This is a genomic window from Desulfotomaculum copahuensis (assembly GCF_001655685.1).
Classification (GTDB): Bacteria; Bacillota; Desulfotomaculia; order Desulfotomaculales; family Desulfovirgulaceae; genus Desulfotomaculum_G; species Desulfotomaculum_G copahuensis.
Genome location: NZ_LYVF01000040.1, coordinates 1 through 57,671, shown reverse-complemented (window position 1 = coordinate 57,671; position 57,671 = coordinate 1). Strand labels below are relative to the sequence as shown.

Genomic DNA, 57,671 nt, shown 5'->3' with positions numbered 1-57,671 from the left:
ATCCCCGATCTGCAGATAGGCCACGGACACGCCGCCCCGCTGTTCCACGCCGAAGTTGGGGATGTACAGCGCTTCCCGGCCTTCTTCATTGGCCGCCTCGGCGATGATCTGAGCCACCGACTGCACTCCCTGGCCGCCTTCCCCGGCCAGGAGAACTTTCACCGTTTTACCCATTCTCCTGTCCCTCCTTGCCGGCGCCGGGCACCTTTATTTCGCCCACTTTGAAGAATTTGGGCATCTCCTTTTCCACCATGTTCCAGGTTTCCTCGGCATTGGTCCGCCAGTTGGTGGGGCAGGCCGAGAGCACTTCCACAAAGGAGAAGCCGTTGCCCTCAATCTGGTTCTGCAGGGCTTTTTTAATATAGCCCTTCAGCTGGTTCAGGTTGGCAATGGTGCCACGGGCCACGTAGGAGCCTTCGCGGGTGATCGCGGCCACCATTTCCGGCCCCTGGACGGGATAGCCGGTTTTCTCCGGATCCCGGCCGTAAGGGGTGGTTTCTGTTTTCTGGCCGGGCAGGGTGGTCGGGGCCATCTGGCCGCCGGTCATGCCGTACTGGGTATTGTTCACCAGGATGGCGGTAATGCGTTCGTTCCGGGCCGCCGCGTTGACCAGATGCTGTGAGCCGATGGCGTAGCCGCCGCCGTCGCCCATGTAGGCAATGCCGATCAGATTGGGGTTGGCCCGCTTCAGGCCGGTGATCACCGGCGTGGTCCGGCCGTGGTGGGTCTGAATGCTGTCGACATTGAAAAAGTCCCAGGATAATAGTGAACAGCCGATGTCACAGCCAAAAACGGCCCGGTCCTGAATGCCCAGTTCGTCGATGGCCATGCCCAGAGCCTTCAATACCAGGCCGTGGCCGCACCCGGGGCAGAATTTATGTGGTTTGGTATCCATGCGCCAGCTTTTCGGCATGGCTGGTTGCACTGACATGGAACAGCCTCCTTTCAGTTTCCACAAACCGGTGATTTTTAACCGGCAATCTCCTTCACCCGGGCCACCACTTCTTCGGTGGTGATGCCGACACCCGGTTTGTACATGGGCAGCATTTCCACCGGGCAGCCGTAAGCGGCTTCTTTCAGCAGCCGGGCCAACTGGCCGTTGGCCGACTCGGCGACCAGGAACTGTTTGGTCCGGCCGCCCAATGCCCGCAGTTCCTTGACGGGCAGCGGACGCAGGGTGATCGGCCGGAAATAGCCCACTTTATAGCCGGCGGCGCGCAGTTCCTTCACCGCGCCCTTGGCCGCCCGGGAAACCACGCCGTGGGAAATGACTACCAGGTCGGCGTCTTCCGTATCAAAAGCATCAAACTCGGCTATCTCCGGGGCCATTTTTTCATAGTCCTTGAAATAGCCCTGCAATACCTCGTATAGTTCTTCTTCCACGTTGTAAGTATTCCGGTACTGGGCCGGCGGCCGGTCCACACCGGGCGTACCCGGCTTGCCCAGGTAGGCCTCGGCCGGCAGCAGGGTGACACCCCGGGCTTCCGGGTCGTATATGGTCAGCGACTCGCGCATTTTGGCCTGATAGCCGTCGCCCAGCACAAAGGTGGGGAAGCGGTACTTCCAGGCGGTGTTGAAAGCCTTGATCGTATAATCAAACAGCTCCTGGTGGGTGGCCGTGGAGTAAACCACACGCAGCCCCTCGCCGTTGCCGCCCATGGTGGTCATGGTCACTTCCTGCTGGGAGTAGATCACCGTGGCCGTGGACGGACCGCCGCGCTGCTGCACCACCACCACCACCGGCAGGCGCATGGCCTCGGCCATGGACATGGGCTCCTGCATCAGGGTGTTGCCGGGGCCGGCCGTGGCGGTGAACGCCTTCCGTCCGGCCAGCACGCCGCCGGCAGTGGTAAAGCCGGCCGACAGCTCGTCCTCCGTCTGCAGAAACTCGCGGCCGAACTTGGGGGCCATGCGTGTCCAGTAATGCATGATTTCGTTCTGGGGGGTGATCGGATAGCCGTACATGATCTCGGCTTTCGCCGCCAGGGCCGCCCAGGCGACGACTTCGTTGCCGGTCATGAAGACCCGCTTTTCACCCTCAATAGGCTTGTCTGCCATTTAACTGCTGCACCTCCTGTATTAATTCCATACCGGATGATAAACATCCGGTTGTTTACCAGAATGTTTCGGGCATGTACCGGGTGATCGGCCATACCGGGTTGCCCACGGCGTCTTGCGGACCGATTTCCCGGGCCAGCCCGGCCAGGACGGTGGTGGCCGCCACCGGCAGGTTCAGTTCCCGGGCGGCCGCCGTGACTACGGCGGCGCCCTCCTGGACGAACTCCACCGTGGTTTCGTCACCCAGGTGACTGTTGTTGATCAGCCCGTCCACCCGTCCCAGTTCACGCACGTATGCTATTATATCCGGCAGCGAGCCGGTCACCGGCCGGGCGATGTTGATCACCGCCAGCACCTTGAGATCCGGATCGGTTTCCGCACCCTCCAGCAGGTGCAGTGTTTTGGCCCCTTCCACCCCGTAGCCGATGTCCAGGATCACATCCCCCGGGCGCCTCAAGGCCCAGCGGTTGCCCGGGCGCAATATGTTGCCGGCCTCCCCCAGGCCCATGGTTTCCCGGGTTTCCCAGGCCAGCACGTCTATGCCCAGATCGCGCAGTTTTCTTTTAATCGGCCGCAGGGTGTAGCAGGGCTCGACTATGTCCAGGTCCACCAGGTTCACGCGGCGGCCCAGCCGGGCCAGCTGCAGGGCGCGGTTCACCGCCACCTCGCTTTTGCCGCTGGCATATTCACCGATATATGCTTCCACTATCCGTTTGGGAATATTAATCTCACCTCCGCCGGAACATGTTTTGGAAGGTGAAAATTAACTGCAAGATTAAGAACAATACAAAAAATAAACAAAACTAAAACCGGGACAGCGGCACCACCTGTCCCATTTACCCATTTATCCGTATACTGTAACAGTATAGTGCAATTCTCATTCCAAGTCAACAGAAGGAAAAAACCCCGTTCCGGCGCTTTTTTTCCAGAAACGGGGCTATGATGATTATTGGGAAACACGTCTTCAGCTGAAAAAATAGTTCAACACGGCCAGCAAAAACACCCCGGGAACCTGCAGCACGCCGGCGGCAAGCAGGGTGAACGGGTTGATCGCAATGTGCAGCCCGAAATGTGCGAGCACGAAATTGGCTGCCAGCAGCAGGACCGCGCCCACCAGTACGCACAGCGCCAGGCGCAAAACAAACTTAGCCGGCCCGGCCAGGAACGGCCCGGCCAGGACCAGTCCGAGCAGGCCCAGTATTCCGGGTATAATCAGCTTTCCATCCACTCCGGCCACCCCCAATACATGTCCCATGCCCATGTATATGGGGCGGACCGGATAATTATGCCGGCATATCCGGTCGCGTCGCCATGCCGGCCGGCGCCGCGGTGAACGCGCCCGGAAAAGCCCTTGTCCGGCCCGGGGTTCCGGCGGCAGGCCCCCGGCGCCGGGACGAACGGCGGGTTATACCTCCCGCCGCCCTTCCAGTGCTTTGGCCAGCGTCATTTCATCCGCGTATTCCAGGTGCGCGCCCACGGGCAGACCGTGGGCGATGCGCGTCACCTTCACCCCCAGGGGTTTGATCAGGCGGGCCAGGTAAAGAGCGGTGGCGTCGCCCTCCACATTCGGGTTGGTGGCCAGGATCACTTCCCTCACCCGTCCCCCCTCCAGCCTGGCCAGCAGTTGACGGATGGTCAGACTGTCCGCGTCCACTCCATTGAGCGGCGAAAGGACGCCCTGCAGGACGTGATACACGCCCTTGTAGCCGCGGGTTTTTTCCATGGCCACCAGGTCCTTGGGCTCGCCGACCACACAGATCTGCGTCTGATCGCGTCCGGGATCGGCGCAGATCTGACACACCTCGCTGTCCGTAAGATTGGCGCATATTTTGCAAAAGCGCACGCTGTCCCGGGCTTCCGTCACGGCCCGGGCCAGATTATGCGCCGCTTCCGGCGGCGCGTTGAGCAGGTGGAAGGCCAGGCGCTGGGCCGTTTTGTTGCCGATGCCGGGCAGCCTGGCCAGTTCGTCAATCAGGCGGGCCACCGGCCCGGCGTAATACCGCACCCGCTATCACTCCCAACATGCATGATTTTTTGAACTCGACCAACAAATGTAAGGGCCGGTGGCCGCACCACGCCGCTCATATCCGGATCCGGCCGCCACCTGCGAGCGCGGCTGTGGGCACATTAAAACAGGCCGGGGATGTTCAGCCCACCGGTGAGTTTGCTCATCTCGCGGGCCACCATTTCCCGCGAGTCGCTGAGGGCGCTGTTCACCGCGGTCAGGATCAGATCCTGGAGCATCTCCACGTCTTCCGGATCCACGGCTTCGGGCTTGATCTCGATGGACAGGACCTCCTGCTTGCCGTTGGCCGTCACTTTGACCACCCCGCCGCCGGCGGTCGACTCCACCGTGCGGTTGCCCAGCTCCTCCTGCATCTTGACCATTTCCGCCTGCATCTTCTGCACCTGTTTCATCATTTTGTTCATGTTGCCGCCACCCATCACGGGCCATTCCCCCTTTGATTTATTTAATCATCCCCGGGGCCGCCGGCCGTTTCCTCCATTCCGAACAGGCTCAGCGCGCCGGAATAATCCAGTCCTTTTTCCGCCGGGCCGCCATCCGTCCGGCCGGGGGGTTTTTCATCGCTGCAAACACAACGCACGCTCCATTCCCGTTTGAACAGGGAAGCCAGGGCATCCTCCAGCACCCGGCGGTTCTCAGGCGCTTCCAGCAGCCCTTTGAACAGCAGATCGGGCGGTGAAAAAGCCAGCATCAGGCAGTTGTCCCGCACCTGCAGCGGCCAGGCGCGCATCAGGTAGGTATACACCGGCAGGCTGCTCCCCTTGACCAGATCCGTTATTTCCAGCCAGCGGCCGCGCAGGCGCTGCAGGGCCTCCTCATCCGGCCGGCCGCCGGCGCCGTCCGCGTCAGCAGCCGGAACGGATGCCGCCCGTGCAGCCAGGCGCTCCCGCCCGTCCGGCGGCCGCTGTGCGGCCGCAGCCGGGGCCGGAGGGCCGGCCGGCCCACCCCCGAAAGGCGATACCGGCAGGGGATCCGCCGGCTGCCCGGCGGACGGCGGCACCGATGGATCCGGACTGTCGCCTGGCGTGGTGTTTGCGGGCACGGCGCCGTCCGGTGTCATATTTGCCGGCGCGGCATCGCCCCGGCTGTCCGGTTCCGGCCGGGCAACAGCAGAATCCATAAATGCACGTGATTTTACTTCATCAGGCGGCGCGTTTCCGTGCGCCGCCGGGGAAAAGCCGCCCGCCGGCCCCGGTGTGCTCCCGGCCGGCGCCGGGTCGGCATCCGCACCAACCGGATCAGCCGGAACCGCCGGACGGCCGGCCGCTTCAGCCGTCGCCGCCGCTTCTTCTTTACCCGCTGTCAAGCGGGCGATGGTTTCCTCCAGCCGGGCCACCCGCCGGGACAGGCCGTCCGGAGAGTCGTCCGCCTCCGGACGGGCGGCCTCCACCAGCGCTATTTCCAGCATTATCCGCGGCTGGCTGCTCCACTTCATATCCTGCTCCGCCCGGGTAAAAATATGCAAAATATGCAATAATTGTTCCCGGCTGAAGAGGGCCTGTTCCGCCGGCGGTTCATCCTCACCGTCCCCCGGCGCAGCCGCCGGGCCGGCGGACACTTTGCACAAAAGCAGCCGGCGCAGGTAGGCGGTCAGCGCGCGCACCAGCAGCTGCAGATCCCGTCCCCGGTCCACCAGTTCCGCCAGCATGAGCAGCGCCCCGCCCGCCCGGCCGGCGGCCAGATCCCGGGCCAGGGCGGCCAGTACGTCATCCTGCACGGTGCCCAGCACCTGGTGGATGTCTCCGGCGGTAATCTTCGTCCCGGCAAAGGCGGCCGCCTGGTCCAAAATGGCCAGGGCGTCGCGCAGCCCGCCGTCGGCCGCCCGGGCGATCAGGCGCAGCGCCTTTTCCTCCGCCGTCAGCCCGGCGCCGGCGGCCACCTCCCGCAGGCGCTCCACAATCACCGGAACTTCAATGCGGTGAAAGTCAAAGCGCTGGCAGCGGGAGAGGATGGTCAGGGGCACCTTGTGCGGCTCGGTGGTGGCCAGGATAAAAATCACGTGCGCGGGCGGTTCCTCCAATGTTTTCAACAAAGCATTGAACGCTTCATTGGTCAACATATGCACTTCGTCGATGATATAAACCCGGTAATCGCCGGCGGCCGGGGCAAGGCCGGCCTTTTCCCGCAGTTCCCGGATTTCGTCAATACCCCGGTGCGAGGCGGCGTCTATTTCCACCACATCCATGGATGCGCCGTTGTTGATGCTTTGACAGCCGGCGCACCGGTTGCATGGTTCCGCCCCCTGCCTTTGCCGGCAGTTGAGCGCTTTGGCCAGCACTTTGGCCGTGGTGGTTTTGCCCGTGCCCCGGGGGCCGCAAAAAAGGTAGGCGTGGGTCACCCGGCCGGCCAGCAGGGCGTTTTGCAAAGTGCGGGTGACATGCTCCTGTCCCGCAATCTCCCGGAACGACTGCGGCCGCCATTGCCGGTAAAGAGCCAGGTAAGCCATTTTTCTTCCCCCATAGCCTGGAATAACTACCAATTCGCCGCGGACGGACGGATTCCCTTTTCAAAAAAAAAGAACCGCCGCATTTCCGGACGGTTCTTGTGATAATCTGGATGGCCGCACACCTGCCGTTGAATAATGGCTTCCGGGCGTTACCCCTGCAGGTGGCTCGGGTCAGGCGCCCTTGCGGCACCCGGAGGGTCTTCCTTAGTGCTGCTTCCGCCAGGACCTGACACGGTTCAAAAGTCTCCGTCGCGCAAGACCCAACCGTCAACACTCCTTACAGGAGCCGGACCCCACAAACCAGACCCGCGGGCAGGAATTCGACCCCGCTCTAGCGGATTGCGGGTACAGGGCACCGCTACCTCCCCATCTAGTACGGCCAAATTGCAGAAAATGGCGGAGAGAGAGGGATTCGAACCCTCGAGACAGGTTTAATGCCCGTCTACTCGCTCTCCAGGCGAGCGCCTTCAACCACTCAGCCATCTCTCCGTGGTCTCTTGAAAAAACAGAAGCAGCCGCTGTTTTTTCAGCTGCTAAATTATTATACATTAAAGCCCGGTTAAAAGCAAGCACCCGTTTATGTGATCAGTGCCGACGCCGTAAAACCGTGGCAGCCATCTACCCGCTGAAGTACTCGACCCGCCGCCGTGCGGCATCACAACCGCCGCCTTTGCCCCGCACATCCCGGCCATACCATGTCTATAGCGGTTCAGGCGTCAGCACTGTTGTTGGCATGTGGACCCGGCCGTTAAAACCAGTTGCTTTTGAGCCAGTTGATCACCGGATCCAGGTTGTAGTTTTCGGCCACATTGATCAAGTAGGGGATTTTCTTGTAATCGTCCAGCGCGACCGGCTGGCTTAAAACGGGATTGAGCCGGTGATACTGCCCGCCCAGCAACCGGGCGCCGAACTGCACATCGGCCTCCGCCGCGCCGTCGAACATGACGCTGATCAGGGGAAGCGGCGGAAAGGGGTACAGCGCCCACTCCAGCGCACCCCAGTCGCTGGTGTCCGCGGAAATATACAGGGGGGAAAAGCCGGTGCCCACGGACAGCAGGTAAACATCGGCCAATTCCTGATTGCCGGCGTTTTTGTCCCTGGCCAGGGCGATGGCCGCCGTACCGGGGTTGTTGGCCACCACACCGCCGTCGATAAAATGACGGTAGGAGGGGAAATAGACGGGCGCCGCGCTGCTGGCCAGGGCCACATCCAAAACCCTTTCGTCCCGGGTGGACGCATAGGGAAAGTTACTGAAAAAAACCGGTCCCCAACTGCCCATGCCGTCGGCGGTCACCCGGAACGCAGGGACGAGCACCGGGCGTTTCAAATCTTTCAGGCGCAGATCGGCCGGGAAAACGGACTGCAGTTTTTCCTTGAGGTGATCGCGATCATATTTCGGTCTGAACAGTTCAAAATTACGCGGCGTAAAAATATACTTTCCGTTTTGTTCGGAGTAAAGACCGGCAATACGTTCCACGGGCAGCCCGGAGGCCAGGCCGAGGGCGATGAACGAACCGGTGGAGGTGCCGGCGAACAGGTCGGCAGTATTGAACAGTTCGGGGAAAAAGCCGTGCAGCCGTTTCAATAAAGCCGTCGTCAGCGCGCCGCGGATTCCGCCGCCGTCGAAACTGATGATCCGGTACTTGGCCAGAGGGCATCACTCCAGTACCCCGAAAGCGTTATTCTTTTACCATCATATGCACCGGACGGCCGGACGGTGCTTGCCGCACCGCGTGGGTCGCCGCCCGCCGGTCGCGAAAGGAGCTTCACCGGACCATTGTTTGTCCCTGAAAACCCGGACGGGGATGGCCGTCCCCGCCTGCTCACCAGCCCTGTCCGTGCGGTAAACAGCAGCGACAAAAAATTTGACGCAACAGTAAAAATTATTTTGCATGCAGAGGAATTTTTATTACCACGTCGAATCTTTAAGCATCAGGTAGTTACCCGGGTCACATGGCCGGCAAAAAACAGCAAGGGAGGAGAATGAGATGAAAAGGGAAGAGCTGCTAAAAAAATTCCTTCCCCTGGTGGATTTCATTGCCGCTATTGCCGGGCCGCACTGTGAGGTGGTTTTGCACGATACGGCCAATGTGGACAATTCCATCGTCGCCATCCGCAACGGTCATGTCAGCGGGCGGCGGACCGGGGGACCGCTGACCGACCTGGGGCTCAAGCTTTTACAGGAAGAGGCCTACCATACACAGGACATCCTGGTCAACTACCCGGCACGCACCCGGGACGGAAAACCGCTGCGCTCGTCCACCCTGTTCATCAAGGACGATGACGGCGGGATTGCCGGCATGTTGTGCGTAAATGTGGATCTGAGCGCCGCCCTGCAGGCGCGCAAGTTTCTTGACGATTTCCTCCAGTGCGCCGGCCGGGGGGAATGGGAAGCGGAAAACAGCGACCGGGCCTGTCCGGAAACGATGAACACTTCGCTGGAAGAACTGATGCTCACCATGATCGGAAAAGTCGCCGGGGAAATAAACATCCCTCCGGAGCGGCTGTCTCCGGAAGAAAAAACGTGCTTTGTGCGCAAACTAAACGAGATGGGCTTTTTCCTGCTCAAAGGAGCCGTTGCCGAAGCGGCCGGATATCTGAAAACCTCGGAAAGCACCATCTACAGATATTTAACCAAGAAAGGGGAACTGAAAAATGAAAGAAGCGATTAAAACCGGACGGGCGCCCCAGGCCATCGGACCCTATTCCCAGGCGGTGCGGACAGGCGATTTTCTCTTCGCCTCCGGCCAGATCGCCATCAACCCCGCCACCGGCGAACTGGTGCCGGGCGGCATTGAAGCGCAGACGGAACAGGTGATGGAAAACATAAAACAGATCCTCGCCGCCGCCGGCTTGAATTTCAGTCACGTGCTGAAAACCACTGTCTTCATCACCAGCATGAACGACTTCGCCACTGTAAACCAGATTTACGGCCGTTATTTCGACGACACCCCGCCGGCCCGCTCCTGTGTGGCGGTGGCCGAACTGCCCAAGGGGGCGCTGGTGGAAATAGAAATCATCGCCCGTCAATAGCGCCCGGCATGCCGCCGGTGGAGTAAAAAGGGCGCGGACACCGGCCGGCCGGCTTGTTTCGCCTGATTTTGACGGCCGGTTATTTTCCGGGCCGGTTATTTTCCGGGATGGAAGGTGGAAATGATGATCACGCTTGCAGATGTGCAAAAAGCCGCTAAAACGCTGGAAGGCGTAGCCTACAAGACCGGCCTGGTCTACAATACCACCTTGAGCGAAATGAGCGGCAACCACGTTTATTTGAAGATGGAAAACCTGCAGCGCACCGGCTCCTTCAAGCTGCGCGGAGCATACAACAAAATTGCCGGCCTGCGGCAGGAAGAAAAGGATAAGGGCGTGATCGCCTCCTCCGCCGGCAACCACGCCCAGGGAGTGGCCCTGGCGGCTACGGTTTTCGGCATCCGTTCCACCATTGTGATGCCCAAGCACGCCCCCCTGTCCAAAATCACGGCCACCCGCCAGTACGGGGCGGATGTGGTCCTGCACGGCGATATTTACGACCAGGCCTACGAGGAGGCCAAACGCATCCAGGCCGAAACCGGGGCCACATTCATTCATCCTTTCAACGACCCGCAGGTGATGGCCGGCCAGGGCACCATCGCCCTGGAAATTCTGGCCGATCTGCCCGACGTGGAGGTGGTAGTGGTGCCGATCGGCGGCGGCGGTCTGATTGCGGGCATTGCGGTGGCGTTGAAAAGCCTGCGGCCGGGCGTGAAAATAATCGGCGTCCAGGCCAAAAACATGCCTTCCATGGCCGAATCGGCGGCCCGCGGCAAACTGATCACGGTGGACGGGACACCCACCATCGCCGACGGCATTGCCGTAAAGACGCCGGGGGAGCTCACCTTCGAGATTGTGCGGCGCTACGTGGACGATGTGGTTACCGTGGACGAGGATGAAATCGCCGGCGCCATCCTGCTGCTGCTGGAAAGGGCCAAGGCCGTGGCCGAAGGGGCCGGGGCGGCGCCGGTGGCGGCCGTTTTGCACCGCCTGTCCGGTTACCAAAACCGCAAAATGGCGGTTGTACTCAGCGGCGGCAATATTGACGTGAATTTCCTGTCCCGCACCATTGACAAGGGGCTGGTCAAAAACGGCCGCAAGATATTCCTGCATACCATCATACCGGACAAGCCGGGGACGCTGTGGCGGCTGCTGCAGCTGATCGCCGGCTCGGGAGCCAACGTGCTGGCCGTCACCCACAGCCGCGAAACTCTGGACGTGCCTCTGGGTTCCGCCCGGGTGGAGCTGGAACTGGAGACGGCGGACGCGGATCAGGCGCGGGCCATCCGCGAGCTGCTGGAAGAACACTGTTACCGCGTCCAGCTGCAGTAAGCATGCGGCGCCGGGAGGGCGCCGGCGCCGCAACCGGATAGTTATGGAATGTGAAACGGCAAACCCGGCTGGCCGCCGGGCGCTCCTTTCCGGACCGGGTAAACCAACTAACGAACGCAGCAATTTGAGGAGGAACTGCACATGGCGGAAATAGAACTGAAAAGAGGCCTGGAGGCCAGACACATCGAATTGATCGCCCTGGGCGGAACGATCGGCGTCGGCCTGTTCATGGGTTCGGCCAGCACGCTGAAGTGGGCCGGTCCCTCCGTAATGCTGGCCTACATCGTCGCCGGCATCTTTATCTTCTTCATCATGCGTACGATGGGTGAAATGCTGCACCTGGAACCGGTCACCGGTTCCTTCGCCACTTACGCCCACAAATACATCGGCCCCCTGGCCGGTTATCTGACCGCCTGGAGCTACTGGTTCATGTGGGTGGCGGTGGGCATGTCGGAAGTGACCGCGGCCGGCATATACATGAAATTCTGGTTCCCCGCCCTGCCCCAGTGGATACCGGCGCTGGGAGCCATGCTGATCGTGGGCACGGCCAACCTGGTCGCAGTCAAATATTACGGGGAATTTGAATTCTGGTTCGCTCTGATCAAAGTGGTCACCATTGTAGCGATGATCCTGACCGGCGCCGGGTTGATCTTTTTCGGACTGGGCAATCACGGCCAGCCAATCGGACTGCAAAACCTGTATATCCACGGCGGATTTTTCGCCGGCGGGCTGAAAGGCTTCTTGTTCGCCCTCTGCCTGGTGGTGGCCGCCTACCAGGGGGTTGAACTGGTGGGCATCACGGCCGGCGAGGCCAAGGACCCGCAGCGGACGCTGCGCAAAGCGATCCAGAACATCATCTGGCGCATTCTGATCTTCTACATCGGGGCCATCTTTGTCATTGTAGCCATCTACCCGTGGGATAAGGTGGGCTCGATGGGCAGCCCCTTTGTGCTGACCTTCGCCAAAGTAGGCATTGTCTCCGCCGCCGCCATCATCAATTTCGTCGTGCTCACGGCGGCCATGTCCGGATGCAACAGCGGCATTTACAGTTCGGGACGCATGCTGTTCACCCTGGCTCAAAACGGCCAGGCGCCCAAATTCCTGGCCAAAGTTTCCTCCCGGGGGGTGCCGGCCAACAGCCTGCTGGTCACTCTGGGCTGCCTTTTGGTCGGTGTGGCGCTCAACTTCGTCGCCCCGCCGAAACTGTTCCTGTACGTGTACAGTTCCAGCGTCCTGCCGGGGATGGTGCCCTGGTTCGTACTGCTGATCAGCCAGATCAAATTCCGGCAGGTCAGAAAAGCGGAAATGCGGAACCATCCCTTCAAGGCGCCCCTGTCCCCCTACAGCAATTACTTGACCATCGCCTTTTTGGTGCTGGTGCTGGTGGGCATGTGGTTCAACTCCGACACCAGGCTGTCGCTGATTGTCGGCGCGGCTTTCATGGCGCTGATCACGGCCAGCTATTACCTCTTCTACATCGGGGAGCACAGTCCCCTGGAACTGGAAGCGGCGGGCCGCAAATGCTAAAGCCGCCGGCTTGCTGAAAACAAAAAATCAAGTTCTTTTTTCAAAGGCACCTGAACAAAATGGATCGGGTGCCTTTTATTCTTGTGCATGGGAGATGAGACGGGTGCGCTTGTTTCGCTTCCCCGCCACCGTGGCGGCGGCCGCGCTGGTTTTGATCGTGCTTTCCATGGCGGCGGACAAGGCTTTTTTTGCCCGGGTGCCATCCGGCACCGCCCTGGATTTGGCTGTCCGGCCGGTGCAGTGCGGTCCGGTCCCGGCCGGACAGCAACGGCTCCGCCGGGCGGACGCGGCGCCGGCCGGAACGGCGCCGGCTGAAGCATACCCAGCACCAGCGGCGGCGGTCCCGGCAGCCGGAATAACCGTCAAACCCACCGGAAACATCAAGGCGGGGCCGGCCAAAGTGCTCTCCTCCCTGCCGGTCAAAGCGCGGGCTGTCTTCATCACCATAGACGATGGCTGGTATCCCAGCTGGCACGTGCTCCGGCTGATGAAAAAATATCACCTGCCGGTAACCGCCTTCCTGATTGAACAGGCGGCCAGGGAACATCCGGATTACTGGCGGAACTTCCTGGCCGCGGGCGGGGATATTGAAGACCATACGCTTTCCCACCTGCCTTTGAGCCGGCTTTCCCCGGCCGGGATGAAAACTCAAATTGCCGCGCCGCTGGAATATTACCGCCGGTTGGGCGCCCGGCCGTTTTTGCTGCGCCCGCCTTACGGCGCTTACGACGCGCGGGTTTGTCAAACCGCCGCCGCCTGCGGGATCGATGACGTGATTATGTGGGACGCGGAGGTGAGCAACAGATACGGCCTGAGCGTGGACAGCGATCACCTGCAGCCGGGCGACATTATTTTGCTGCACTGGACACCGTGGCTGGACGGCCAACTGGACGAACTGCTGGACATCCTGCGGCAAAACCGTTTCGGCGTGGCCGATCTGGCCGCGGCTATCAACGACCCGGAGCATCCAAGGGTTTCCTGGCTGGATGAAAGCCCGGCCGGGGAATAATTTTGGCACCGGGAAACATTTTAGTATGGCCGGTCCAACTGCAGCCGGGGCTGACGCATGAATTCCGGTCATGGCATTATACAAGGTGCCGGCATTAAAGCTGAAATTCCCTTGCCGGGCGGGACCTGTTACTGCAGCCACCGGCTTGATTACGGCTGTTATATCTGCGATAATCAATATGTTGCGACCTATCAAACAGACGGAGTCGAGAGCAATGGCTGAAATTGAACTGATCGCCACCGCCACTTTCGGACTGGAGGCGGTGGTGGCACGGGAGGTCCGGGAACTTGGCTATGAACCGGCAACGGTGGAAAACGGCCGGGTGATCTTCAATGCCGACGAGACGGGCATTTGCCGGACCAACCTGTGGCTGCGCAGCGCGGACCGGGTACTGGTCAAAATGGGGCAGTTTCCGGCCACCACCTTCGATGAGCTTTTTGAAAAAACGAAAGCACTGCCCTGGCCGGACTGGCTGCCGGAAGACGCCAGTTTTCCCGTGGAAGGCAAATCGGTCCGCTCCAAGCTGTTCAGTGTCCCAGACTGCCAGGCGATCGTAAAAAAAGCGGTGGTGGAAAGCATGAAAAGCCGCTACCGCCGGCAGTGGTTTGCCGAAAACGGTCCCCGCTACACTATCGAGGTGGCCCTGCTCAAGGACGTGGCCACACTGACCATCGATACCAGCGGCGCGGGCCTGCACAAGCGCGGCTACCGCAAATTGAACAGCGCCGCACCGCTCAAGGAAACCCTGGCTGCGGCCATGATCAATTTGAGCTTCTGGCGCCCGGACCGGGTGCTGGTGGATCCCCTGTGCGGTTCGGGCACCATCCCGATCGAGGCGGCGTTAATCGCGCTCAACCGGGCGCCGGGCCTGCAGCGCACATTCGCCGCCGAAAGATGGCCGCGCGTGGGCGCCCGCCTGTGGCAGGAAGCGCGCCGGGAGGCGGCGGAGCTGATTCGCCCCCGGCCGGGCCTGCAGATCCAGGGCACGGATGCGGATCCGGAGGTGCTCGGCCTGGCCCGCTATCACGCCCGCCAGGCCGGAGTGGAGGAATATATCCACTGGCAGCAGATGCCGCTGGCCGCGCTGCAAACAAAACACCGGTACGGCTGCATCATCTGCAACCCGCCTTACGGGCAGCGCCTGGCGGATCTGCGGACGGTGGAGCGGCTTTACCGGGAAATGGGCCATGTTTTCCGTAATCTGGACAGCTGGTCTTTCTATGTATTAACCGCCCATCACAATTTTGAAAAATTATTCGGCCGGCCGGCCGATAAAAAGCGCAAGCTGTACAACGGCCGGATTGAATGCACTTACTACCAGTTCTTCGGCCCCCGCCCGCCCCGGCGGGATATTGACACCGGGGCAAAAACACCTGCGCCGGTGGAGTGATTACCGTTCTGTATGATAAAACTTTTTTTATAAATATGGCAAAGCGTCTGTAGAGATACCGGCAACGATGAGGGGTTCCATCAAGATTCCACTTCCACAACTAATTGATTGGCAATTGCAGCATAAAGATCAACATCAACCTCGGGCGCGCGAATGGAGACAACAAGTGCGTAACGTGCGGCCCTTCCATAACGTTCAAGACGCGGCCGCGTTTTCCACCAACCCAGTGCCGGATAGACCGCCAGGACTCCACGACTCGCAAGATCTACCGCGCTTCCCAGCCAGATATCGGAATGCAATGATCCTTTATGTCGCTTTTGTGTGCCGATTAACCAACCAGGGTCATCACCACCAACGTTCGACCCCTCTTCCTCATCGCGCGCCGCCGCATTGACGCGTGAGCGGAAACCGCCTTCTGATTCCAAGGGGCGCTTCACATCAAAACGCAGTCCATGCGACTCATAACGGTACCGGGAACGGACGCCCCGCTCCGAAGGGTTTGGTTCTATAAAATAGGACAGCGTGACCCGCATCTCCACTTCTGTGTCACCAAGTGCTTCGAGCTCGGCTAACGGCCAGGGTAAGCGGTGCAGGTTCATATCCCTGAGAGTCGGTTCATTGCCCCCTTCGCGTCCAAAAGGATACAGTTTTTCTTCCACGACCATTGTCAGCGAATTTGAAATACTCCACAGGGCACGGTTCAGATCCGGAACTCCGAAACCGCAGTGTCGAACAAGAAGTTCATAATCCGACTTGGAGATTGGAACACGCAACGGTAAAAACATCCTCTTCATACGATCTGTCCATTCTGCGGAATGAACGATCAGGGCGCGTACTGTCTCCGGCCAGAGATTTGGATAGAATGCCATCACTTGTGCCGCCATACGGGTGGCAAGCGCTGTTGCCGCACTGGTGGCATTGGATATCGTAAACAATCGGCGAGTTGGCTCGTGGTTGGTCGTCAGAAGGCTCAAGCTAGGCATCCAGACTGCCCCATATGCATCTTTGGCAGCATTGCCCCCCTCGAACACCACATCCGGCTTCAGGGGCCAGTGTGGTTGCCACGTCGCGGAGGTTGTACTGAAAGGACTTAGTCCACCGGCTTGAGCAACCGGTTGATAGCTGCCGGCGTCCGGTTCGGAAATATGGGTTAAATCGGTATAGGCACCGACGGTCAAGGCGTTCCAGGCTTGTCCAGGATCATGTATGCCATCGGTGGTATTGCTGTCGGGATAATCAATCCAAGCGTTCGGGTCATTGATGTTGCCTGCTGAAACAACCAGAAGCCTTGGTCTTGCTCCGTCCCCGTCCGCATCAGACGCCAGCCGGTCCACTGCCGCGGACCACGCCGAAGGGCGACCCCGATCCCGGTTATCCCTGGCGGTCACCGCCATACCGAACACCCGGCGTCGCTCCGGAGCCGTAATCTCAGGCCGTGAGACCGCTTCGGTGGTCAGATAACCGTGATGTATTGCATCATCACCATTGGCACTATCGTGTGGCAGTAACTTCACCGATTCCAGGCGATGGCCGATCTGCACGTGTTGAGTCGAAGCGAGCACTTCGGTTAAATCTCCGACCAGGGCGAGACCGGCCATGGCCGTGCCGTGTCCTTCGGTATCATCGGTTCCCCATGCCGGTTCCACAGTGTGCAAATCAGGATCGGCAAGTGCCGGCGCGATCAAGGGATGCCCGTTGTTGACGCCGGTATCCAGTAGACACACATGGGGAACCGGTTGATCCGGTCCCGCAAACCCGGTATTTCTAAGAAGGTCGTCCAGCCATGCGGGCTGTTCTTCCGGTAACAAGGCATCGAAGAACTCCGCCGTTTCCTTGGCCCGCCTGAGTTCGGCAATGCTGTTGAGCGCCATGATCGAGCGGCTCATCTGACCAGCTGAGCCGTACACAAGCAACACAGTACGTTCGGGAAAAATCAGCTCTTCAGTAGCCATGCGGAGATTCTGAGCCTCAGCCAATCTGCGGAAGGTGGTCACGGTGTTCGCACGATCACCCCGGATCGGCAGCCACACTTCCCACCAAAACGATTCCTGATCTGAAACCGGAAAAACCGCGGGATCATCAGTCCAGAGAGCTCGAAGGGTGGCGGCACGAATCTGTTGAATAGCATTGATCAGCCTCTTATGATCCCGGGCGCGTCCACTCCGATCGAGCTTCTCAGCCAAATAGTCACGAATTATGCTTTCAAAATGTTCTAATTTTCCATCCGGTACAAATACGGTCGCTAAAGTGCGTTGATCCTCATGGCGCACATTCAACAATTCGATGCCCGAACGCTCCCGGGCCAGGCTTTCGAAAGCCATCTCGATATCCGGGAAGCTTCCGAACTCTACTTGTAGTCCGAACCCGCCGTCCAGCCCGGCTTGTTCCTGAGCCTCACAGGCCGCGGTCATCTCTGTCCGCAAGGCCTGGACCTGTCCGAGCAATGCCGTTCCATGAATATGACGATCCCGCTCCGGCACGCGCGAGCGGTTGCCGCCATGCCGTGGTGAGCGAAACCGTTCAGTTGTAGTTACCCCTTCAAGGATAAAATGCCGCTTCATCCCGTCACGATCATCCACCATCTTATAACCACACTACCCTATTGGATGTTTTCTTGCAACTTCCGGGCTACGTCCTGGCGCTCCTCCAGCATGATACGAATATCAGCCTCTTTTAGGCACTCCCGTTCGTCAATCAATGCAGCCTTTAGCACTTCGTCAGCCGCCCGGGTGACCTCGGCGTAGTTCAAGCCGGCAGCCTCCTTAGCCAACCGTTTCCAGGACACGTTCATGTCAGTGAACCTTGAAAGTCGGGATTTCAAAAGTGTGCTAAGTTGTAACTCGTCCGGCAGATCGTAATAAAGAACGTCGTCAAAACGACGAAAGAGAGCCTTATCCAGGATTTCAGCATGATTGGTGGCGGCAACGATGAGACTGTGGGAGTGATCCTGCTCGATCATCTGCAGGAAGCTGTTCAGAACGCGCCGAATTTCACCGACGTCATTGGCAAGCCCGCGTTGGGAACCAATGGCGTCAAACTCGTCAAAGAAATAAACGCCGCGGGTGTGCTCCGTAGCTTCAAAGACCTGCCGTAGCTTGGCGGCGGTTTCGCCCATATACTTGGTAATGAGACCATCCAGACGGATCTGGAATAGCGGAATGCCCAACTCACCAGCTAATACCGATGCAGTGAGTGTCTTACCTGTACCCGGCGGGCCGACCAGCAATAACTTTCGCCGTGGAGAAAGACCGTGCTCCAAAATGCGGGCGGCATGACGCTGCTCAAGAATAACGCGCTGTATTTGCCGCGCAAGTTTATCCCCCAAAATCATCTCACCCAGATGCGCCTTGGGATAGGAAACCGCCAGAAGGTTGGCTAACTCTCCCCGGGGACGGCTTATAGGAACTGGCTGCCCGGCACAACGCCGCCGCTTTGCTTCATCTACCAAGGCACGCAGTTCCTCTGCAAGTTTGCCATGGCCCAATTTTGCCTCATGGGCTGCTACCTGCATGGCCACCGAAAAGAACCGCTGGTCATCGCCTTCCAAATGCGATTTTATAAGTGCCTTCAGCTGGTCAGCACTCGCCACAGCGCAATCTCCTCCACAGATAAATGGTACTTTATTATACCACAAACACATTTCATCATTTCTTCAGTGATTCAATTGTGATCTTCACTCCTTCGGATCAACACGGGTGCCAGGGATTGAGGCATCTCCAAACAACTCGATACGAAGCCGATTGATTTCACACCTCCACTGCCAAGGCAGCCAATCCCTGCAATTGTACAGCACTTTCTTGGCCAAAGGCGGCCGCATGTACCCGTACCGCCTCCATCGCCCATGGTAACCGGTATGTAAGGGCATCCTGGTTTTCGCCAAATTATTCGTGAACTCCTGCTTAAGAATTCATAAAATTAAGTCTCTTTTAAGGGGATATTTATCCGGAGGTGCTCGGCCTGGCCCGCTATCACGCCCGCCAGGCCGGGGTGGAGGAATATATCCACTGGCAGCAGATGCCGGTGGCTGCGCTGCAAACAAAGCACCAGTACGGCTGCATCATCTGCAACCCGCCTTACGGGCAGCGCCTGGCGGATCTGCAGTCGGTGGAGCGGCTTTACCGGGAAATGGGCCATGTTTTCCGTAACCTGGATACCTGGTCTTACTACGTTCTGACCGCCCATCACAATTTTGAAAAATTATTCGGCCGGCCGGCCGATAAAAAGCGCAAGCTGTACAACGGACGGATTGAATGCACCTACTACCAGTTCTTCGGCCCGCGCCCGCCCCGGCGGGAATAAGTGCAAAAAACAAAGACAACCGGCACACCCGGCTGTCTTTGTTTTTTGCGGTACAAAATTATATATAAAAGAAATCTTTTACGTTATAATTTGACCACATTGGCCGCCTGCGGACCACGGTTGCCCTCGACAATGTCAAACTCGACGTCCTGACCCTCGTCCAACGTCTTAAAACCGTCGGATTGAATGGAAGAGAAATGCACAAAAACATCATTTCCTTCCGAGGTTTCAATGAAACCAAACCCTTTGTCCGCATTAAACCATTTTACCTTGCCTCTCAAACACTTTACCTCCTAAATTACCTCTGATGAGGCGAATGATGGTATTATACTCCCATCCCTGGGAAAAAGCAAGTTTTTGCCGAAAGATTTATTCACCGTTCGGCAAATTGACCGCCTGCCTTATGACGCCGTTTGCCGCACCCACCGGTGGCGGGGGCCGGCCGGGTTTTCCTTACCGCACCGGCTTGTCAAACGAGCTTTTTCTAAACCCGCCGCTCCGGCCGGCCCGTTTTTTCCCGCCCCGGTTGCCGGCATGATCCCCGTACCCGGCGCCGGCATGCTTGTTCTTTTTGCTCCGGAGCGGGCTTTCCTCGGTCAATACGACCGGAACCGGCACTGATTCCCTGGTCAACACCTTTAGCGCCGCTGAAAGCAGGGTAACCGGGTCAATTTCCTCCAGCAGTTCTTCGGCCATTTCCCGGTAATTCCGGATGTCTTCTTTTTCCACGACCAGCATCAGCTTATCCACCGCCAGGCGCTGTTGTCCCTCAAAAGCTTCTTTTATTGTCGGCGCCGGTTTCCTTGCGATCCGCCCCCCGGTCATGCGTTCAATGACCTTTAAATGATGAATCTCCCGCGGCGTGACAAAAGTGACCGCCACGCCGGCATTGCCGGCGCGGCCGGTCCGGCCGACGCGGTGGACATAGCCCTCCGGATCCTGCGGGATGTCAAAGTTATAGATATGAGTCACCCCGGTGATATCCAGCCCCCTGGCGGCGACATCGGTGGCCACCAGCGCTTCAACCGCGCCTTCTTTAAATTTCCGCATCACCATGTCCCGCCTGGACTGGGGCATGTCCCCGTGAATTCCTTCGGCGGCATAGCCGCGTTTGCTCAACGCGTCAAAAAGTTCGTCCACCCGGCGCTTGGTCCGGCCGAAAATAATGGTCCGCTCGGGGGATTGAACATCCATCAGGCGGCAGAGGACATCAAACTTTTGCTTTTCTTCGACTTCAATGTAACTTTGCTCAATGTTGGGCACGGTAACCTGCCTGGAAACGACCCGGATCACCTCCGGATCGCGCATGAAGCGCCGGGCCAGGGCCTGGATCGAAGCAGGTATGGTGGCGGAAAAAAGCATGGTCTGACGCTCTTCCGGGATCTCTTTCAAAATGGTTTCGATATCTTCAATAAAACCCATATTAAGCATCTCGTCCGCTTCATCCAGAACCACCATCCCGACCCGGTCGGTGCGGATTGTCTTGCGGCGCATATGGTCCATGAAACGACCCGGCGTCCCCACGATAATGTGCGGCCTGTTCCTGAGCGCCCGGATCTGGCGGTTGATATCCTGTCCGCCGTAAATGGGCAGTGTATGGATACCCCGGTACTGACCGATCCGGTTCAGTTCCTCGGCCACCTGGACGGCAAGCTCACGGGTGGGGGTCAGGACAACCCCCTGGATATGCCCCTGCTCAACATCCAGCAGCTCAACCAGCGGGATGCCGAAAGCCGCCGTTTTACCGGTCCCGGTATGCGCCTGGCCAATCAGATCCCGCCCTTGCAGGCCAAGGGGAACAGCCCGCTCCTGAATCGGCGTCACCTCTTCAAAACCCATATCGCGCAGCGCCTGCATGACCGGTTCGGTCAAGTTGAAATCACTAAACTTTTTCACTGGTTCCTCTCCTTGCGATTCATTAAATCGTTTCAAACATATTATGCCGGTAACGGCCGTTACTGGCAAGTATTATCTCCATTATCAAATTATCCCCGTTTTTGCCGGCGGTCAATACTACTCAACCGCGTGCGCGTCCCGCGGACGCTCCGGAACAAGGTACGGACCCGCAGTTTTCATTATTTCCGGTGATGCAAGAGCGGGCGTTTGTTTTTTAGACTTCCCGTATGATTGCACCTCAAGGCGGACCGAAAAAACAAGGGGTTTCGCACCAAACCAGCGAAACCCCCTTGGCTTATCCAGATTGGCGGAGAGAGTGGGATTCGAACCCACGGTACTGCTCAACACAGCACACTCGATTTCGAGTCGAGCGCCTTCAACCACTCGGCCATCTCTCCACATGTGGCTGTTTCCCTGCCGGATTAACTTTTCTGCCTCAGTTCCCGGAAAAAGCGCCGGATGATGCCGGCACACTCATCCGCCAGCACGCCGGAAACCACCGCCACCCGGTGGTTGAAGCGCGGTTCCCGCACCACGTCCATGATTGAATCCACCGCGCCGGCCTTGGGATCCGCCGCCCCGTACACCAGCGTCCCCACCCGGAACTGCACCAGCGCGCCGGCGCACATCGGACAGGGTTCAATCGTGCTGTACAGGGTGGTCCCCGTCAGGCGCCAGTCGCCCACATGGCGGGCCGCTTCGCGCAGGGCGAGGATTTCCGCGTGGGCGGTGCTGTCCACCAGGGTTTCGCGCAGGTTGTGTCCGCGGCCGATAATTTCACCGTCCAAAACCACCACCGCACCAATCGGTACTTCGCCCCGGTCATAAGCCTTTTGAGCTTCGGTCAAAGCTTCCCGCATGTAGCGATGATGCTCCGTGGCCATTCCTCCCCCGCCATTGCCGATCTTTTATAGTTTATCATAAACCGCCCGCTTCTGGCAACCCCGCGGTTATTACGGTTTTACCACATGCGGGGCAGCTGTCAAGGCCGCTGCCCCGCTCAGAGAGTGACAATTTCTTACTCAAATGAAACGCTCTTTCATTGACACTTCAAACCGTTCCTTATGTAATTCCGTTTATCTTCGCCAATTCACTTAGCCTCATGGAAATGTTGTATCATAAGAGGTCATATATTTCTATGGTTTATTTAGCTGTTTAGAACCCCGTGCTTTTTTGTGGCGTGCTGACGCATCAAAACCCGTTGCGGCCCCGGCCCTGCCGGTGCCGGGGCGCTGTGCATACATTACCGCCGGATAAAGCACGTAACTTAAATGTTTTTTTAACTTTGTTATGGTACTATAATAACCGGTAAGCACTCCATCTTTTTCAGCAGCAGCGTCCAGTCCGGTGAAACCACGGCGGGATGTTGTCATGATCACCGTCCGCGGCGGCATTCTCCCGTTTCAGCCGGCAATCCGGCGGACGTTCGCACCACAACCGGGAAAGGGGTTTTTATTTTGCAACCGGCGCAACTGCAAGCCTTGAAAGAGTGGTTCATCCGGTACGTGCGCGTTTTTTACAGCGACGACCCGGCCGTGCAGGACGGCATCCACCTGAAGGAAGCACACACCGGGCGGGTATGCGAAGAAATGCGCCTGCTCGGAAATTCCCTGCACCTCGAAGCGGCGGACCTCAACCTGGCCGAAGCGGTCGCCCTGCTTCATGACGTGGGGCGTTTCAAACAATACGCCACCTACCGTACTTTTAACGACCGGCGCTCGGAAAACCACGCCCTGCTGGGCATACGCGAACTGGCCGGGACCGGCGCGCTGTCCGGCCTCCCGGCGGAAGAAGAAAATCTAATCACCAAAGCGGTTGAGTATCATAACCGGCGCGAGTTGCCGCACCCCCTGCCGGAGCGCCAAAGCTTATTCGCCCGCTTGATCCGGGATGCGGACAAACTGGATATCCTGTATCTATTCACGGAATCCCTGGCCCGGGAAAATCAAAAGCCAAACCGGGCGCTCAACTCCGCACTGCCGAACACCCCGGGTTATTCGCCGGTGTTAATTCACAACCTGCTGCAGGGACGGCTCTGCCGGTACGACGATATGAAAAATTACAACGACCGGAAGCTTTTAATGCTTTCCTGGGTTTATGACATCAATTTTCCCTGGACGCTGGCCGAAATCAACCGCCGCGGCTATTTGGAAAAGATCCTGGACGGCCTGCCAGCCACCGGTGAAATCCGGCAAGCGGGGGAACGGCTGCGCGCCGCCGTCACCCGGAAAACCGTTCGCCCCGCGCCGGGCGCCGGCATGACAGCCGGGACCGGGTCGTAAATACGGCCAATCCGGGATGACGAACCGGTTCAACAGCAGATCAACAGGCACGCCGTCAGGCCTGCCAGTCAAAAAAGCTTTTACGGGATGGACTCCTACGCCGCCTGCGGCGAAGCGATCAGAGAATCATGCCTGACACGGCACGCCACCTCCGGATCGCCTTCCATGCCGCTCCCGCCGGCGACTGCTGTTTCGCAGTTGGGATCCGGCGCCGGCACGTGGTATAATCAAAGGCAATAGCGCCTGGCGCTTTTCCGGAGGGGAATCTTTTTGCCTTACACTTTTCAAATCAAGACCCTGGGCTGCCCGGTCAACCAGCACGAGGGGCGGGCACTGGCCGAAGTCATGACGGCGGCCGGTTTCAAGGAAACCAAAGACACGGCGGACATTTACATCATCAACAGCTGTGCGGTCACCGGGGCGGCGGCCGCCGAGGCGCGACGCCTGGCCGCCAAAGCCAAAAGGGAGAATCCGGGGGCGCTGGTGGTGCTGACCGGATGTTACCCGCAGGTGTACGGGCGGGACATAGCCGCCCGGCTGTCCGGGGTGGACATGCTCACCGGCACCACGGGCCGGTCGCGCCTGCCGGAGTTAATTTCCCGGCGCCTGGCCGGTGAAAACACGGAACGGCTGCTGGTTACCGCACACCGGCCGGGGGAAGCCTTCGAGGAACTGCCCCAGCCCAGCCGGTACGGACGCACCCGGCCGGTGATCAAAATCCAGGAGGGCTGCGACGAGTCCTGCACTTACTGCGTAGTGCGGCTGGCCCGCGGCCTGCCCCGCAGCCTGGAACCGGCCGGAGTGCTGGCCCGGGTGCGTCACCTGGCGGAAAAGGGCAACCGGGAGATCATTCTGGCCGGCACCCACCTGGGCACCTACGGCAAAGATATTTCCGGGTGGAACCTGGCCCGGCTCATCCGGGAGGCCGGCGCATTGCCCGGTGATTTCCGTCTCCGTCTGGATTATGTGGAACCGATGGATTTAACTTATGAGCTGTTGGAGGCCATCGCCACATCAACAAAAGTCTGCCCTTTTCTCTACCTGCCGCTGCAAAGCGGCTCCAACCGGGTGCTGGAGAAAATGGGGCGCCGGTATACGGCGGATGATTATGCCCGTTTGGTGGAAGCGGCGCGCAAGCTGATCCCCGGCCTGGCCGTATGGACGGATCTGATTGCCGGCTTCCCCGGCGAAACCGCTGAAGATCATCAGCAAACCATGTTCCTGGTCCGGCAGCTGGCCTTCAGCCACCTGCACGTTTTCCCCTACTCGCCCCGGCCGGGAACGACGGCCGCCTCTTTTCCCGGACAGGTCGCCCCGGATGTGAAAAAGAAAAGGGTGCAGGAGTTGCGGGCGCTGGGCGAAGAATTATCCCTGGAATTTTACCGGGGATTGACCGGCAAAAAAGTGCAGGTGCTGGTGGAAAAAGTGGCGGACGGAGCCGGGGAAGGCCATTCCGAACACTATGTCAAGGTACGCTTTCCGGCCATCGCTCCGGAATTGCGGGGTTCCCTGGTGCCGGTGCGTGTCCTATCCGCCCGGCCATGGGGCGTGGCAGGCCGCCGCCTTCCGGCAAACCCGGGCGGCGGCGCACTTTGAAAGCCTGCGATCCAGTGACCGGGGCTGTGGCGAGAACTTCATACCTTCCCCCTCCATGCCGTATTACCACCGCGAAAACCTTTGCGGCATAAAAAAAGGTGGTTTTGTACCACCAAAACACGGTTTGCCTTTGCCCGCAATACAACAAACTTTTTGACTAATAAGTCAACAATTGATATGATTCGGAAAGCTTTATACTTTTATGCTGTTCCAGTTCCTGTACGCCCTGTTCGGTCAACAACAGCCAGTCGGACGGTTGAACAATATTTGGGTCGCCGGAACGCCTGATCAGTCCATCCTTGTCCATTGCATGCACTTCCGGCGCCAGCAGTTCCATGGTTGTTTTCATCAGTGCCGCCAGATCCCGGAAGCTGATTTCAGTCTCCGGTGATTTACGGTTTTCTTCAAATAAAACTTTGAGCATCACCCTACGCATAGAACCGGCGTCGTGATACAAAGCAAGCTCTTTTTTTTGCTGCCAGATCTGCAGTTCCCCCTCGGACACCAATGGCCAGAAATCTATTTGCGTCAATTGATCTGTGAAAACGTCAATCGGTTCGGACGGATCCCGGTTTGGTTCGGCAAACAGCACCTCTTTTATTTTCCGCGGGGCAATGGTCACCGGATCAAGCCGGGAAATTTGTGCAAACATGTCGCTGATCCTGATGCTGTGGTAAATACCGTTTACCGCAAAACCAATTTCCACACCGGGCACGGGGAATTCGCCGCGATTTGAAAATCCGAATGCAATCACCCTTGGTCTGCGCATGTCGTTCAAAATACCTCCGCCTCCCTTTTGAATTGATCAACAAATCACAATCTATATCCAGTATAAATAAAAGCAGGTAATTTGTCCAGGTATTATCATTCCGGCAGGGTCATAACCCCTGTCCGGCCCGGTCCGTCTTTCACGTGCTACAGCAGAAACTCATATCGCCTCCGGCCATGCAGGATACGCCGTATTTCCACTGTCGAACCTTTTACGACGTAAAAAACAAGGTAGTTTTGCACCACCAGAACGCGATAACCCTTTGCCCGCAACACATTACTTTTAAGTAACGGACAGCGCAAAGGCATCCGCCCCAGTGAACCGATGCCGTCCACAATTTGATCATACAGTTTAAGCGCGGCATCCGCCGAGAGAGCATTGACATAATCCACAATATCTTTTAAATCCTGCTGTGCCGAGGGAAAAATCAGCAGTTTATACTTTTCCATGGACATTCGACCGCAGCTTTTTGGCAAACTCGAAAAAATCTTTTCCGGCAATGCCGCCGGCAATCTCCGCTTCAGCCTCCGACAGCTTGCCATAAAGCTCTATGAGCGCCTGTTGCCGCTCATAGGCCTCTATACTCATCACCACCATATCACCTACGCCATTCCTGGTTATGAATACCGGCTCCCCTTCCCGGTGACAAAACTCGGAAATCTCATTGGCGTTATTTCTTAAATCCGAAACAGGACGGATTTGCGGCATGAAAAACCCTCCCGCTCTCATAATTTATACATTAAACATAGCATAATTATGAGTGGGTGACAAGTACTTCTTACGTTGTTTGCCGCAGCAACACTTTAGTGTCTTTGCAGCCAAACTACTCCCCAAATGGCCTTTCTGAAAACGAAACCCCGCAAACCTTGCGGGGTCAGGCTTTCATGGTGCGCCCGGAGGGACTCGAACCCCCGGCACGCGGTTTAGGAAACCGCTGCTCTATCCGCCTGAGCTACGGGCGCGTGGTTGATCGCGGTTGATTTTGTCTGTTAAACGTCCCGGATGCAGGTCTGCCCACCTAACCGGTGGGCAGTGGAATACAGCTGGTGTGCCTGAAGGGACTCGAACCCCCAACCTTCTGATCCGTAGTCAGACGCTCTATCCAATTGAGCTACAGGCACATTTAAACGGCAGCCTTGCCGGCTGGCAAAGTTAATTCTAACAAAACCGGCGGTGAAAGTCAAGGTGTTTTCTTTTACCACATACAAGGCCGTGAATTGAGAGGGAAAAAATCTGCTTTTGCCAAACCGCCGGGAAATGGCGGGAGCGGTGCGTTTGATACACCGCTCCAAAATGGCGGAGAGCGAGGGATTCGAACCCTCGAGACAGCTTTAGAACCGTCTACTCGCTTAGCAGGCGAGCGCCTTCAGCCTACTCGGCCAGCTCTCCATCTAAAATTATTCACCTGGCGGAGGGAGTGGGATTCGAACCCACGGAACCAGTGATGGTTCAACGGTTTTCAAGACCGCCTCCTTAAACCGCTCGGACACCCCTCCATGCTATCCCCGAGTGGCATATCATAGTATAACACGCGGGAAAAACACTGTCAACAGGAAGAAAAACGAGCCCGGCGGCGCAATCAGCCGGCCGGGGGGAAGTGTTATTGCGGTCGCGGTACTTAATCATTCATGGGTTTACGCGTATACCTGTCTACTTCTCCGGCGGCCCGATTCTGGTCAGCCCGCCCATGAAGGGAACCAGTTTTTCCGGGATGAGCACGCTGCCGTCGGCCTGCTGGCAGTTTTCCAGAATGGCGGCCACCGTGCGCCCCACGGCCAGGCCGGAGCCGTTCAGGGTGTGGACGAACCGGGGCTTGCCCTTCCCGTCCTTGAAGCGGATGTTCGCCCGCCGGGCCTGGAAGTCCTCGAAATTGCTGCAGGAGGATATTTCCCGGTATTGATTGTAGCTGGGCAGCCATACCTCCAGGTCGTAGGTTTTGGCCGAGGAAAAGCCCAGGTCGCCGGTGGACAGGCAGACCACCCGGTAGGGCAGGTTGAGCAGTTGCAGCACCCGCTCGGCGTTGGCGGTCAGCTTTTCCAGTTCGGCATAGGAATCTTCCGGCCGGGTGAATTTGACCAGTTCCACTTTGTTGAACTGATGCTGGCGGATCAATCCACGCGTGTCCCGGCCGGCAGCCCCGGCCTCGGCGCGGAAGCAGGCGCTGTACGCGCAATGGTAAACGGGCAGGCGGTCACCATCCAGAATTTCCCCCCGGTACAGGTTGGTCACCGGCACTTCCGCCGTCGGAATCAGATAGTAGTCCGTACCAGCCACCTTAAACATGTCCTCGGCAAACTTGGGCAGCTGCCCGGTGCCGATCATGCTGTCGCTGTTGACCATGAAGGGCGGGAATATTTCCACGTAGCCGTGTTCTTTGGTGTGCAGGTCGAGCATGAAGTTGATCACGGCCCGTTCCAGCCTTGCCCCCGCCCCCTTGTAAAAGGTGAAGCGGGCGCCGGAAACCTTGGACCCCCGCTCAAAATCGATGATGTCCAGGGACTCCCCCAATTCCCAGTGCGGCCGGGGGGTGAAATCAAACTGCGGCTGTTCACCCCAGCGCCGGATTTCGACATTGTCGGCTTCGTCCCGGCCCGCCGGCACGCTGGCGTGGGGCACATTGGGGATGGACAGCAGGGTGAGCTGAATCTTTTCATCCAGGTCCCGGATCTGATCATCCAGTTCTTTAATCTGCTCGCCCACCCGGCGCATCTCCAGCACCATTTCCCCGGCCTCATGACCATCCTTTTTCAAACGGGCGATTTCCGCGGAAACAACATTGCGCTTGTTTTTGAGCTGCTCGACGGCAACCAGTTTCTGCCGCCGTTCTTCATCCAGTTGTAAAAACGGTTCCAGGCTGATATTGGCATTGCGCTTGACCAGCGCTTCTTTAACCACATCCGGATTGTTGCGTACAAATTTCAGGTCCAGCATAACCATTAGCTCCTTTTTGTTCCCTTGAAAGTTGATGCCTTTTCAGGCGATATATAACTGCGCTACGCGCAAGCATGGATACGGCAACGTCAAGCCGCTTTTCGCCATAATATATATAGGGGTGCATTACCCATTGCTGTCACTTATGACACTGAAAGCGACCTTGACGCAGCATGGATTCCAATCATAGGTTGCTATGTATTATTTCCAGCCGTTACCTGTTTTCATCCCCGGTTCCATTTTAACACAAAATACACCCCATTTGAACCCGGCGGCGCGGGTAAACGGCGGCCCGGCAGGCGTGTTGGGTTCAGTATATATGTTCTTGGAACCGTTTAATCCCGGGAACGGTTCCGATCCAGGCAAAGCAAGCGGCTGCATTTTCCCTTACAGCGCCAGCTGCTCCCCGGCACGGAGAAAACCGCCCAGGTGGCAGGTGCCGTTAAGCATGATCACCCGCCAGCGGCCTTCCCGGCGGCCCAGGACATTGATCCCGGTGTTGTCCAGCTTGATCTGCCAGAAATGCTCCTGATCCAGGTTCAAAACACGCCTGATTATAGTGCGGATGGGGGTGTCGTGGGAAACGGCCAGGATGATGCCGCCGGGATGGGCGCCGGCCATTTGCTCCAGAGCGGCCCAGGCACGTTCTTCCACCTCGGCCAGTGTCTCACCGCCCGGACCGGGCATGCGCACCTCATACGGCGCGGTACGCCAGCGCCGTAGCAGGCCGGCGTAGCGTCCGGCCACCTCGGAAAGCAGCAGCCCTTCCCAGGCGCCGTGGCAGATTTCCGTCAGCCCGGGCAGGACCAACGGCTCCAGGCCATGTGCGTCGGCCAACATGCCGGCGCCGGCGGCCGAGCGGGCCAGGGGCGCGGTGTAAACCGCGGCCAGGGGCACGGAACTCATGGCCGCAACCAGGGCGCGGAACTGGGCCAGGCCCTCGTCGCTTAAGGGAGCATCCAGCCGACCCTGGTAGCGGGAGAGGCGGTTCCATTCCGTGGCCCCGTGCCGGACCAGCAGGACAACCGTCTCCCGGCCGGTCGGTTCCGGACATTTTTTTTGACTGTTACTCCCGGCCAAAGCCGCCGGCGGCAGTTCCACCGGGCATGTTTCCTTCATACCATCAATCTCCCATGGTATAAACCCGGCCGGAAATCCGGCCGGGACAGTTTGATCCGATTGGATAATCCTGTGCATGAGAGCACGCCGGCGGACAAGCGCCGCCTTCCCGGTTGACCAAAGGGGGCCTTTACAGGCTGACCATCTTCACATCCAGCACGCCCTCGATGCGGGCGATTTCCTGCAGTGTTTCCCCGGGCACCGGCGCGTCCACCGAGAGCATCATCACCGCCCGGCCGCCCACTTCCTTGCGGCCCACCTGCATGGCGGCGATGTTGATGTTGTGCTCGCCGATCAGCACGCCCACCGGCCCGATGATGCGCGGTTTATCCAGATGCGGCACATAGAGCAGGTAGCCTTCCGGCACGGTATCGATGCGGTAGCCGTCAATCATCACGATACGCGGATCATGGACGCCGAACAGTGTGCCGGCCACCGATTTTTCCGTTTTATCCGAATAGACCTTGACGGTAATCAGGCTGGCATAACCGTCGGCCTCCCCGTCAATGGCCTGGAAAACCTGGATGCCCCGGTTTTTGGCCAGCACCGGCGCATTGACGAAGTTCACATTTACCTGCAGAATGGGATCCAGCAGGCCCTTGACCACGGCGGTGGTCAAAGAGGCCACTTCCTGTTTGGCCAGTTCACCGCTGTAGACCACTTCCAGCTTGTTGATCCGTCCGCCGACCAGCTGGGCCAGGAATTTGCCCAGTTTCTCCGCCAGTCCCAGGTATGGCCGGATGGCCGAAAGCACCTGCGGGTTGACCGAAGGGATGTTCACCGTATTCTTGACCAGCTTGCCTCTCAATGCGGCCACTATTTCATCGGATACGTCCACCGCCACGTTCAACTGCGCCTCCCGGGTGGAGGCACCCAGGTGGGGGGTGGCGATGAAATTGGGCAGGGAGAGCAGCGGGCTGTCCGTATTCGGTTCCTTTTCAAAGACATCCAGGGCGGCGCCGGCCACTTTGCCCGCCGTCATAGCCTGGTAAAGCGCTTCCTCTTCAATAATGCCGCCCCGGGCGCAGTTGATGATGCGCACCCCGTCCTTCATTTGCGCCAGTGCGGCGGCGTCGATCATGTGGTAGGATTCTTTCGTCTTGGGCATATGCACGGTAATGAAATCGGCCCGGGCGAACAGATCTTCCAGGGAGAGCAGTTCCACCCCCATGCCGGCCGCCTTTTCCTCGGTAATGTAAGGGTCATAGGCCGCTACATTCATTTCCAGCGCCTGGGCGCGTTTGGCCACCGCCGAACCGATGCGTCCCAAACCGATGATGCCCAGCGTCTTGTCACGCAGTTCCACCCCCAGGAAGGCCTTTTTGTCCCAGACTCCTTCCTTCAGGCGGCCCACAGCCTGCGGTATGTTGCGCGCCAGCGCGAGCATCATGGCGATGGTGTGCTCCGTGGCGGCAATAGTATTGCCGTCGGGGGCGTTGACCACCAGGATGCCCCGGGCGGTAGCCGCCTCCAGGTTGATGTTGTCCACTCCGACCCCGGCCCGGCCGATCACCTTCAGGTTGGCCGCCGCCTCAACCACGCGGGGGGTCACCTTGGTGGCACTGCGCACAATCAGCGCATCGTATTCGGGAATGACCCGGACCAGTTCATCCTCGGTCATCTTGTGACCAATGACAACTTCAATATCTTCTTCCCGGCGCAGCGGCCGCAGGCCTTCCTCCGACACGCCGTCCATAACCAGAACTTTTTGCATTTGCTTTACCTCCCCAAAAGCACTTCCTGGGCCGCTTTTACGCCTTTGCCCAGTTCCACCGGGTAGCCCACCCGGGTAAGAGCCATTTCCAGCGCCGCCACGGCCAGAATGACATCCATCTTATCGGCAAAGCCCATGTGCGCGATGCGGAAGATCTTGCCTTTCAGAATCCCCTGCCCGCCGGCAAAGGTAACCCCCAGCTCTTCCTTCAATACCTTGCGGATGTCGTCCGCGCCAATGCCTTCCGGGCTGTATACCGAGGTGACGGTGGGTGAGGCATAACCGGCTTCCGCCAGCGGCCGCAAACCCAGGGCCAGTACCGCCTCCCGCACGGCCCGGGCGAGCAGGATGTGCCGGGCGTAAACATTTTCCAGCCCCTCGGCAAGCATCATATCGAGCGCCGCGTCCAGCCCCTGGAACAGGGAGACATTGGGCGTATAGGCGGTATTCCATTTTTCAAAGGACTTGCGTGCCGCCGGCAGGCTGAAATAGAAGCGCGGCGCGCTGTTCCCCTCGATCACCGGCCAGGCTTTGGGGCCCACGGCCACCATGGCCAACCCGGGCGGCAGCATCATCGCTTTTTGCGAGGCGGTCACCAAAATGTCCACATGCCATTCATCCATCTTGATTTCAATGCCGCCCACGCCGGAAACGCCGTCCACCAGCAAAAGGGCGGGCGTTTTGGCCACCAGGGCGCCGATGCCGGCAATGTCGTTGAGCACGCCGGTGGAAGTTTCATTCTGGGTGGCCAGCACGGCCTTGTAACCCGGATCGCCGGCCAGCTTCTCCGCGACCACCGTCAGATCCACATTTTTCCCCCAGCCGAAGTTTATTTCATCTACCTCCGCCCCGTAGGCGCGGGCGATTTTAGCGAAGCGTTCGCCGAAATTGCCGGTGATCAGTGCCAGCACCTTGTCGCCGGGGGAAACCACGTTGGCGATGGCCGTTTCCAGCCCGCCGGTGCCGGAATGGGTTAAAATGAACACCTCGTGGACCGTCCCGAACACCCGGCGGATCTTTTCCTCGATGCGCCGGTGCAGCGCGGCGAAATCCTCGCTGCGGTGACCGATCATGGGGCGGGACATGGCCGCCACCACTGCCGGCGGTACGGGCGTCGGGCCGGGAATCATCAAATAGTGCTTGTCCTGCATACTCCATCTCTCCCTTTTACAAATTAAAGCTTTAAAGAAAACTTAACCTGAAAAACATTAAACCTCCCGTCCCGTGCCGGCTTGATGCCAGCAGGGACGAGAGGTTTACTCCCGCGGTGCCACCCTTTTTTGACAGGCGCGTTGTTAACCCATGCGCCTGCCCGCTTGAACGTGATAACGGGACTGCCCGTGCCTGCCTACTGCTGCTTTCAGCCGGCCCCCTCCGGGGAGCTCTTTCGCCAGCCGCCCTGCCGGTTCACACCAAACACCGGCTCTCTGTCAGGACCACCACTGGTTACTTTACCCCTGCATCGGGTTTATTTTTGATCTGGTTAAAATATTACTACAAGAAATTTGATTTGGCAACAAGAAATTATAAAAATTAACCGGTTGACTGAAATTACCAGAGTTTTTAAACCCTGCCGCCGCCTTCCGGTTCCATAGTACCGCGGGACGGTATGAACAGCCCGCGCCTGCTGCCGGCTCTCCCCGGAAATTGCCCGGCAACGCCCGCTACCGGGACACCGTTACACCCCCGGAACCTGCCAGACAACGCCCGCCTTGCCGGAACCGGCATACCCGTGCGTAATTTGTGCCCGGCAACGCCCGCCCCCCGGGGATGCAGCCATACCCCCGCGCACTTATGCCGTTATAACCGCCGGAGCCCGGTCCTGCCGGGAAGCACAGGCCGTCAAAAACAACTGATGCAGACGCTTGTCGCCGGTCAACTCGGGATGAAAGGCGGCGGCCAGAAAACGTCCCTGGCGCGCGCAGACAATCTTTTCTTTAAAGCGGGCCAGCACCTCCACGCCCGGTCCGGTTTCCAAAATGTAAGGCGCCCGGATGAACACCGCCCGGAAGAGCTCCTCACCCAGCACCGGTACGGCCAGGTCCGTCTCAAAGCTTTCCACCTGCCGGCCGAAAGCATTTCTTTCCGCCACCATGTCCATCAGGCCCAAACGTGGTTGTTCCGAGCCGGCAATTTCCCGCGCCATCAGGATCAGACCGGCGCAGGTGCCGAACACGGGCAGGCCTTCTTTCGCCCTGGAGACGATCGGCCCGAACAATCCGAAATCGTTCATCAGCTTGCCCATGGTGGTGCTTTCCCCGCCCGGAATGATCAGCCCGTCCAGACCATCCAGTTGCCCCGGCTTGCGCACCTGCCGGGATTGGGCGCCGCAGGCGGCCAGCGCGCGCTGGTGCTCGATGAAGGCCCCCTGCAGGGCCAACACGCCAATTAACATGTCCCGGTACTTCCTTTCCGCTCTTCCTACCAACCCCGGTCCTGCATGCGCTGCTCCGGGGCGATGGTGGATATCTCCAGACCGGGCATTGCTTCACCCAGGTCCTTGGACACTTCGGCCAGCACCGCCGGATCGTTGTAGTGGGTGGTGGCGGCCACAATCGCTTTGGCCCGGGCAGCCGGATTCTTGGACTTGAAGATGCCCGAGCCGACAAAGATGCCGTCGCAGCCCAGCTGCATCATCATGGCCGCATCGGCCGGGGTGGCAATACCGCCGGCGGCGAAGTTGACCACGGGCAGGCGGCCCAGTTCGGCCACTTCCTGCACCAGGTTGTACGGGGCGCCCATTTCCTTGGCCGCAGCCATCAGTTCCTCTTTGGGCAAATTCTGCAACCGCCGGATTTCCCCCATCACCATGCGCATGTGACGCACCGCTTCCACCACATTGCCCGTACCCGGTTCACCCTTGGTGCGGATCATGGCCGCCCCCTCGCCGATGCGCCGCAGGGCTTCACCCAGGTTGCGCGCGCCGCAGACGAAAGGCACCTTGAACTGTTGCTTGTCGATGTGATGATTTTCGTCAGCCGGGGTAAGCACTTCGCTTTCGTCGATATAATCCACGCCCAGGTGTTCTAAAATCTGCGCCTCCACAAAGTGGCCGATGCGCACCTTGGCCATCACCGGAATGGTTACAGCCTCCATGATACGATGGATCACCGTCGGATCAGCCATGCGGGCCACGCCGCCGGCCGCCCGGATATCAGCCGGCACCCTCTCCAGCGCCATCACCGCGCAGGCGCCGGCTTCCTCGGCGATTTTGGCCTGCTCCGGGGTGGTCACATCCATGATCACGCCGCCTTTGAGCATCTCGGCCAGCCCTTTTTTAACCGTCCAGGTCCCTTTTTCCGCCATCTATATTTCCCCCCATCGGCAGTACCTAAATTGATTACCACAATATTTTACCTGACTTTCGTTACAAAAACAAGCGGTGAAAGCCATCCGCCCCGGCACGCGGACGGGAAGCCGGCCCTTTTCAGCCGCGGGCCGGCCCGCCCCGCCCGGTCAAGCCCGGGAGATCACTTTCACCGCCAGCGCCAGCAGTCCGGAGGTAATCAACGGCCCCACGGGCACCCCGCCCATAAAAGCGGCGGCAATCACAGCGCCCAGGATTAAAGCCGGCATCACATCGCTGTGACCCTGCACCGTCAGGTACTGCAACCCCTGGCCGCTCAGATAAGTGGTGAACAGGGAAAAAACAAAGGCGAACACGCCCAGCCAGGAAGTGAAGACGCGCCAAAGATCCTGGTGGGAGATCTTGCCGTTGGCCAGGGGGATGAGAATAGCGGCGATGAGCAGCACCAGTCCCCAGAACACCCCGCCCTTTTCAATCACCGGAAATACATAACGGTCCACCTGCAGAAGCTTGATCATGAGCAACAACCCGGCGGCCACAGCCACCGAGTTGGCCCGCCCCAGTACGGCCACCACCAGTATGGCCAGGATGATTAATGTGGGCTCCATTTTTCCTTCCCCCCGGTTTTGCGGCGATTCCTTCCCGCTTTGCCCGGCCCGTTTATCTTGCCTCAGCGCTTCCGGTTCACCGCCGCCCGCGGGCGCCGGCTGTTTCTCCGTCACCATTCCCACCCCCGGTTCCGCCGCCGTGGACACCGGGAAGTTTTACCCCCAAGTGTCCACTGGAATCACATTCCCCGGTCAAGCCCGGGCAAAAGCACCTTCCCGGCCGTGCGTCACCACCCGGACACAACCTGGATCCGGCGGCCGGCTCATTTTTCACCTGACAATATAGTATTCATAAACCTGTTTTTCTTGATGGATTCTAAAAAACCGTTACCCTAAACCACTTTCTGCTCGTATACCCCTTCCAGGCCGGCCGCGGCCACACGCTGACGGATCGCCCGCTGATCGGTGGTGTACAGGTTGTACTCCACCATACGGGCGAAATAATTGGCGCCGGAGAAGGTGTATTTGCGCCGGATGCCTTCCTCGGTCTGCATCTGTTCATTGCTATGGGCGATAATGTCTCCGATGGCCAGACTGTCCGGCAGTTGCAACAATTCCCGGCCGGCCGCGTAGCGCACGGCGTTGTGTCCGGCCAGGCTGCCGGTGACAATCGCTTCGGTGTGCCCGACCAGCAATCCCGCCTTTTCCCCGCCGCAGAAAAGGTTCGCCACTTTGTTCACCTGCAGGGCGTTGTCACGCCGGGAAACGGCCATAAAACGCATGGAATTCCCGATTCCGCCGGCATAGGGATCCTCGTAGCGGGCGTTTTCAAAGCCGGGAACCTTGCGCAGTTTTTCCAGCGGATAGAAGGGGGACATCAGCTTGGCGTGGCCGGTGTCCAGCAGCACAATATTGTTGTTGAATGCCGGCAGGGCATATTGCTGGCAGGCCTTGGTGGCCAGGGCGGCTTCACCTTTTTGCAGTTCCGGCGGCACGGGAATGACCGCCACCCCGTCCCGGTTCAGCTGTTCCACGATATCCGGCGCCAGGGAATCCTTGTTGATTTTGCAGGAGCCGCTCATGGCGCCGATTGAGCCGTCGGCCTTCTTGCCCTGGAACTCATCCGCCCCCGCTTTGGCCGCAATGCTTACCCGCGGTCCGAAAGAGGGGCAGCGGAACATGCACATGGCGCAGCCGTTGCCGTATTTGCTGCAGTTCCCCTGCGGACCGCAGGAGCCGGTAGTTTCCACGAAAACGTCGCCGTAAATCTTCTCTCCGTCTTCGGTAACCACGGCCAGGATTTTACCGCCGTCCATAATCACGTCCTTCACCCGGGTGAGCAGGCGGTATTTCACGCCGTAATGGTCCAGCACCCGGCGCACCATCGGCTCAATTTTGCACACATCGTATAATGTGGCATGCTTGTGCCCGGGAAATTCAATGTTTTTGTGCCGGGCGCAGGCGTCCGCCGCCTGGAAGAGATCGCCCCCACCAAGGGCGATCGCTTCCTCGGCCGCCGTATAACGGCCGTTATTGCGCATGATGCCGCCCACCAGTCCGGTGCCCAAAAACATATCGGTTCTTTCCAGCAGGGTCACTTCCTCCGCTCCGGCTTTGACAGCCGTCAGAGCGGCGCCACAACCGGCCCAACCCCCGCCAATAACAACTACTCCTGGCATTTGTTGTACCTCCTTGTATTTGGTTGATATTATTTCCCGGTCCGGCCTGTTTGGACTATACCGGAAAAAAATAAGGAGACCCCTGGCGAGGTCCCCGACTAACCTTCCTGATCTACACATGTTCTTATTGTTTGTAACGGCCCGAATCAGTCTAAATAAGAGTGTTCCACACCGGAAGGCAAACTTCCTTTCACCGGTGAACGGAAATTTTTGTTGGTTTACTGCTCAGGCCAAATAAACTGTGATTAGAATACCCGCTGCCAGGCCTAAAAGTGTAGGCCACATATTCCGCCGTGCCAGATCCTGCGGATCGACTCCGGCCACAGCCGCCGATACCGCTAAAAAGCCCCAGGGCACCAGAGTGGCCCCTGTCCAGATGGCTGCCATTTGACCTAATGAAGCCAGATAGGCAACGTTGGCATGAATTGGTGTGCCCAACGCCATGGCAATGCTGGCCGAAAGGGGAATAGCCGCATATCCGGAACCGTCAAAGGCGGCCAGGATGCCAGCTATGACAACCATAACGGCCACCACGAATTTATTGATTGGTACATGGGCGGCAATAAAATAACCCCAATCGAACATCAACCCCTGGGCATGTGGATTGCCGAGGATTTCTTTCAAGGAGTCGCCGCCGAGCCAGAAGAATCCGGCTATAATCACTACCGGGCCGAAAACTGTAACCGCAAATTTCCAGCCGCTCCGGACGTGTTCCATCACCTTTTTGAAAGCCTCATCCTTGTATTGAAACACGGCACTGACCATGGTGATGGCCAAAGTCGTACCGCCTATTAACGCCGTGGCGTCATCGCCAATAATATGCCGGTTGAACATAACAATTATATCGGCAAGAAAGGCCAGGGGGATTAGCCAGGCCATTACCCTGCCAATGGGTGAAACATTAAAATTAACGGAAGCAGCAGCAGCTTTCTCCAGTTCTTTCATTTCGATCAAAGTCCCGTCAAAAGAAACGCACTCCTCCGTTTGATTGTCTTTGATCGCCTTGCGGGCAATCAAAAAGGCAACCACCGTGGCAACAATGGACACCACCGCCCAAATCGGAATGCTGCTTCCCATAATGGTACCAACGGGAATGTGGGTTAACTTGGCGGTTACGGACGGCGTACCCTGAATGATGAAATCGCTGGAAAGGGCGATTCCTTTACCGAATATGGCCAGGGCCATACCGGCAATAAGCGGTGGCAGTCCGCCCACAATGGCGACAGGTAATAACAGTGCTCCCAACAGGGCGGCCGCCGGCGTCGGCCAAATAAACCAGGATACAATCAGCATGGCTATACCGATGATCCAGTAAGAAACATTTGGATTATGCAAAAATTTACGGATCGGAGAAACCATTAACCTGTCCGAGCCCATATCTTCCATTGTTTTGGTCATGGCCACTACCAGCGCAATGACAATGATTATATTCAGCAGATCGGTTGTAGAAGCCATAACGGCCTTAAAAGCAACTTCCACCCCGCCGACAACGCTATGCGTAAGCAGCATGCCGACAACCAACAAACCGAGAGAAGTGGGTAGCAGGGCATCACGCCGGGTAGCCAGGCAGGCCAGCGTCAAAATGACGAAAAACATAAATACGTAATCAGTAAGTGATAATGCAGTAACGTGCATAACAACCTCCTTTCCCTATAAAAAAGAACGGCCGCCAAAGAACTGCCCCCTATTCAGCCAAACAAATATTTCACCTCCCTCAAAATCCTAAAATGTCACCATGGCTTTTACGAATTAAATGAATCACCGAAACATAGAAACAATCCCTGTCAGTAAATGAAAACAAAAAACCCCCTAACAGGGGCCCCTACTAACCCTTGTAAAATCCATAAATTCTAATAAGTAAAAAAATTCGACATTCTTTAAAGAGTTCCTGCTTCTTTATAGAAGTCTATCCCACCAGGCGCAGGTAAACAATGTCAAGCCAGCTAAGATTTAAATGCCCGGAAATTTACGCAAGAAGATTTTACAGGATAGAAGGAAGATCCTTTTCAATCCAGAATTGTTAAGTAAACAAGCAAAACCGGATAGGGGAAAGCAACCCTTAAAACAAGTTTTGCATAGATTCAGTTACGTTGTTAATAATTTCTTTTTCTTTTTCCCTGGTTGCCTGAAATAAATCAGCTATAATTGGAGACAGGTCCCGTGCCAGGATTTGGACACCCGCAGCAGTACACCCTCCCGGAGTAGCCACCTGATTAATCATTTGCTCAAAAGACAACTGCTTTTCTTTTAAAAGCAAGGCGGTACCCAGCATTGTTTCTCCAGCCATATCAAGAGCCAGGCTTTTATCCAGACCATGTTCTATGGCGGTATTTGCCAGTGATGCTGTCATGTAAGCCATAAATGCCGGACCGCAACTGGTAATGTCACCGGCTATACGAAAATATCTTTCTGAAATTTCAAACGCCTTTCCCAAACGATTAAAGCAATCCAGCAGTTCCCTTTTTTCGGTCTCTATAACCCGTTTACCAAAAGCGACCAGCATAACGCCATGACCGGTGCTTTGAGTAATACTGGGGTAAATTCTCAAAACTTTCCCTTTTATTAAACTGTCCAAGTATTCTAAACCGGGAGCCAATAACGTAGAAATAATAAGCTTATTATCGGGGAAGCTTGTCCCGGTCTCCTGAAAAACAAAAGGTAAATCTAAGGGTTTAACGCAAATAAATATCCAATCAGCTTTTTCTAAAACACACTTGTTATTATCAGCCAGGTTGATCAAGGGATAAATACTTTTGATTTTTTGCATCTTTTCAATCGTCCGGTTGGAGATATAAATTTGATCCGGTTGACAAATTTTTTGTTCTATAAAACCCTCAATTAACATCCGGCCCAGGCTTCCCGTACCAATTATTCCGATATTCATTTATTTACCCCCAATCAACTTGATTTTAGGAGGGTGCAAGATGATTCCCCGCTATTCAAAATCAGTCGTTTTAAACATGCTAGTGCCGGGATTGGGTCATTTTTATATGGGTCATTACGCTACAGGGCTTATGCTTGCTGCTATCTATATTTCTTTAATAATATTTACTGCGGAATTAAACTTAACTTTACATCACCGGTATCTTCTCATTTTTCCGGGAATATTCTGGCTAATTTGCTTTTATGATTCGTATGCACAAAACAATAAAAATTCATTTCACGCTGTATTGCATGTCTATTACCAGGACAAACTGGCTCCCATTAAATTAAGCAATTATGTAAAAAGATTTATTCCTGTGAAACGGGATTTAAAAATTTACTGCATCGGTACAAAAAATCTTCCCGGCGATAATTTTGGACCTTTAGTCGGAACAATGTTGGAGCGGAAAGGACATAAAAATATTTATGGAACAATAGCGGAGCCGGTTGATGCGCTTAAATTGCCGTATGTTTTGGGAAATTGCGCTATTGACGACTATATTATTATTATAGATATCAACATTGAAAGAAGCGCTAAATTTGATAGCATGATTAGTATAATTCCCGAAGGAATCCACCCCGGCGCTGCCTTTGGTAAGACCTTGCCGCGGGTGGGCAATCTATCCATCTTATTCACCATTGCCCAACCAAACATCTTCTATAAATATCCTCGTACATTCATCAGCCAGGTTTGCAGCCAAAAAATTTACGACGCGGCCGGAATAGTCGCCCAGGCTTTGGACCGGGTCATAGCTGGAAAAGGCGAATCCCAAATTGACGCCGGCGCATAGTAGAGTACTGCGGTTCCCTCCAGGTGAGCAATCGTGGTCTCTTCCGGACAGTGGAATCCGATAGGCCTGGCTACTCACCATTGATGAGTAACTATATTATTCGTCATTCTTTTTTGAATTCCTTCTTCAAATAAGAAAATATTTTTTTTAAAAATAAAAATTCCGGCATATTGTCTGCCGGAATTAAAATCCTTAAGCACCTGCCGTGGTTATGCCTCCGGGGGGGGTTGCCGCCAGCTTCCGCCGGTATTTGACCATGGCCACTTCCAGGGCCGTATTGATGATTTCCGCCGCCGAAAAGGCACTCACCGTACGCGGCACGGTGATGATTTCCCCACTGACGCCCTTGCGGTCAACGGCCGCGATCATCTCTTCCGGCACCACAAACTTGTCCACCGGCATGTCCTTCATCTCGTCGAAGGTGCCGATGATGAAGCGGTGTTCCATCACCCCGGAACGCACAATATCACTTAAAAAATAGTTGGCGCACCGGCGGTGCTGGGCAACCACCCCGAGGGTGACGCTGGCCGGCACCAGACGCAGGTTACGCACCCCGGCCGGCAGCAGGGTCAACTCGGCGCCAATCACCCGCCGTCCCCGGGTCTGAAATTTTTCTTTCAGTTCATAATAATGTTCGCCAAAGGCGTAGCAAATCAATAAGGGGGCGGTTACCCGGTCCACCTGTTCAAAGTGGCAGACGCCGGTCACGGCAATGCCTTTTAAAATGCCCCCCACCCGCCGCTGCAAAAGGTCCATGGAATCCTTTATTTCGCTGACCACTACCGCCTGGATCAGATCCATCCGCCGTCCCCCCTACTTGAGCCGCTGATCAAAAAGTTCCACACCGGCGGTTGAATTTCCTTTCGCCGGCGGCCGGAAATTTTTACTGCCCGCGGGTGGAACAATCCACCGGACAGGACCGCAAACCCCGGTGGCGGCAGCTGTTTATTTCACCTTCGTCAGGTGCAGATACCCTCGTCCGCCTTGGCCTTGTTCACCTCTTCGCGCAGGGAGGACCAGATTTCGGAGAACTGCTTGTGAAAACCCGGGTTGGTGCGCAGGGTGGCGATATTCCGCGGCCGGGGCAGATCCACGTTGAATACCGCCTTCACCCGCCCCGGGTGCGCCGTCATGAGCATAATCCGGTCGCCCAGCACCAGTGCTTCGTCAATGCTGTGGGTGATAAAGACCACTGTTTTACGGTTGCTCTCCCAAATTTTTAGCAATTCTTCCTGGAGCAGGATTTTATTCTGTTCGTCCAAAGCGGCAAAGGGCTCGTCCATGCACAGTATCTCCGGGTCGTTGGCAAAGGCCCGGGCCACACTGACCCGCTGCTTCATCCCGCCGGACAACTGGTGGGGATAGGCGTCGGCAAATTTCGACAGGCCGACCAGTTTCAGATAGCGCTCCACCACCTCGTCACGGATGCGCGAGTCGACGCGCCGCATTTTCAACCCGTAGGCGATGTTGTTGCGCACGGTCATCCAGGGGAAAATGGACTGCTCCTGGAAAACCATGGAGTTGAGCGGCTTCGCGGAGTCCCGGTGCGCCACTTCCAGTTTGCCCGAGGTGGCTGTTTCCAGGCCGGCCAGAATGCGCAGCAGGGTCGTTTTGCCGCAGCCGCTGGGGCCGACGATGCACAGGAACTCCCCTTCCCGGATGGTCATGGTCACCTCTTCAATGGCCACCACCCAACGTTTTCTGGTTTTAAAGCGTTTGCCCAGCCCTTCAATGATCACTTTGGCCGGCGCCCGGGAAGCCTCCACCACGCGCAGCATGTTCTTTTCGCCCGCCGCTACTGCTTCCATGGCACAATCCACCTTTCAATTTCATTCAAGATGACATTGAATATATAGCCCAGCAGGGAGATCATGATAAAGGCGACAAACATTTTGTTCAGATCGAAGATGTCATAGGACTCCCAGATCAGGTAGCCGATGCCCTGGTTGGCGCCGTTCATTTCGGCGGCCACAATCAGCAGCAGGGCCATACCCATACCCAGGTTCAAGCCGGTGAAAATCAAAGGCAATGCGCCGGGCAGGGCCACCGTCAGGTAGTAGTCCTTGCGGCTGGCTCCGAAGTTTCTGGCCACATCCAGGTAAATTTTATCCAGGTTGATCACGCCGGCCACTGTATTGATCAGCACCAGGAAAAAGGTGCCGGTGGCGATGGTGACAATCTTCTGCATGTCCCCCAGGCCCAGGATGAGCATGAACAGCGGCATCAGGGCCAGTTTGGGGATTGGATAGGTGGCCGCCACCAGCGGTTCCAAAAGCAGCCGTACCGGCTTGAATAAACCCATGCTCAAACCGATGATCAGCCCCGGAATGGTACCCAGCACGAACCCGCCCAGGATGCGGTACAGGCTGACGCTTAAATCGGCCCATAATTCACCGCTGATGATCATGTGGTACATGGTGACCAGGATGGCGCTCGGCGGCGGGAAAAAGCGCATATCCAGGACGTTGGTGCGGGAGAGCACTTCCCAGATGACCAGGAAGATTACCGGTGAGATAAAGGATAAAAACCTCTGGCGCACCGAATCCTCCATTTCGGTCCAGGATTTTTTTTCCGGGTTGTCTGCAACCTGGACGGACGGCAGCATTTCGCTTTCATTATTCATGCCGTTTGCCGGGTCAAGCCGGTATGAAAACCGGATTCACCCTCCTCCTTTCCCATGCGGTTTTGTTGATACGACAAACCTTCGTGAAGTAAACCTCCGGGCTTGTCCCCGGGGAGGTTATGCGCATCCGGAGCTGAAACGTCCGGTCTGTCAACCGGCCGAAGCCGGGTGCGGCCCCCGCCGGCCGGTTGACTGCCCGTGGATATGCCCGGCCGGGCATATCCGGTGATCAATCAAAATAGCGGTATTGACGTCTTACGCGGGCTTCTTGTATTTACCCAGCTTTTGCACCGCATAATTGGCAAAAGAGGGATCCACCAGTTGATCGACATCGGCCGCCTTTTTCACCAGGCCCTGCTGCATGTACCAGTTCTGATCGTGGACCACGCCCGCTTTCGGAATCACGCCGTCCGGATCCAGTCCCGGCGGGTGCATGGTTACCATCACTTTCGGATCATGCAGGAAGGTTTTCTGGCACAGGATGTTCACAATCTTATCCCGGTCCTTGCTGCCGTAGACCAGGGCATCGTCGTACGCCCGCACGCCCTGCAGGTAGGCCACCATGAAGCGGTCGGCCAGATCCTTTTTGGCCGCAAATTGCGGGCTGTACATGACCACCGAGATTTCCTCCCCGGCGGCATAGTCGGAAGCGTCTTTCCACCAGCTTAAAATGCCCTGTTGCACGCCCTTGGTGATCAGTGGGTCGATCTGCATGCATCCGTCGGCGGAGTTGTTTGCCACCGCGGTGAGCATGTCGGGGAAGGAGTCCACCACCACCAACTGGACATCCTTGTCCGTCAAACCGCCTTTGGCCAGCGCCATATCCAGCAGCAGCTGATTGATTGAACCCTTGGAGGCAATGGCGATGCGCAGCCCTTTCAGATCCTTGTAGTCTTTGATTTTCGGCGCCAGCTCCTTTTTCAGCGCCAGTTCGAAGTAGCCCCGGCCGGGAATGTTGGTGCCGCCGTCGGCCACCAGCTTGATGCCGATGCCTTTGGCCGACGCGTTGAACAGGTTGGCCGCAATGATGCCCCGGGAAACGTCCACCTGGCCGGAAGCCAGGGAGGTCAATTCGTCGGCTCCGGAATTGAAATGTACGAAGTTGATTTTAATTCCCTGTTGTTTGAAAAAGCCCAGCTGATCGCCCAGAATGACACCCGCTTCACCCACCGAGTCGTCAAAGGCCACATTCACCGTTTGCAGCTGGCCGGCGGCCTGTCCACCCGCTTGACCGGACTGATTACCCTTTCCCTGTCCACACCCGGCCAGAGCCAGCACCAGGATCAGCAACGCTGCCACCGTCATGGCGATTGTCTTCTTTTTCACTCCTTTACCTCCTTCACAATGTATGCTTCGTGTCCGGTGCTTGGAACCATGAAGAAACATTTTCGAGCCCGTACGCCGTTTTGGATTAATATCCCACCTCCCCGCCCGTCACTGACCAAGGAAAGTATTCCAATAATTTACAGCCGAATTAAAATAAAAAGACCCGCCCTACAGGGGGTCCCCGACTAACCCATGTGATTATAGATGGTAAAAATATTCAGTTGCAGAATCTTTGAAAGATTCTTGAATGTATTACTTCGACATCAATTATATTTTTCCTGCGGATGACAATAATTTTTCTTTGCCCTGCCGGCACAATCAGGCGGTTTGAATGGTTCCGCCCCCATCCCGGCAAAAAATAAACGCCTTTTAGCGGAAACATTTCCGTTAAAAAGCGTCGTCGCTTACGATACAACTCTGGGTCAATCAAGGCCGGCACCGGAATGCACCGCCGGAAGCGGTAATTGGATCTGCTCAACCCGTGCTGCGGCAGCCGTTCAACCGGCGCCGCGCCCGGGGCAGGTCCCGGGGTTCCAGGCTGGCGCCCGGCGTCTGAAAAAGCCCGGCCACTCCCGCCGGCTCCGTTCCAGTTTCCCGGCAGAGACCGCATTGATGACAGTGGCTGATTTTATCCTCCGGCTCGGTATAGGTGCAGATCACCCCTTCGTAGTTGCGCAGGACCACCTGCCGGTCGGACATGGAAATCAGATACTGGGGCATGACTGGAATCTTGCCGCCGCCGCCGGGAGCGTCGATGACATAGGTGGGCACGGCGAAACCGGAGGTGTGCCCGCGCAGGTGCTCCATGATTTCCAGTCCCTTACCCACGGAGGTACGGAAATGTTCAATGCCCCGGGACAAATCGCACTGGTAGATGTAATAGGGCCGCACACGCATGGCCACCAGTTGCCGCACCAGCTTTTTCATGATCTGCGGACAGTCGTTCACCCCTTTGAGCAGCACCGACTGGTTGCCCAGGGGAATGCCCGCGTCGGCCAGCATGGCGCAGGCGCGCCGGGACAACGGGGTGATTTCCCCGGGATGATTGAAGTGCGTATTGATCCACAGGGGGTGGTATTTTTTCAACATGGCGCACAGTTCCGGGGTGATGCGCTGGGGCAGCACCACCGGCGTGCGGGTGCCGATGCGGATGATTTCCACGTGCGGAATTTCCCGCAGGCTTTTCAAAATGTACTCCAGGCGCATTTCGGACATGGTCAGCGGGTCGCCGCCGGAAAGGAGCACATCCCGCACCGCCGGCGTACGCCGGATGTACTCCAGACCCTGCTCAACCTGCTCCAGAGGCATGGGCTGGTCCGTCTGCCCGGCCAGGCGCCGGCGGGTGCAATGGCGGCAGTACATGGCGCATTGATCGGTGATCAAAAAGAGCACCCGGTCGGGATAACGGTGGGTCAGTCCCTTTACCGGCGCATCCGTGTCCTCGCTCAATGGATCGGCCAGATCGCTTGCCGCCCGGTGCAATTCCAAAGTGGTGGGCACGGCCTGACGGCGCACCGGACAGGCTGGATCATCCGGGTCCATCAACGTAGCATAATAGGGTGTGACGGCCATGCGCAGGCTCTGCAGGCACCGGCCGATTCCTTCCTGTTCTTCCGGCGTTAGATTAATTACTTCTTTCAATTCTTCCACTGTGGTCAGACGGTGGCTGATCTGCCAGTGCCAGTCCTGCCACTCTGTTTCGCCGACACCGGCCCAACGGGGAATTTCTTTATAATCACGCATGAATGACGCCTCCTCGCAGCAAACCGTGATGCTGGCATCTTTAACCTGCAAAGAGTCGCAAGGATCATGCCATTAATAAACCCGGCCGGAACCGGGTTTGACCGGGCAGGTGCCCGTTTTTGGGCGCTGAAAATAAGGCGGCGCCGGTTTTTGGCGTTTCCTCCCGAACCGGAAAACCAGGCCCGGCGCGGCGATGTTCACTTCAGACCGTAGCTTTTCAGTTTGTACTGCAGTGTCTGCCGGGGAATTCCCAGTTGGCGCGCCGCTCCGGCCACATTGCCGCTCGCTCCGGCCATCGCCGCCACGATTAAGCGCTTCTCCAGCCTTGCCACCGCTTCGGGCATGGAAAGAACGCTTTCCTCACCGCCGGTCGCTTCCGGCCGGAGAAACCCGCCCGCCGTGCCGGAACCGGGGACTCCGCCGGGCGGGACAACCCGGCCGCAGGTTATTTCCGGCGGCAGGTGTTCCGGCCGGATCTCGCCGGTCTCCAGTAAATTGAGTATGCCCTCGATCAGATGTTTGAGCTGCCGCACATTGCCCGGCCAGTCGTAGCACTCCAGGCGGGCCATAGCTTCCGGGGCAATGCCGGCCGCCGGTATATTCAGCTTGTCACTGAACTGCTTGATAAAATAACGGGCCAAAAGGGGAATATCCTCCCGCCGCTCCCGCAGGGGGGGGACTGTCAGGGAAATCACATTCAGGCGGTAGAACAAGTCCGGCCGGATCTGTCCGGCGGCCAGCGCCCGGGCCGGCAATATGTTGCTGGCTACAATGATGCGTACATCCACCGGGCGGTTTTTGCCGTCCCCCACCCGGCGCACATAACCGTCCTCCAGGGCGCGCAGCAGTTTGGCCTGCAGCTCCAGGTCGGCCGAATTGATTTCATCCAGGAACAAGGTGCCCCCGCTGGCCAGTTCGAACAGGCCGGGACGGTTTTCCGCCCCGGTGAAACTCCCCTTGACCGTACCGAAAAGAATGCCCTCCAGCAGGGTGGCCGGCAGGGCGGCGCAGTTCTGAGTGATAAACGGTCCGTGGCGGCGCGGGCCGGCGTTATGTATGGCATGCACCAGCAGTTCCTTGCCGGTACCCGTCTCGCCGTAAATAAAAACGGGCGCACCGCTCCTGGCCGCGCGCAGGCCAAATTGTTTCAGCTGTCTGACGGCACCGCTTTCACCGATAATTTGCTCGAAATCATATTTGGCGGCGCCGGGTTCAACCGCTTTTTCCGCCGCCCGTCCCTGGCGGTAAAGCTCCACCTGCAGATCCAGCAGTTTGTCGGCCATCTCCTGCACCTGGGTGACGTCGTAGGAGATCTCGGCCGCCCCGGCCGGCTTTCCGTCCACAAGCACCGGAATGGTGGAATTCAAGGTGACAATTTTCTTGCCCCGGAAGTTGTAAAATACCTGCCGGCGGTTGTATACCGGCCGGCCGGTGCGCAATACTTCCAAAATGGTGCTGCTTTCAGCCGTCAGGGAGGGAAAGACAGCCAAAACATGCCGGCCGATCACTTCCTCCGGATGCAGGCCGTCCAGCCCGGCAGCCTTTTGATTATAGAAAATGCTGATCCCCCGGGTATCCACAATATGAATGCCGATATCCACCGCATTGATGACCTTGCTGATGATCTCGAGGATCTCCACCGGTTTTTCGCTCTGGTTGGCGGTCATGGCTCTCCCCCTGCACTATGCAAGCTATCACCGGCCGCATAATTGATTTTGTTTGTCACTTTATTGTAAACTGGAAGCGGCCTGTATAAGATGTACCCGGTAATACCGGATACCGGCGGTATCGACGGAAGACGGCAAATAATTGGCCGGCGAAGTCTGCTTCTGTGGTATAATATTCCTGTGTGTACACCGGCTGCCCGGCCAACCGAACGATTTCACGTCTACACTATACATTATAACACGGCCGGGGCCGGACATGACGGCTGCCGCGGCCGTGTTTTTCCCCTTTCCCGCACCGGCACGGGCCTGTTTTGCTTATTTTTTGCTTGCGGAAGAATATTTGACGTTCAGGAGGTTGGATGAAATGAATTGGCAGTTTGGCGCCGGACTTCTGCTCGGCCTGGCTTTAATGGCTTATCTCTTCTACGCCCTGATTAAACCGGAAAAGTTTTAAGCTTTAAGGAGCGGGGAAACCGATGCGGTCATTCTTGGAGGTTCTTTTGCTTGCGGCCCTGATTATAATCATCTCTCCCATGCTGGGCGGTTACATTTACCTGGTTCACCGGGGGGAAAAGGTATTCCTGACCCCCGTCCTGGGTTGGCTGGAAAGATTGATTTACCGCCTGGGCGGCATCTCCCCGCAAAAGGAAATGCGTTGGGGAACGTACGCCGGGGCGGTGCTTGTTTTCAACCTGACCGGGCTGGTGGTTTTCTATCTGGTGGAACGCCTGCAGGGTGTGCTGCCGCTAAACCCGCAGCACCTGCCGGCCATGCACCCCCTGCTGGCCCTGAACACGGCTGTGAGTTTTGTCACCAATACCAACTGGCAGGCCTACAGCCCGGAGCAGACCATGAGCTACCTCACTGAAATGCTTGCGCCTACGGTACAAAACTTTCTTTCCGCCGCCAGCGGCCTGGCTGTAGCGATCGCCCTGATCCGCGGCCTGACCAGGCGGGAAGCCGGTACGGTGGGCAATTTTTGGGTGGATCTGGTGCGTTCGGTGGTTTATATCCTGCTGCCCTTTTCCCTGGCGCTGGCCGTGCTGCTGGTTTCCCAGGGGGTAATTCAGAACTTCTCCCCCTACCTGACCGTTCATACGCTGGAAGGCGTCCGTCAGACCCTGGCCATGGGACCGGCAGCCTCCCAGGAAGCCATCAAGGAGTTCGGCACCAACGGCGGGGGAATTTTTAACGCCAATTCCGCCCACCCGTTCGAAAACCCCACCCCTTTGACTAATTTTATTGAAATGCTGGCCATGCTGGCCATTCCAGCCGCGCTCGTTCACACCTTCGGGCGCATGGCCCGCAATACCCGCCAGGGATGGGCCGTCTTTTTCGCCATGCTCATTCTTTTTCTGGCCGGCGCCGCCGGAGCGATTACCGCCGAACAGGCGGGCAATCCCTTGTTCACCCGCCTGGGCGTCAATCAGACCGCCTCCGGCCTGCAGGCGGGAGGCAATATGGAAGGCAAGGAGGTGCGCTTCGGCCCCGCCGGCTCCGCCCTTTTTGCCGAAACCACCTCCGCCGCCGCCTGCGGCGCGGTGGACAGCATGCATGACAGTTTCACACCGCTCGGCGGCATGGTCCCCCTGTTGAATATCGCCCTGGGCGAAGTGATTTTCGGCGGCGTGGGGGCGGGGCTTTACGGCATGCTCACATTCGTACTGCTGGCTGTCTTCATTGCCGGCCTGATGGTCGGCCGGACACCGGAATACCTGGGTAAAAAGGTTGAAAGCAGGGAAATTAAAATGGCCATGCTGGCGGTTCTGGTCATGCCGGTGCTCATCCTGACCCTGACCGCCCTGGCGGTTGTTTGCGGTCCCGGCCTGGCCGGCATCGCCAATAAGGGACCCCACGGACTGAGTGAAATCATGTACGCTTATGCTTCCGCCGCCGGCAACAACGGCAGTGCCTTCGAAGGTTTAAATGCGGCAGCGCCGTTTTATTTGATCACCACCGCCCTGGCCATGCTTTTGGGCCGCTTCCTGCCCATCATCGCCGTGCTGGCCATCGCCGGCTCGATGGTGGAAAAGGTGCCCGTTCCACCCGGACCGGGCACTTTCCCCACCGACGGCCCGCTTTTTGTGGGGCTGCTGGTGGGCGTAATCCTGATCGTCGGCGCACTGACCTTTTTCCCGGCGCTTGTGCTGGGACCGGTTGCCGAGCACCTGCTCATGACCGGCGGCAAATTATTTTAACTGGAGGGGGAACAATGGCCCGTAAAGAAACGGTTTCTTTCCAGGACCCCGCGCTGGCCCGCCGGGCGCTGGCGGACGCCTTTCGCAAGCTTAATCCCCGCTGGATGTGGCACAGTCCGGTCATGTTCGTGGTGGAAGTGGTGGCCGCCCTGACCACGCTCATTTTTCTGCAGCATCTATTCAGCGGAAGTTTTGGCGCTCTGTCTTTTGACGGACAAATTGCCCTCTGGCTCTGGTTTACCGTTCTCTTCGCCAACTTTTCCGAAGCCATGGCCGAGGGACGTGGCCGGGCGCAGGCCGCCGCCCTGCGCCAAACCAGAACGGAAACCACGGCCAAACTCCTGCCGGACGGACAGACGGTTCCGGTAACTGTGCCGGCGACCCAACTGCGCAAGGGGGATGTAGTGCTGGTGGAAGCCGGCGACGTGATTCCCGGCGACGGCGAAGTGGTGGAAGGCATCGCTTCCGTGGACGAGTCGTCCATCACCGGCGAATCCGCACCGGTGATCCGTGAGTCGGGCGGCGACCGCAGTGCGGTTACCGGCGGCACCCGGGTACTTTCCGACTCGATCAAGGTGCGTATCACCGCCGACCCGGGCAATACTTTTCTGGATCATATGATTCGTCTGGTGGAAGGAGCTTCCCGTCAAAAAACGCCCAATGAACTGGCCCTGTTTATCCTGCTGGCCGGTTTGACCATTATCTTCCTGCTGGTGGTGATGACGCTGGAACCGCTGGGCCTGTACAGCGGCACCACGGTTTCCCCGGTCACTATGGCCGCCCTGCTGGTCTGCCTGATCCCCACCACCATCGGCGGCCTGCTGCCGGCCATCGGCATTGCCGGCATGAACCGGCTGGTGCAGCACAATGTGCTGGCCAAATCCGGCCGGGCGGTGGAGGCGGCCGGTGATGTGGATGTGCTGCTGCTGGACAAAACCGGCACCATCACCATGGGCAACCGTGTGGCCACAGCATTCATTCCCGTTGGCGGCGCTTCCGAGGAAGAACTGGCCGGCCGGGCGCAGCTGGCTTCGCTGAGCGATGAAACACCGGAAGGACGTTCGGTGGTTGTCCTGGCCAAAAAATACGGCTTCCGGGAACGGGACTTCGGCAGTGAGGAAGTCAGGTTCATTCCTTTTTCCGCCAACACGCGCATGAGCGGCATCGATCTGGGAGAGCGGCAAATCCGCAAGGGCGCCGCCGGGGCAATCATCCGCATGGTGCAGGAACAAGGGGGGGAAGTCCCGGCGGAGCTGGTGCAAAAAGTGCGGGAAATCGCTGACGCCGGCGGCACGCCGCTGGTGGTGGCGGAGAATAAATCGGTGTACGGTGTGATTTACCTGAAAGATGTGGTCAAGGGCGGCATAACGGAACGGTTTGCCCGCATGCGGGCGATGGGCATCAAAACGGTGATGATCACCGGGGACAACCCGTTGACCGCCCGGGCCATCGCCAGGGAAGCCGGGGTGGATGACTTCCTGGCCGAAGCCACGCCGGAAGCCAAAATGGAACGGATTAAAAATGAGCAGTCCGAGGGCAAAATGGTGGCCATGACCGGTGACGGCACCAATGACGCGCCGGCCCTGGCCCAGGCCGATGTGGGCGTGGCCATGAACAGCGGCACTGCGGCCGCAAAGGAAGCCGGCAATATGGTGGACCTGGACTCCAACCCGACCAAACTGATTGAAATTGTGGAAGTGGGCAAACAGCTGCTCATGACCCGGGGTTCGCTGACTACCTTCAGCATCGCCAACGATGTGGCCAAATATTTCGCCATTCTGCCGGCCATGTTCACAATCAGCTTCCCCCAACTGCAGGCGCTGAACATCATGGGCCTGTCCACACCGCAAAGTGCCATCTTATCCGCTGTTATTTTCAACGCCCTGATCATCATCGCCCTGATTCCCCTGGCCTTGAAGGGAGTCGGCTACCGGCCGGCCGGGGCGGCCGGCATTCTGCGCCGCAACCTGTTCCTTTACGGCCTGGGCGGACTGCTGGTCCCCTTTATCGGCATCAAGCTGCTGGACCGGCTGGTGGTCTGGCTGCACCTGGTATGAGATAGCAATGGAGGAGCCTTGAATGACGCGCACAATCATGCAATCGCTGCGTTTGATACTGGTGCTGACCCTGCTTGCCGGCCTGCTTTACCCGCTGGCGGTCACCGGCCTGGCCAGCGCCTTTTTCCCCGCCCGGGCCGCCGGCAGCCTGGTTGTCCAAAACGGACGGGTGGCCGGCTCCCGGCTGATCGGCCAGGAATTCAATTCGCCCCGCTACTTTCACGGCCGGCCCTCCGCCGCGGGCGGGGGATACGACGCCGCCGCCTCCGGAGGCGCCAATGCCGGTCCCACCAGCAACGCCCTGCTCAACAGCGTGCGTGCCAATCTGTCCCGGGTGGAAAAACAAAACCCGGGCGTCACGCCGGGAACGGTGCCGGTGGATCTGGTCACCGTTTCGGCCAGCGGCCTGGACCCGGACATCAGCCCGGCCGCCGCCCTGCTGCAGGTTCCCCGGGTGGCGGCCGCCCGGGGCCTTCCGGAAGACAAAGTCAAGGCGCTGGTCATGGCGTGCATCAAAGGACGGCAGTTGGGCCTGCTGGGCGAACCAAGGGTAAATGTCCTCGAGCTGAATCTGGCCCTGGACCGGCTGCCCGGTTAGCGGCATGTTTTTTACAAGCGCACCGGACGGGGTACCTCTCCGCGGGGCGGGGCAATCAAGTGGAGATCCAGGTCGCGGGCTTCCCGGAGCAAACTGTCGATAATACTCCCCCGGAGCAGTTTCTGCCAGCCGTTCCGCTCCGAATGGCCCAGGAAAAGCTGACGGCTGTCCAGTTCCCGGGCCAGCATGAGCAAAGCGACGGCCACATCCCGGTCCCGGCCCACCTGTCTTTCCAAAAAGGATACGCCCATGGTCTGACAAAGTGTTTTTATATAAGTGTAAACACGTTCTTCAGCCGGGGAACGCATCTGCCCGGTGTTGAAATAGGCCACAAAAAGGTTGCTTTTCAAGCCGTACGCCAGACGGAAACCACGCCGGATCAGACGTTCGGCCGCCGGGCGCAAATTTACGGCCACCAGAATATTGCCGTCGTAACTTACCGTATGCTTGTTTTTTTCAACCTGCCTGTCCAGGTGACCGGCCACCCGGCGCAGGGCCAGTTCGCGCAGGGCGGTCAGGTTGGCGGGCTGAAAAAAGTTGGCCATTGCCTGTTCGGCTTTTCCCGGCGGGTAAACCTTACCTTCCTCCAGGCGCAAGAGCAGCGCACTGGGCGCGAGATCCACCAGCACCACCTCGCGGGCCAGATCCAGCACCCAATCGGGGACGGTTTCCCGCACCTTGACACCGGTCGCCTCTTCCACCACATCGTTCAAGCTTTCCAGGTGCTGTACGTTCAAAGTGGTATACACATCAATGCCGGCGCGCATGATTTCCAGCACATCCTGATAGCGCTTGGCGTTTTTAACCCCGGGAATATTGGTATGAGCCAGTTCGTCTATCAGCACCAGCTGCGGCCGGCGTTTCAGCACCGCATCCAGATCCAGTTCATCGAAATTCCGCCCCCGGTAGACCACTTCCCGGCGCGGCAGCACTTCCAGGGCGCCGATTTGGGCGCAGGTTTCATCCCGGCCGTGTGTTTCTATATAACCGGCAACCACATCCAACCCCTTTTCCAGCAATTCGTTGCCGTCAACCAGCATCCGGTAGGTTTTGCCCACCCCGGCCGCCATGCCCAGATAAACTTTCAATCGTCCGGGCAAATTACGCGCACAAACCGGCAAGGCTTCCGTGCCGCCGGGTTTATGCGCCGGTTTTTCCCCCGCCGGTTTACCGGAAAAAGCCCGCCGGTTGGCCACCACCAGTACATCTATATGCCGGTTGCGATGCAGGATGGCGCTTAAAACCGAACCGCGCCAAAATTCCTCCCAGCGGCTGCGCGCCGAGTGGCCGACCACCAGACGGGTGATCTTCTTTTCCCGGATTATTTCAGCCAACTTGTCCGGTACTTCCTTCTCTTCATCCAGTTCCACTTCGATAAAGACACCGTTTACCGGTTTGGTCACCGCTTCGATATACTCGCGCGGCAATCTGGTCACTTCCTCCCCCCGGTGGTAAACCGGCGCGTGCAACTGCACGACCATCAGTGAACCCTGCAGGCCGTGGGCCAGATTGACTCCGGCACGCAGCAAACGCTCCAGGTTGAAGGGGGAATGCACGGAAACCAGAATATGCTCGCGCACCCCGGAAGGAGCGAGCAAACCCCTCCTGGCCCGGTACAGCTCAAGCCATTCATCCACCTGGTCGGCCATCTGGTGCAGGGCAATTTGCCGCAGGGCGGCGAAATTGGTGGAAGCCAGGTACTGACGCACAGCCCGGCCCAGGTTGTGCCGCCTTTCAAACGGGGCGGGCGCCTCTCTTTCTGCCAATTCCTCTTCCGTAACGTCGATCAGTTCCAGTTCGTCGGCCCGGCGGACAAATGCATCCGGCACCACTTCCTCCACCCGTTTTCCTGTAATCTCCTTGATTAACGGCTGCATCCCTTCCAGCTGTTCCACATCCACCGTGGCCAAAACATCAATACCCTCATCCAGGATCCGTTCCACCTGCTGCCAGCGGTATAATTGCCCGTCCAACGCCGCCCGGTGGGCCAAATCGTCAATCAGTACCACCTGCGGCCGGCGTTTGATTACCGCCGCCACATCCAGTTCCGCTTCCCCGGACGCCGTGTCCGGCAGCGGCAGGCGTTCCAGACGGCATTCCGGCCGCGCCGTCTCCTCTTCGCCGCACTGCGCCACGCCCACCACCACATCGGTGCCGCTACGGGACATTTCCGTCCCCTCCTCCAGCAAGCGGGAAGTTTTGCCCGCCCCTCTGGCCACACCGAGCAATATTTTCAAACGTCCGGTTTTTTTAATCCCGTTGCGCATAAAAAGGCCTCCATGAAAATGGTCCGGCATAGTCCGCTGATCAAAATAATCCTGCCCCGGCCAGGCCGTATAAAATATCATCTGGCCGGACGCGGCAATAAATTCGCAAATTAAAGTCCCGCTTTAAAAAAAAGCATTCTGCCGTGCGCCAAGCGCTTAAATTTATTATTTGCCTTACGGGGGCTGAAATCAACCGCATTTATGCCCGGTTAATCTTTGACTGCAGACAGATAGGAACCTAGAATGGTGATGTGTCTTTACCAACATAATAACCCCAGGCAACGCCTAATTCGTGCAGAAGCGGGGGACCCAATTCCCGGGGCGAACCGGTTTTTACCGCAGGGCTACCCTTGGCCCGAGCCCGTCAGCTAACCCCGCCGGCGTCAAAGGGGAAGGCGGCAGCCTTCAGACCGGTTTTGCTTTGAACCGGTGGGCGGGCCGGGGGTCTTTTTATGTCCAAAAGAGGGGTAAATTAGATGTTCAGAACCTTGAAAAGAATACTTATCGGCGCACCCCTGCACAGCGAGTACCTGGTCAGGGAAAAACTTCCCAAATGGAAGGCGCTGGCCATCTTTTCTTCGGACGCTCTTTCCTCGGTGGCTTACGGCCCGGAACAAATCATTATCGTACTCATGGCCGCCGGCACATTCCTTTACGGATATGCGGGCCCGATTGCGCTGGCCATCCTGGCCCTGCTGGCGGTCGTCGCCATTTCCTACGCCCAGGTGGCCCGGGCCAACCCGGGCGGCGGCGGTTCCTATTCGGTGGCCAGAAATAATCTGGGCGAAACGGTGGCCCTGCTGGCCGCCGCCTCCCTGTTCATTGATTATACCCTGACTGTGGCGGTAAGTATATCGTCCGGTACTGACGCCATTGTATCCGCTTTTCCCCTGCTCATTCCCTACCACATCGCGATTGATCTGGGTGTGCTTTTCGGCGTGCTGATGCTGATCAACCTGCGCGGTGTGCGCGAATCGTCAACGGTTTTTGTTTTTCCCACATACAGCTTTATAATCGGCATCATCATCATGATCGGCATCGGACTGTACCTGGTTTTCACCGGTCGCCAGCCGGCAATCCCCGCCGCTTCCTTGCAATTCGCCTGGAGCGGGCCGGCCCTGTTCGTCATTTTACGCGCCTTTGCCAGCGGCTGCAGTTCCATGACCGGAGTGGAGGCTATTTCCAATGGCGTGCCCATGTTCAAACCGCCGGAAGTGAGCAATGCCCGTAAGACAACTTTTATTATGGCCCTGGTGCTGGGCGTGATGTTTGGCGGCATCGCCTTTTTAATCCTGCACTATCATTTTTTGCCCCAACCAAATCAAACCATGCTCTCGCAGTTGGCCGGCTCCGTCCTGGGTCACAGTTGGGGCTATTATTACATTCAAATCACCACCATGCTGATCCTCTATCTTGCCGCCAACACCTCTTATAACGGTCTGCCGCCCCTGCTGTCCCTGCTGGCCCGGGACGGCTACATGCCGCGTTACCTGGCTGCCCGGGGCGACCGGTTGGTGTTTTCCAGCGGCATTGTGCTGCTTTCAGTGGTGTCGGCGGTCTTTATCATAGCCTTTCAGGGCAGCACCGATCATCTGATCGCATTGTACGCCCTGGGTGTATTCATTTCCTTCACCATCGCCCAAACCGGCATGGTCATCCACTGGCGGCGTGAAAAAGGCACCGGTTGGCATTTCCGCGCCTTGATCAACACCATCGGCGCCGTAACCACCGCTGTTGTCGTGGTGATCATCGCCATCACCAAATTCATCTACGGCGCCTGGCTGGTGGCCATCCTGATTCCCCTGCTCATCGCCACATTTAAAACGATTCACCAGCATTACCTGAACATGCGGGAGCAGTTGCGGCTGCCACGGGAAAGCTACGGCGGCGGCAGTTGGAAGCAGGCCCCGGGGCGCAATCTTGTCCTGGTGCCCATTGCCGGCGTAAACCGGGTGGTGGAAAATACACTGACCTATGCCAAGATGATTTCCCCTCACGTCACCGCCCTGTATGTCGGCGCCGAAGAAGCCGGCATCCAGGAAATACGCGAGAAGTGGCAGCGCTGGAAAACGGATATCGAGCTGATTGTACGCTATTCGCCGTACCGGACCATTTTGGAACCGGTAGTTGATTATGTTGATCAAATGCGCCGGGAACGCCAACCGGGCGACTTCATCACCGTCCTGATTCCGGAATTCGAAACCCGCAAATGGTGGCACCGCCTGCTGCACAACCAAACCGGCTGGTTTTTGCGCACTTACTTCATCTTCCACCAGGATGTGGTGGTCAGTGTGGTGCCATTCCGGCTCCAGAAATAACACCATAAAGATACCTGGAAAATGCCCCGCCCGGGTGCAATGCCACATGCTCTCAAGCGGGGTATTGTCACTGGTAAGGAGCTGTCCCCGTCTGGTTGTTTCGAGGCGCCAGCCCATATCGTCCGGCATAGTTTCCGGATACAGTGAAATATAAAGAGCCCCCGGATGCAATCCGGGGGCTCTAAAAAATATTGCAGCGGCGA

General features: G+C 57.8%; 50 protein-coding genes, 6 tRNA genes, 1 other RNA gene, 1 riboswitch and 1 other annotated feature (1 of these 59 running past the window's edge). Of the genes, 16 read left to right on the top strand and 41 right to left on the bottom strand.

Annotation, left to right across the window (positions count from 1 at the left end; genetic code table 11):
• The 11 genes from A6M21_RS03045 to A6M21_RS02995 all read right to left on the bottom strand — a co-directional run.
• A protein-coding gene (locus tag A6M21_RS03045) for a 2-oxoacid:ferredoxin oxidoreductase subunit gamma family protein (RefSeq protein WP_066666421.1) crosses the window boundary here: on the bottom strand, positions 1-174 show its 5' end (the start). The gene continues 393 nt to the left of window position 1, outside the view; 174 of the gene's 567 nt are visible here — the first part of the coding sequence; its start codon is at positions 172-174; its stop codon lies off the left edge, out of view.
• On the bottom strand, positions 167-931 hold the full coding sequence (locus tag A6M21_RS03040) for a thiamine pyrophosphate-dependent enzyme (protein WP_066666420.1): 765 nt from the start codon (positions 929-931) through the stop codon (positions 167-169). The genes A6M21_RS03045 and A6M21_RS03040 overlap by 8 nt, the downstream gene beginning before the upstream one ends.
• 38 nt (positions 932-969) lie before the next feature.
• Positions 970-2,058, bottom strand: coding sequence for a ferredoxin oxidoreductase (locus tag A6M21_RS03035; protein WP_066666419.1), 1,089 nt, complete (start codon positions 2,056-2,058; stop codon positions 970-972).
• 55 nt (positions 2,059-2,113) lie between these two features.
• Entirely contained in the window at positions 2,114-2,764 is a 651-nt protein-coding gene (locus tag A6M21_RS18605; RefSeq protein WP_161485985.1) for an Mrp/NBP35 family ATP-binding protein, read from the bottom strand.
• Positions 2,765-3,022: 258 nt separating this feature from the next.
• On the bottom strand, positions 3,023-3,286 hold the full coding sequence (locus tag A6M21_RS03025) for a pro-sigmaK processing inhibitor BofA family protein (RefSeq protein ID WP_066666455.1): 264 nt from the start codon (positions 3,284-3,286) through the stop codon (positions 3,023-3,025).
• Positions 3,287-3,463: 177 nt separating this feature from the next.
• Positions 3,464-4,063 (bottom strand): recombination mediator RecR, encoded by a 600-nt coding sequence (gene recR / locus A6M21_RS03020; protein WP_066666417.1) that lies wholly within the window; start codon positions 4,061-4,063, stop codon positions 3,464-3,466.
• 122 nt (positions 4,064-4,185) lie between these two features.
• Positions 4,186-4,503, bottom strand: coding sequence for a YbaB/EbfC family nucleoid-associated protein (locus A6M21_RS03015; protein ID WP_066666416.1), 318 nt, complete (start codon positions 4,501-4,503; stop codon positions 4,186-4,188).
• A gap of 26 nt (positions 4,504-4,529) precedes the next feature.
• Complete coding sequence (dnaX, locus tag A6M21_RS03010; RefSeq protein ID WP_066666415.1) at positions 4,530-6,530, bottom strand: DNA polymerase III subunit gamma/tau; 2,001 nt, start codon at positions 6,528-6,530, stop codon at positions 4,530-4,532.
• A gap of 114 nt (positions 6,531-6,644) precedes the next feature.
• Positions 6,645-6,909, bottom strand: an RNA gene (ffs, locus tag A6M21_RS03005) — signal recognition particle sRNA large type.
• Positions 6,910-6,924: 15 nt separating this feature from the next.
• A tRNA-Ser gene (locus A6M21_RS03000) sits at positions 6,925-7,019 on the bottom strand.
• Between the two features lie 259 nt (positions 7,020-7,278).
• Positions 7,279-8,163 carry a patatin-like phospholipase family protein gene (locus A6M21_RS02995; RefSeq protein ID WP_282434524.1) on the bottom strand — a complete coding sequence of 295 codons (885 nt, stop codon included), beginning with the start codon at positions 8,161-8,163 and terminating at the stop codon, positions 7,279-7,281.
• A gap of 144 nt (positions 8,164-8,307) precedes the next feature.
• On the opposite strand from A6M21_RS02995, the gene A6M21_RS02990 reads away from it, so the two are divergent.
• From A6M21_RS02990 to A6M21_RS02960, 7 genes are all read left to right on the top strand, one after another.
• Complete coding sequence (locus tag A6M21_RS02990) at positions 8,308-8,517, top strand: hypothetical protein (RefSeq protein WP_066666413.1); 210 nt, start codon at positions 8,308-8,310, stop codon at positions 8,515-8,517.
• 1 nt (position 8,518) lies between these two features.
• Entirely contained in the window at positions 8,519-9,202 is a 684-nt protein-coding gene (locus A6M21_RS02985) for a helix-turn-helix transcriptional regulator (protein ID WP_066666412.1), read from the top strand.
• The gene (locus A6M21_RS02980; RefSeq protein WP_066666411.1) at positions 9,186-9,563 is read left to right on the top strand and encodes a RidA family protein; all 378 of its coding nucleotides are present in this window, start codon (positions 9,186-9,188) and stop codon (positions 9,561-9,563) included. Before A6M21_RS02985 ends, A6M21_RS02980 begins: the two co-directional genes overlap by 17 nt.
• A gap of 120 nt (positions 9,564-9,683) precedes the next feature.
• Positions 9,684-10,892: a threonine ammonia-lyase gene (ilvA, locus tag A6M21_RS02975; RefSeq protein ID WP_066666410.1), complete on the top strand. Its 1,209-nt coding sequence runs from the start codon at positions 9,684-9,686 to the stop codon at positions 10,890-10,892.
• Positions 10,893-11,033: 141 nt separating this feature from the next.
• Positions 11,034-12,419, top strand: coding sequence for an amino acid permease (locus A6M21_RS02970; RefSeq protein ID WP_066666409.1), 1,386 nt, complete (start codon positions 11,034-11,036; stop codon positions 12,417-12,419).
• A 103-nt stretch (positions 12,420-12,522) separates the two neighbouring features.
• Positions 12,523-13,428, top strand: a complete 906-nt coding sequence (locus A6M21_RS02965; protein ID WP_151191777.1) for a polysaccharide deacetylase family protein — start codon at positions 12,523-12,525, stop codon at positions 13,426-13,428.
• A 214-nt stretch (positions 13,429-13,642) separates the two neighbouring features.
• A complete protein-coding gene (locus A6M21_RS02960) occupies positions 13,643-14,818 on the top strand; it encodes a THUMP domain-containing class I SAM-dependent RNA methyltransferase (RefSeq protein ID WP_066666407.1) in 1,176 nt (391 codons plus the stop codon).
• Positions 14,819-14,898: 80 nt separating this feature from the next.
• Here the strand turns inward: A6M21_RS02960 and A6M21_RS02955 are convergent, their stop codons facing one another.
• Positions 14,899-17,400, bottom strand: coding sequence for a S8 family peptidase (locus A6M21_RS02955; protein ID WP_066666406.1), 2,502 nt, complete (start codon positions 17,398-17,400; stop codon positions 14,899-14,901).
• A 17-nt stretch (positions 17,401-17,417) separates the two neighbouring features.
• Positions 17,418-18,407, bottom strand: a complete 990-nt coding sequence (locus tag A6M21_RS02950; RefSeq protein ID WP_066666405.1) for an AAA family ATPase — start codon at positions 18,405-18,407, stop codon at positions 17,418-17,420.
• Positions 18,408-18,754: 347 nt separating this feature from the next.
• Here A6M21_RS02950 and A6M21_RS02945 point away from each other — a divergent pair, with 347 nt between their 5' ends.
• Complete coding sequence (locus A6M21_RS02945; protein ID WP_078060347.1) at positions 18,755-19,117, top strand: hypothetical protein; 363 nt, start codon at positions 18,755-18,757, stop codon at positions 19,115-19,117.
• Positions 19,118-19,200: 83 nt separating this feature from the next.
• Here the strand turns inward: A6M21_RS02945 and A6M21_RS02940 are convergent, their stop codons facing one another.
• The 4 genes from A6M21_RS02940 to tadA form a co-directional block, all read right to left on the bottom strand.
• Positions 19,201-19,398: a cold shock domain-containing protein gene (locus A6M21_RS02940; RefSeq protein WP_066666403.1), complete on the bottom strand. Its 198-nt coding sequence runs from the start codon at positions 19,396-19,398 to the stop codon at positions 19,201-19,203.
• A 172-nt stretch (positions 19,399-19,570) separates the two neighbouring features.
• A complete protein-coding gene (gene cshA / locus A6M21_RS02935) occupies positions 19,571-21,013 on the bottom strand; it encodes a degradosome RNA helicase CshA (RefSeq protein WP_201721821.1) in 1,443 nt (480 codons plus the stop codon).
• A 305-nt stretch (positions 21,014-21,318) separates the two neighbouring features.
• A tRNA-Ser gene (locus A6M21_RS02930) sits at positions 21,319-21,411 on the bottom strand.
• A 24-nt stretch (positions 21,412-21,435) separates the two neighbouring features.
• Positions 21,436-21,897: a tRNA adenosine(34) deaminase TadA gene (tadA, locus tag A6M21_RS02925; protein WP_151191776.1), complete on the bottom strand. Its 462-nt coding sequence runs from the start codon at positions 21,895-21,897 to the stop codon at positions 21,436-21,438.
• A 573-nt stretch (positions 21,898-22,470) separates the two neighbouring features.
• Between tadA and A6M21_RS02915 the strand changes: the two genes are divergently transcribed.
• Together A6M21_RS02915 and mtaB are read left to right on the top strand one after the other, a co-directional pair.
• Positions 22,471-23,295, top strand: a complete 825-nt coding sequence (locus A6M21_RS02915; protein WP_066666401.1) for an HD domain-containing protein — start codon at positions 22,471-22,473, stop codon at positions 23,293-23,295.
• A gap of 270 nt (positions 23,296-23,565) precedes the next feature.
• A complete protein-coding gene (gene mtaB / locus A6M21_RS02910) occupies positions 23,566-24,891 on the top strand; it encodes a tRNA (N(6)-L-threonylcarbamoyladenosine(37)-C(2))-methylthiotransferase MtaB (protein ID WP_066666400.1) in 1,326 nt (441 codons plus the stop codon).
• A 157-nt stretch (positions 24,892-25,048) separates the two neighbouring features.
• Here mtaB and A6M21_RS02905 read toward each other — a convergent pair whose 3' ends face one another.
• The 17 genes from A6M21_RS02905 to A6M21_RS02820 form a co-directional block, all read right to left on the bottom strand.
• On the bottom strand, positions 25,049-25,660 hold the full coding sequence (locus A6M21_RS02905) for a hypothetical protein (protein ID WP_161485984.1): 612 nt from the start codon (positions 25,658-25,660) through the stop codon (positions 25,049-25,051).
• A gap of 146 nt (positions 25,661-25,806) precedes the next feature.
• A complete protein-coding gene (locus A6M21_RS02900) occupies positions 25,807-26,109 on the bottom strand; it encodes a type II toxin-antitoxin system RelE/ParE family toxin (protein ID WP_066666398.1) in 303 nt (100 codons plus the stop codon).
• A complete protein-coding gene (locus A6M21_RS02895; protein ID WP_066666397.1) occupies positions 26,096-26,368 on the bottom strand; it encodes a type II toxin-antitoxin system Phd/YefM family antitoxin in 273 nt (90 codons plus the stop codon). The genes A6M21_RS02900 and A6M21_RS02895 overlap by 14 nt, the downstream gene beginning before the upstream one ends.
• A 177-nt stretch (positions 26,369-26,545) precedes the next feature.
• Positions 26,546-26,622: transfer RNA gene (locus tag A6M21_RS02890), tRNA-Arg, on the bottom strand.
• Between the two features lie 82 nt (positions 26,623-26,704).
• Positions 26,705-26,781 (bottom strand) — tRNA-Arg (locus A6M21_RS02885).
• 173 nt (positions 26,782-26,954) lie between these two features.
• Positions 26,955-27,049 (bottom strand) — tRNA-Ser (locus A6M21_RS02880).
• A 17-nt stretch (positions 27,050-27,066) separates the two neighbouring features.
• A tRNA-Ser gene (locus tag A6M21_RS02875) sits at positions 27,067-27,156 on the bottom strand.
• Positions 27,157-27,310: 154 nt separating this feature from the next.
• Positions 27,311-28,591 carry a serine--tRNA ligase gene (gene serS / locus A6M21_RS02870; RefSeq protein WP_066666396.1) on the bottom strand — a complete coding sequence of 427 codons (1,281 nt, stop codon included), beginning with the start codon at positions 28,589-28,591 and terminating at the stop codon, positions 27,311-27,313.
• A gap of 387 nt (positions 28,592-28,978) precedes the next feature.
• A complete protein-coding gene (locus tag A6M21_RS02860) occupies positions 28,979-29,710 on the bottom strand; it encodes a histidine phosphatase family protein (protein WP_161485983.1) in 732 nt (243 codons plus the stop codon).
• A 130-nt stretch (positions 29,711-29,840) separates the two neighbouring features.
• Positions 29,841-31,424, bottom strand: coding sequence for a phosphoglycerate dehydrogenase (gene serA, locus A6M21_RS02855; RefSeq protein WP_066666394.1), 1,584 nt, complete (start codon positions 31,422-31,424; stop codon positions 29,841-29,843).
• A 5-nt stretch (positions 31,425-31,429) separates the two neighbouring features.
• The gene (locus A6M21_RS02850; protein ID WP_066666393.1) at positions 31,430-32,575 is read right to left on the bottom strand and encodes a pyridoxal-phosphate-dependent aminotransferase family protein; all 1,146 of its coding nucleotides are present in this window, start codon (positions 32,573-32,575) and stop codon (positions 31,430-31,432) included.
• A gap of 89 nt (positions 32,576-32,664) precedes the next feature.
• Positions 32,665-32,896, bottom strand: a binding site (T-box leader).
• A 320-nt stretch (positions 32,897-33,216) separates the two neighbouring features.
• Complete coding sequence (gene pdxT / locus A6M21_RS02845; RefSeq protein ID WP_066666452.1) at positions 33,217-33,819, bottom strand: pyridoxal 5'-phosphate synthase glutaminase subunit PdxT; 603 nt, start codon at positions 33,817-33,819, stop codon at positions 33,217-33,219.
• Positions 33,820-33,845: 26 nt separating this feature from the next.
• Positions 33,846-34,730, bottom strand: a complete 885-nt coding sequence (gene pdxS / locus A6M21_RS02840) for a pyridoxal 5'-phosphate synthase lyase subunit PdxS (RefSeq protein ID WP_066666392.1) — start codon at positions 34,728-34,730, stop codon at positions 33,846-33,848.
• A gap of 150 nt (positions 34,731-34,880) precedes the next feature.
• Complete coding sequence (locus A6M21_RS02835; RefSeq protein ID WP_066666451.1) at positions 34,881-35,339, bottom strand: DUF441 domain-containing protein; 459 nt, start codon at positions 35,337-35,339, stop codon at positions 34,881-34,883.
• Between the two features lie 332 nt (positions 35,340-35,671).
• Positions 35,672-36,958, bottom strand: coding sequence for an FAD-dependent oxidoreductase (locus A6M21_RS02830; protein ID WP_066666391.1), 1,287 nt, complete (start codon positions 36,956-36,958; stop codon positions 35,672-35,674).
• Positions 36,959-37,183: 225 nt separating this feature from the next.
• Entirely contained in the window at positions 37,184-38,593 is a 1,410-nt protein-coding gene (locus A6M21_RS02825) for a hypothetical protein (protein ID WP_066666390.1), read from the bottom strand.
• 424 nt (positions 38,594-39,017) lie between these two features.
• On the bottom strand, positions 39,018-39,842 hold the full coding sequence (locus A6M21_RS02820) for a pyrroline-5-carboxylate reductase family protein (protein WP_066666389.1): 825 nt from the start codon (positions 39,840-39,842) through the stop codon (positions 39,018-39,020).
• A gap of 40 nt (positions 39,843-39,882) precedes the next feature.
• Between A6M21_RS02820 and A6M21_RS02815 the strand changes: the two genes are divergently transcribed.
• Positions 39,883-40,671, top strand: coding sequence for a DUF1256 domain-containing protein (locus tag A6M21_RS02815; protein WP_066666388.1), 789 nt, complete (start codon positions 39,883-39,885; stop codon positions 40,669-40,671).
• 192 nt (positions 40,672-40,863) lie between these two features.
• Here the strand turns inward: A6M21_RS02815 and A6M21_RS02810 are convergent, their stop codons facing one another.
• From A6M21_RS02810 to A6M21_RS02780, 6 genes are all read right to left on the bottom strand, one after another.
• Positions 40,864-41,472, bottom strand: coding sequence for a hypothetical protein (locus A6M21_RS02810; protein ID WP_066666387.1), 609 nt, complete (start codon positions 41,470-41,472; stop codon positions 40,864-40,866).
• A 158-nt stretch (positions 41,473-41,630) separates the two neighbouring features.
• Positions 41,631-42,479: an ABC transporter ATP-binding protein gene (locus A6M21_RS02805; protein WP_242868741.1), complete on the bottom strand. Its 849-nt coding sequence runs from the start codon at positions 42,477-42,479 to the stop codon at positions 41,631-41,633.
• Complete coding sequence (locus A6M21_RS02800; protein ID WP_078060344.1) at positions 42,467-43,294, bottom strand: ABC transporter permease; 828 nt, start codon at positions 43,292-43,294, stop codon at positions 42,467-42,469. Before A6M21_RS02800 ends, A6M21_RS02805 begins: the two co-directional genes overlap by 13 nt.
• A 255-nt stretch (positions 43,295-43,549) precedes the next feature.
• A complete protein-coding gene (locus tag A6M21_RS02790) occupies positions 43,550-44,620 on the bottom strand; it encodes an ABC transporter substrate-binding protein (RefSeq protein WP_201721820.1) in 1,071 nt (356 codons plus the stop codon).
• Between the two features lie 474 nt (positions 44,621-45,094).
• A complete protein-coding gene (gene kamA, locus A6M21_RS02785) occupies positions 45,095-46,363 on the bottom strand; it encodes a lysine 2,3-aminomutase (protein WP_066666385.1) in 1,269 nt (422 codons plus the stop codon).
• A 197-nt stretch (positions 46,364-46,560) separates the two neighbouring features.
• Positions 46,561-48,030, bottom strand: coding sequence for a sigma-54 interaction domain-containing protein (locus A6M21_RS02780; RefSeq protein WP_066666384.1), 1,470 nt, complete (start codon positions 48,028-48,030; stop codon positions 46,561-46,563).
• A gap of 364 nt (positions 48,031-48,394) precedes the next feature.
• Between A6M21_RS02780 and kdpF the strand changes: the two genes are divergently transcribed.
• The 4 genes from kdpF to kdpC are packed head-to-tail and all read left to right on the top strand — an operon-like array spanning position 48,395 to position 52,883.
• Entirely contained in the window at positions 48,395-48,484 is a 90-nt protein-coding gene (gene kdpF / locus A6M21_RS18250; RefSeq protein WP_151191775.1) for a K(+)-transporting ATPase subunit F, read from the top strand.
• Between the two features lie 22 nt (positions 48,485-48,506).
• Complete coding sequence (gene kdpA, locus A6M21_RS02770; RefSeq protein ID WP_066666382.1) at positions 48,507-50,228, top strand: potassium-transporting ATPase subunit KdpA; 1,722 nt, start codon at positions 48,507-48,509, stop codon at positions 50,226-50,228.
• A gap of 14 nt (positions 50,229-50,242) precedes the next feature.
• Entirely contained in the window at positions 50,243-52,285 is a 2,043-nt protein-coding gene (gene kdpB / locus A6M21_RS02765) for a potassium-transporting ATPase subunit KdpB (protein WP_066666381.1), read from the top strand.
• Positions 52,286-52,307: 22 nt separating this feature from the next.
• Entirely contained in the window at positions 52,308-52,883 is a 576-nt protein-coding gene (gene kdpC, locus A6M21_RS02760; protein ID WP_066666380.1) for a potassium-transporting ATPase subunit KdpC, read from the top strand.
• 11 nt (positions 52,884-52,894) lie between these two features.
• On the opposite strand, the gene A6M21_RS02755 is transcribed toward kdpC, so the two are convergent.
• On the bottom strand, positions 52,895-55,150 hold the full coding sequence (locus A6M21_RS02755; RefSeq protein ID WP_161485982.1) for a histidine kinase: 2,256 nt from the start codon (positions 55,148-55,150) through the stop codon (positions 52,895-52,897).
• 272 nt (positions 55,151-55,422) lie between these two features.
• Positions 55,423-55,548, top strand: a riboswitch (cyclic di-AMP (ydaO/yuaA leader).
• A 78-nt stretch (positions 55,549-55,626) separates the two neighbouring features.
• Here A6M21_RS02755 and A6M21_RS02750 point away from each other — a divergent pair.
• On the top strand, positions 55,627-57,468 hold the full coding sequence (locus A6M21_RS02750; protein ID WP_066666378.1) for an APC family permease: 1,842 nt from the start codon (positions 55,627-55,629) through the stop codon (positions 57,466-57,468).
• Positions 57,469-57,671 lie beyond the last annotated feature (203 nt).

Bases quoted from the DNA above. Each gene is read 5' to 3' on its own strand.
- A6M21_RS03040 (WP_066666420.1), bottom strand. From the start codon at position 931: ATGTCAGTGCAACCAGCCATGCCGAAAAGCTGGCGCATGGATACCAAA.
- A6M21_RS03035 (WP_066666419.1), bottom strand. From the start codon at position 2,058: ATGGCAGACAAGCCTATTGAGGGTGAAAAGCGGGTCTTCATGACCGGC.
- A6M21_RS03015 (WP_066666416.1), bottom strand. From the start codon at position 4,503: ATGGGTGGCGGCAACATGAACAAAATGATGAAACAGGTGCAGAAGATG.
- dnaX (WP_066666415.1), bottom strand. From the start codon at position 6,530: ATGGCTTACCTGGCTCTTTACCGGCAATGGCGGCCGCAGTCGTTCCGG.
- A6M21_RS02985 (WP_066666412.1), top strand. From the start codon at position 8,519: ATGAAAAGGGAAGAGCTGCTAAAAAAATTCCTTCCCCTGGTGGATTTC.
- A6M21_RS02980 (WP_066666411.1), top strand. From the start codon at position 9,186: ATGAAAGAAGCGATTAAAACCGGACGGGCGCCCCAGGCCATCGGACCC.
- ilvA (WP_066666410.1), top strand. From the start codon at position 9,684: ATGATGATCACGCTTGCAGATGTGCAAAAAGCCGCTAAAACGCTGGAA.
- A6M21_RS02970 (WP_066666409.1), top strand. From the start codon at position 11,034: ATGGCGGAAATAGAACTGAAAAGAGGCCTGGAGGCCAGACACATCGAA.
- A6M21_RS02960 (WP_066666407.1), top strand. From the start codon at position 13,643: ATGGCTGAAATTGAACTGATCGCCACCGCCACTTTCGGACTGGAGGCG.
- A6M21_RS02955 (WP_066666406.1), bottom strand. From the start codon at position 17,400: ATGGTGGATGATCGTGACGGGATGAAGCGGCATTTTATCCTTGAAGGG.
- tadA (WP_151191776.1), bottom strand. From the start codon at position 21,897: ATGGCCACGGAGCATCATCGCTACATGCGGGAAGCTTTGACCGAAGCT.
- A6M21_RS02905 (WP_161485984.1), bottom strand. From the start codon at position 25,660: ATGCGCAGACCAAGGGTGATTGCATTCGGATTTTCAAATCGCGGCGAA.
- A6M21_RS02900 (WP_066666398.1), bottom strand. From the start codon at position 26,109: ATGGAAAAGTATAAACTGCTGATTTTTCCCTCGGCACAGCAGGATTTA.
- A6M21_RS02895 (WP_066666397.1), bottom strand. From the start codon at position 26,368: ATGCCGCAAATCCGTCCTGTTTCGGATTTAAGAAATAACGCCAATGAG.
- serS (WP_066666396.1), bottom strand. From the start codon at position 28,591: ATGCTGGACCTGAAATTTGTACGCAACAATCCGGATGTGGTTAAAGAA.
- A6M21_RS02860 (WP_161485983.1), bottom strand. From the start codon at position 29,710: ATGAAGGAAACATGCCCGGTGGAACTGCCGCCGGCGGCTTTGGCCGGG.
- serA (WP_066666394.1), bottom strand. From the start codon at position 31,424: ATGCAAAAAGTTCTGGTTATGGACGGCGTGTCGGAGGAAGGCCTGCGG.
- A6M21_RS02850 (WP_066666393.1), bottom strand. From the start codon at position 32,575: ATGCAGGACAAGCACTATTTGATGATTCCCGGCCCGACGCCCGTACCG.
- pdxT (WP_066666452.1), bottom strand. From the start codon at position 33,819: ATGTTAATTGGCGTGTTGGCCCTGCAGGGGGCCTTCATCGAGCACCAG.
- pdxS (WP_066666392.1), bottom strand. From the start codon at position 34,730: ATGGCGGAAAAAGGGACCTGGACGGTTAAAAAAGGGCTGGCCGAGATG.
- A6M21_RS02835 (WP_066666451.1), bottom strand. From the start codon at position 35,339: ATGGAGCCCACATTAATCATCCTGGCCATACTGGTGGTGGCCGTACTG.
- A6M21_RS02830 (WP_066666391.1), bottom strand. From the start codon at position 36,958: ATGCCAGGAGTAGTTGTTATTGGCGGGGGTTGGGCCGGTTGTGGCGCC.
- A6M21_RS02825 (WP_066666390.1), bottom strand. From the start codon at position 38,593: ATGCACGTTACTGCATTATCACTTACTGATTACGTATTTATGTTTTTC.
- A6M21_RS02820 (WP_066666389.1), bottom strand. From the start codon at position 39,842: ATGAATATCGGAATAATTGGTACGGGAAGCCTGGGCCGGATGTTAATT.
- A6M21_RS02815 (WP_066666388.1), top strand. From the start codon at position 39,883: ATGATTCCCCGCTATTCAAAATCAGTCGTTTTAAACATGCTAGTGCCG.
- A6M21_RS02810 (WP_066666387.1), bottom strand. From the start codon at position 41,472: ATGGATCTGATCCAGGCGGTAGTGGTCAGCGAAATAAAGGATTCCATG.
- A6M21_RS02805 (WP_242868741.1), bottom strand. From the start codon at position 42,479: ATGGAAGCAGTAGCGGCGGGCGAAAAGAACATGCTGCGCGTGGTGGAG.
- A6M21_RS02800 (WP_078060344.1), bottom strand. From the start codon at position 43,294: ATGAATAATGAAAGCGAAATGCTGCCGTCCGTCCAGGTTGCAGACAAC.
- kamA (WP_066666385.1), bottom strand. From the start codon at position 46,363: ATGCGTGATTATAAAGAAATTCCCCGTTGGGCCGGTGTCGGCGAAACA.
- A6M21_RS02780 (WP_066666384.1), bottom strand. From the start codon at position 48,030: ATGACCGCCAACCAGAGCGAAAAACCGGTGGAGATCCTCGAGATCATC.
- kdpF (WP_151191775.1), top strand. From the start codon at position 48,395: ATGAATTGGCAGTTTGGCGCCGGACTTCTGCTCGGCCTGGCTTTAATG.
- kdpA (WP_066666382.1), top strand. From the start codon at position 48,507: ATGCGGTCATTCTTGGAGGTTCTTTTGCTTGCGGCCCTGATTATAATC.
- kdpB (WP_066666381.1), top strand. From the start codon at position 50,243: ATGGCCCGTAAAGAAACGGTTTCTTTCCAGGACCCCGCGCTGGCCCGC.
- kdpC (WP_066666380.1), top strand. From the start codon at position 52,308: ATGACGCGCACAATCATGCAATCGCTGCGTTTGATACTGGTGCTGACC.
- A6M21_RS02755 (WP_161485982.1), bottom strand. From the start codon at position 55,150: ATGCGCAACGGGATTAAAAAAACCGGACGTTTGAAAATATTGCTCGGT.
- A6M21_RS02750 (WP_066666378.1), top strand. From the start codon at position 55,627: ATGTTCAGAACCTTGAAAAGAATACTTATCGGCGCACCCCTGCACAGC.